The sequence below is a fragment of the Neptuniibacter sp. QD37_11 genome (assembly GCF_047778105.1).
Taxonomy (GTDB): domain Bacteria; phylum Pseudomonadota; class Gammaproteobacteria; order Pseudomonadales; family Balneatricaceae; genus Neptuniibacter.
Genome location: NZ_CP180552.1, coordinates 1,786,734 through 1,844,404 on the forward strand (window position 1 = coordinate 1,786,734; position 57,671 = coordinate 1,844,404).

The window sequence follows — 57,671 nt, forward strand, 5'->3', positions numbered from 1 at the left end:
GGAAGCTAAATCAGAACTAGAAATAGCATCGTTATCTCCAGTTGCTCTGACAGTTAAAGCATTGGTCGTTGTAAGAGAGGCTGTTGAGCCTACAGAGGCGATCACATCGGCAAACTCTGTAACTTCTGCAACTACACCACTGCCGGCACCAGCAAAGGCACCAAATCCTCCGGCTAAGGTATGGGCTTCAGCAAGATTTCGACCTACTGCTTCTATAGTGATTGAAGATGAACCTGTTACATCACCATCTACATCCGCAATGACTGCACCACCGACTTCAGCTGTCGCGAGCATCACAGAAACACCTGCTAATGCGCCACCGACAGCACCAAGCGCCGTCGCCGTTGCAAGATTCATATTGCCTTGTAAACGAGCATCTACGACAACTGCACCAGATGTTACCACTGTGGCTGCTGAACCAATTCGAGCTTCTACATCTGCTGTAGAACTTATCTCTGCAATAGCTTTAGCACCAGCACCACCGAGTAATGAAATATTACCCACGGTAGTCTGAGCATTAGCCCAATTATCACCTAGGGCTTTAACATTGAGCAAAGAAGCTGCCCCGCCAACGACATCGCCACTGAATTCAGCTAATACACCGCCCCCGACGATCGCCTCTGGGAGCATTACATTGATAGATAGACCGCCAATACCACCGCCTACTGCGCTGGCTTGAGCTTCATTGCTGCCAGTGGCTAATACATTGATCGCTGCACCAGGAACCGTAATCTGTGAAGTTGAGCCTACTTTGGCTTGGACATCGGCATCTGATGTGATTTCAGCAAATGCATCCGCGCCAGAACCGCTTGCAATACCCACAGAGATTGCTAAAGCATCAGCTTTAGCATAATTATCACCGGTGGCGATAACATCGACTGCAGTCGCATTGAAGAGATCCCCATTCAGTTCAGCAATAACAGCGCCTGCAACGGTTGCTCCTAATGCTGAGCCAGAGACGGCAACAGTACCGCCAGAGCCTGCATCGGAGTTACTGAGTGCGTCATTATTACCTGTCGCAGTGACTGAAACCGCTCCGGTGGTGGTAATGGAGGATGTAGAACCAATTCTAGATACAACATCTGCTGTACCGCTAATTTCTGAAACTGTACCTGTACCGGATGCACCAAAACCTGCACCGATAGCGACTGCCAATGTATCTGCTTGGGCTAAATTTCTACCGGAAGCGGTGACAGTGACAGAATCAGAATCCAAAACATCACCATTAAGTTCGGCTTTAACACCTCCTTCGACGTAGGCTTCAGCCAACATGACAGCTAAACCACCCAACTGTCCGCCTGCTCCGCCTAATGCTTTGGCGGTTGCGAGATTGTTGTTACCTATATGATGAGCATCCAACAGAATTTCATCAGCGGTAAGGGTTACATCGGCTCCGATCACGGCTTCAACATCAGCGGTTTCATTAATAATCGCGACGACATCAGCACCGGAACCACCTATACCTACAACAGATAGTGATAATACCAAGGCTTCCGCTTCCGCTTTGTTAGATGCGGTCGCAACAACATCTACATCACCAGCAATTACAGTAACCTGACCGTCCATGCCCGCTAAGGTTCTGCCACCAACTTCTGCAGTAGGTAGTGATACATCAACCGCTAACACACCGAGAGTCAGTGCTGAACCTAAGGTATCTGATATGGCGGTTCGACTGGCTGTCGCATCAATGACTAGATCGCCACTACCGGTCACTGTAACTGTTGTTGGGTTACCTAATGATAGTTCGCCCACTCGAGTGCCGATGAACGCTTCAGTATTGCTGAGCACTTGTGAGGTGGCGCTTGTAACACCCACTGCTGCTCCTGCAGCGTCTAGAGCAATGGTTATTGTTTCTGAAGTAGCAACTTCTGTACTGGCTGCTGTAATAGATATATCCGAAGCGGTAACTGAACTGCTCTCACCGATGTAAGCCAAGGTATTACCTTGGATGATCGCTTCGGTGACGGTAACTGCGACGGTTATACCTGCGCCTAAACCAAAATTCAGAGGCGCTGCTGTAGCGGTAAATGTTGAATTAGCATCAATATTTAGCGGTCCACCGGTAAGCATGACGTTGGTACCACCTAATGGAACCGTTCCTGCTCGTCCGCCGATATAGGCTTCTGTAGTTCGATCTACAGTGGCCATTACAATTGCACCAGATCCTGCACCACCAAGCGATAGCGCTACTGAGGTGACATCAGGTAAAGCGCTGGCAATAGAGTCGGCGGTGATATCCATCGCGCTAGCTGTGACGGTCATATCCCCATCAGCGTAAGCCCTAGTTGCACCACCAACACTGGCATTACCGTTAACAATGGATATACCCGCCGTTGTTGAAGCTGCTAAACCAAATGAAGTGGCATTAGCGATATGACTACTGTCTGCATCTATCTGAACCAGATTGCCTGCGGCAGTTAAAGTTGAATTCCGAGCATATGCTTCAACATCACTGTCAATGTCCGTAATAGCCGAAGCACCTGCGCCTGCGAGGCCGCCTAGGGCTACGGAGACTGAAACAACCGAACTGTTGGCATCAATCTCTTGAGTCGCATCTGAATCGATCAAGATTGTACCTGCACCCAATGCGGTAACAGAACTATCTTCTACTGCTGCTATCACGGTATTCGTGATGTAGTTCTCAGCCAGTGAAACACCAACGGAGGTACCTAATGCCCCCACCGATACGGCAAACGCAATAACATCGGCCTGAGCGTCGGAGATATCGTTAGCTGAGATAACGACATTACCTGCTGAAGTTATATTAGATCCATTGCTGACTCTTGAACTCACCGTTGAAGTGGATGTATTACGTGCAAAGCCTCCAGCCCCGGCCCCTGCAAAGCCGATTGAGATTGAAACAGAGACCGCAACAGAGGCAACAAATGCATCCAGATCAGATTCAGATTGAGCAAGTAAGGTGACGGTTCCTGCTTCAGAGGTTACATCTGAGTTATCTATTTCAGCTCGGGTAATGCTGTTATTGGTATTTTCAGAAGTCGCTGCAGATACCCCGACAGCCACACCTACGTAGGAACCGCTAACAGATAGTGTTACTGCTGCTGCATCTGAAGTCACAGACAGATCATCGACAGCGGTAACAATTACATCGCCACCTGCCTCAATGAAATGGGATCCGCTTGCATCCTCAATATAGGATTCGACCAAGCCGTCGACGGTATTTTCAGTTACAGCCGCACTAATGCCGGCTGCTAAAGAGAAACTACCTGATACGGCGACAGTAACAGAGGCTGCAACACCCAGTACATCAACATTAGCCTCAGATTCTGCCTCGACAGTGAGGGAACCACCGATATCAACTGAAGAGTTTTCGATGCCGGCCCGAACAGTGCCGCTATAGGTATTACTTGCAACAGAAGTCGATAATCCAACCGAGATTGCTACAGCACCGGAAGCCCCCACAGACACGCTGGCTGCAACAACATCAGTATCTATATTAGTGACATCTTTAGCACGAACCGTTAGATCCCCTGGTGCATCAAAAGTGCTGTTATTGGTAATCAATGATTCTGTAAGATTTGCGGCACTTACCGTCGCAACAGCAACACCAACCGATGCTGAAACAGCTGCACTGCCACTTGCAGATACACCAAGTGCTGCACCGACGGAGAATGTAACTACATCACTATCTGAACGGGCAGACAAAATAGTAGGCGCAGCAGAAGTTAAGTCGACATCAGAGCCAGAAATTATTGACTGAACAGATGTATCGAAATCAACCGTAGAAACCGCAACAGCTCCAGATAGAGCAACGGTTATATTGCCGCTGGCTGCAACACTCGCTGCTACAGCGACGGTCAAGGTATCTAAGAGCACTCGATCTTCTGCAGTCACAGAGAGCGTGCTCGCATCAATATCACTGTCGATGATGCTAGCAGCAATCGTATTACTCATGTTGCTGGTAACTGAAGCACCGCTACCTGCTCCTGATAGAGAGAAGTTGCCGCTTGCAGTAACTGATAAAGCCGCTGAAATACCTTTTGTTGTGACAGTTGCCCTATCTCCTCCTAAGAAAGATTGGGCATTAACGGTGACATTGTCTGCATCGATTGTAGAGCCTTGAATTGTGGCTAACAGGCCATTGGTTACATTGACGGTTGCTAAGCTCACAGAGATCGATACGTCGATCGCTGCAGTTGATGATGCCGCAACACCAATGGTTGCAGATACAACCAGCGTATCCACTTCACTAATATCTATTGCCTCAACTAAGACATCATCGGCAGAGGTTATGGTGGATGGGTTTATTACTGCTTCTGTGGTGCCACCAACGTTGGCAACGGATTCTACGACTGCGAAACTAACACCTACCGCTGCTGAAGAACCTGCGGCTAACGACAGTGTTGCAGCAACAGCTTTGGTTTCTATATCAGTGTCGTTAAATGCTAACACTGAAACTGTATTAGGATCTGTGATAGCTGAACTTCTAATGCTCGCAGAGGTTACCGTGTTCGAATTTAGCGTCGCTAACGTAACCGAGCCAGAGACACTGACTGCAGCTGTACCACTAGCAGAGGCTCCGATCGATGCTGCTACCGCTAAGGTGTCGATGGTGAGTTCATTGGTGGCCATCACAACTACATCAGTCGCATTGTTAATGGTTGCAGTATCAATAGTGGCTTCGACAGTATTGGCTAGCGTATTAGTAACTGCACTACCAGAACCAGACGCCCCGACGCTAACGGTACCACCACCGCCAACCGAAACAGAGGCAGCTACCGCATTGGCATCTACAGAGCCATCTGCAAGTGCTGATACATCAACTGTGCTGTTGGCAGTAATAAACGACCCATCATTAATTGCCGCTCTTAAGTCTGTATTGATGTCGTTATCCGCAATAGATACCGCAATTGCCGCTGATATTGCAGCACTACCGCCACTGCTAATGGCTATACCGATTGAGGCAGCAACTACCGTAGAGGTAACAGAGGAGCTATCTTCAGCATGAACGCTTAAGCCGTTGGTGCTGGTAACAGTACTGTTACTGATTCGAGCTGCCACAGTATTGTTCAGAGTATTCAAAGATGATGCGCCCGCACCTGCACCCGTGATCGCAATATCACCTGCAGCTAAAGATAAGCTAGCTGCCACACCCATAGAGAGAATCGACATCTGCGTATCAGTACCAACTGTTACGCTGCCGCCATTCACTGTTGAGTTGATAATGCCTGATTCTGTTACGCCACTTAGACTATTGGTAGCTAATACAACGGACACGCCTAGAGCAAAGGCTGCAGTGCTACCGACTGCGACTGAGGCTGATGCAGAAACCACCTCAGAATCTAGTGATGATGTATCTACCGCATCCACACTAACCGCACCTGTTGCATTTACAGTGCTATTTTCAATGACCGCTCTGGAAACACCGCTATGAATATTGTCTGCCGCTGCACCCGCGCCAGCGACTGTACCTGCCACATCACCCGATGCACCAACAGTGACAGCAACTGCAACTGTGGTGACATTCATCTGTAACGATGAGGTGAGATCTATATCAAGAAAGCCGCTACTAGTGACATCGGAATTAAGCACTCCTGCGGTCACTGCTGTACCCACATTGTTGATGGCGACAGCTGCTGATGCATCTAAACCAAAGGCGATTGAACCACTGGTTGCGGTAACACCTACACCAATCGATGTGCTAATTGCATCAATCAAACTACTGTTAGTAGCGCTAATTGTGACATTACCGGCATCAACAACCGCACCGTTTTGAATTACCGCTTCTACAGCACCATTGACTGTATTAGTAACGACCGCAACAGTGACAGATGCTCCAACAGCGATATTACCGCTGCTGGCATTTACACTTAAACTTGCTGCTAACCCTAAGGTTTCAATTGTTCCTGCTGAATCGGCATTGAGTATCAGATCTCCACCAGTTGATAGACTGCTGTTATCGATTAACGCTCTGGTTTGCGTAGAAATGACATTATCTGCTGTAGCTACGGTGACATTTAAAGTGATGGCACCATCACTGCTGCCTGTGACCGAAGCGCTTGCCGCAGCAACATCTGCATAGATCTCTGCAGCATTGGAGGCAGCAATATCAGTATTGCCGCCAATCGTTGCATCAGCACCGTTTACTAATCCTGCCTCGATAATATTACTAATGGTGTTCTGGCTGCCTGCACCACTACCCGTTCCACTGAGTGAATAGGAACCGCTAATGGTCACGCTGATGGCTGCTGATACTGCGACAGCCTCAATTGATGTATTGGATTCAGCATCTATATCCAATGCTGAAGCAGTAAGTATCGAGTTAGAAATTAGAGCTCTAGTTGTATTATTAATTTCATTATTGGCATTAGTGGCTGTGATATTTAAGCCACCCGAACTGCCAGATCCACTGACAGCGGCATTGATGCTAGCTGCCACTATGTCTGCAGTAATAGATGAGTTATCGATAGCTGATAAAACGAGTGATCCAGCTAGATCTACAACTGAACCTCCCTCGATCATCGCTTCAACTGTACTGCCTATATTATTGAAAGCTAAGGAAACATCTGCAGAGAAACTTGCGGATGTACCATTCGATGAAGAACTAATTCCCACCGATGCAGATACGGCTATGGCTTCGATACTCGCTTCTGAAAGTGCTGAAACCGTAGCGCCAGAAGAGCTGCTTGTTAGGCTAATATCGTTAATCGCCGCTCGGGCTGTATTGCTTATATCATTATCGGCTACGGCTACACCGATACTGCCAGATACAGAGGTATTATCAGAACTGATCGCCAAACTGAATGAAGCTGCCGCTGCATCAGCAACGATTAATGATTGATCCGTTGCTATAACAGATACTGGGCCAGCTACCGTAATTGTCGCGCCTGAATCAGCTACATCTTCAATTTCTGCAATGGCACTATTGCTGACGGTATTAAAGGTTAAAGCACCGGTTGCAGCAGCACTGATAGCATTATTATCACTAGATTGTGTGACTGATAACGCGACACCAAAGGCCAGAGTATCAATCTCAGCAGCCGTTAAAGCTTCAACGGAAAGCGCACTACCTGCATTTACTGAAGTCGAAGACAGAATTGCCTCTGTAGAGACATCGATCTCATTCACCGCGACGGAAACACCTAAGCCGACCCCAGCCTGAGAGCCGCTACCACTGCCAACGCTGATCGATATGGCTGCTGAACCTGCTGTAGCAGTAACAATACTTGTATCAGACGCATACAGGCTGACATCACCCGTTGCCACGATACTGCTAGGGTTGATGACGGCACTGATATCACCGGTAATGAAGTTGCCGGAACCGGAACCTGCCAACGCTAGTGCGCTTCCGTCATTTGCCAGTGCACCTGCAATACCTAAAGTGAAAGCATTGACTGTTGATGTGGAGGTCGCAGTAACATTAACGTTGTCACCCGTGGCATTAACGTTACGAAGTGCTGCTGTTGTATCTTTAGTGATAACGTTTTGCGCACCTGCGGCACCCGCTGCCGCTGCACCTAAATCACCGCCGCCTAGTGATAACGCTAAGGCACCTGCACCGGCATCGGCATTGATGTAACTGTTATCAGTAGCGGTAATATTTAGATCACCTGCACTCAACAATGATTGTGCTGCACCAGTGTTTGTAATACTTGCTTCGGTTGAAGCTAAAATGAAATTCCCTGAACCGGAGCCTGCACCAGCTAAGGCATCCGAGTCATTAGCAACTGCTGCGGAACCTGCAATGGTTAATGCCTGAATGCTGGATGAGTTAGTGGCGCTGATATCTACACCACCGGTAGCGCTAACTGGAGTATCTGTAACAGTCGCTCTAATGGTTTGTGTAACATCATTGACCGCTACAGAGGCGCCCACTGCACCAGCTGTACTTCCGCTGTTGTCATAAGCAAAAGTGGCACCACCTGAATCTGCTCTAATATCTGAGCTGTCTTCAGCATGCAGAGTTAAATTGCCATCGGTATCGACTGTCCCACTATCAATCTGAGCCAAGAGTTCGGTATCAACGACATTAACTGTGACACTGCCTGCGCCAGCGAACGTTATATCACTGGAATTGTTGTTATCGCTGTTACCTGTTTTGATTGCACCTGCAACAGCAATGGTGACCGTATCAAGGTTAGTAGCACCCGTTGCAGAAAGGGTTACGCCACCGGAATTCGACGTGAGATCATTACTGCCCAATGCCCTTGCCCAAACACTATTATCGATTACATTAACTGATACTGAGCCTGTGACACCGGCATCGGCACCATTGGTAATCGCTAAACCACCAATAATGTTGGTGACATTGGTTTCGTCCGCACCACGAAGTAATATGCCTTGATTTGCGGCTGCACCGGTATTATCACCATTGATAGTGGCTCCAGCACCTAATGTGGCATGGGTTTCACCGTCGAGTACAGCAACGCCAACGGATGCTGCGATACCAACATTGGTTCCACCGTCATTGTCTCCGTTCTCATTGCCGCCATTGTCCTGCCCTAATGAACCAGAGGCCGCAATAGCTAAAAGGGATACATCGTCATAACTGGTAGCGGTTACAGATAACCCATAGGCTGTTTCTGTGCCTTGATCGCCATTACTATCAAAGATGCCATCTCTTACAGACACCCCAGCTCCTTGGCCTAAAGATGTGACTTCGGCCCCCTCACCGATCACGGCATGGGTACGATCAATATCGACCAATACCCCAACCGAGATACCTACTGAAGAGCCACTCATGGATACCCCAAGGGTTCCCGCATAGCTTTCAATGGCTGTATGACTGTTAGCTGCAACCATCGCTGAACCTGTCGCGTTAACAACTACATTGCCTGCTTCAGGTGTTTCAGCATCCGGATCTTTACCTAAAACCGCACGGGTATCAGTCAGATTAACCAAAACATTTAGGCCGCCAGCGCCTGAAGTACTGTCCCCAGCACCAATATTGGCAGTTAATTGGAAAATATCCTCGGTACCATCAGCTTCAACGATCAAATCTCCGCCAGTGGTTATCGATGTAGGTACTAGAGCATTATCGGACGCATCTATTATCGCTTCAGTCGATTTGGTGATAACCGCTACGCCTAGGCCTATACCTACACCGGTAGCATCTTTACTGCCTGCCAGAGCACCAGCAAATGTTGAAAGAGTTGTATCGTCTGTTGCTCTTACAATCAGGTCGTTGCCAGAGCTCACAACCGCTCCGGCACCTATGCTCGCTTTAGTATTTAATACAAAGACATCAATCGCCGCAGATCCGGCACCTGCATCCCCACCAGATCCAATTGCAGCACCGGCAACGAGTGTGGTGACATCAATGCCGGTTTCGTTAAGTACTGGTGCGATGATTTCTAGAGGGCTGACAGAGGTATCTGCAATAACCGACAGATCTCCAGCAGAATCTATAGAAGTACCATCGCCAACGGTTGCAAGAGTGGTATTTTCAACAACGTTTACCCCGATCGCAGCACCAACACTGGTACCCTCATCCGATAAGGTTAGTGCGCCACCACCTGCTATATTCTGTAAACCTATATCCTGTCTGGCTTCAACGCTTAGATCGGTACCAGTCGTTGTAAGGCTCGCACCATCCGCGAGTGTAGCGCTAGTGTTACTGATAATGACATTAACACCTACGGAACCTGCCACGGCGGTATTATCATTCTCGCCTTTCTGAGTAGAGCCACTACCGGCCAGTGAGAGCAGTTTAAAGTCGTTACTTTCACCGCTTGGAGAGCCCGCCTCTATGCTGACGGACGCTGCGGTGATATCACTATTGCCAATAGATGCATGAGTATCTAATAATCCGACATTCACAGTGACGGCAGCACCTACTGTGGTTTTAGCATCATCAGCAAAGGCTGTGGCGATAGCTTGTGTATCTGCATCAGCATCGCTGGTTGCTTTGACGGTGAGATCGCCACTGGCATCGATAACCACGCCATCGCTAATAGAGGCATTAACTTCAGGGGCAATGACAGTAGCGCCAATCGCTGCAGCTACACGTACAGTACCACCTCGTGTTTGTTGTGATGCATCTTCACCCGTACCACCTTGACCACCCGGATTAGCGGTTTGTGATTCAGCGGTGGTATTTGCTCCTTCAACCTGGTCACCTGCTGTAGGTGCAGAAACCGAAGTGCCGGCCCGACTATTGGCATAATCGGTTTGATTACTTGTTTCCTCATCTGAGGTATTACCGCCGTCTTCTTCAGACTTCGATCCTTCTGAGCTGGCTTTAGCCACGGTTGTCGCATCAATTTCTGATAGCGCTACCACTGAAACATTACCAACACCGGTGTTGACGCTTCTTGCAAGTAAAGCATCGGTATTGTCTTCTACCCAGCCCATCGCAAAGGAGATACCCACGCCGGTTTCACCGCCATCGGTTTCCGCGTCAGCTTCCGTTTTTTGAGCCTCTAAGGTAGATGCGGAGATACTTAGATTACCTGAGACGTTAAGAGAGTCGCCGTTGGAATCAATCTGAGCTGATGTGTCGTTGTTTGCTACGCCTATAGCTACAGCGCCACCAAAGGCTATTCCATCGGAACCGGTTGCTTTAGAACCTGCTTTAGCGAGTGTCACCATGGTGTGATCACCCTCAGCAGAAACAGATAAGTTGTCTAACTGGCTAATGTCGCCACCTAAGATAGCGGCATTAGTATCATGTGCGCTGACATTCACAGCAACGGATAAGCCACCACCGCTGCCACCAGAGGTAGGGTCTCCAGGTAGTGCACGCGCTTCATTGCTAGTACTAGATTCAGCTTTAACGGTGACGTCACCAGTTGCTGTAACATCTGAACCATCACCTAGGGTTGCTGAAGTTGAACCGCTGGCTTCATTGATTGCTACGGAACCGGCAACACCAATATCACCACCACTCGCACCGGAGTTAGCTCGTGCTGATGAGGAGTGAGTTGATTCTGTAATTTGGTGAGAGCTGCCCGTACCTATACTAGTTAATTCTACGGCCTCACCTTTGAGAGCGTTTTCTTTGGTATCGGCAAGTTTGAGTCGGCCATTGCCTTCGATAATGGCATAGTAAGTATTGCCGTTAGTTAACCCACCAATATCGGTACCGCCACCATTGCTATAGACAATCTCATCGCCTGTATTAAGGCCCAACGTGTCTTGTAAGTGAATTTCGAAACGTTTTTCGTCTGGGTCAAAGTCGAGGTTATCTTTACCATCTCGCTCTAAACTATGATTATCCCCGCTACCCAATGATGTTAGATCGATTGCTGTACCGGCATTTGCATCAGCTTCAGAAGCAGCCAGTTTAACTTTGCCATCACCTACATCGATTACGTAATACTTAGTTGTGCCACCATCATCGGTTAGGCCACCTATGCTGGTATCACCGCCGTTGCTATAGGTAACTTCATCCCCAGTCTCTAAATCATCGATATCCCCTACATAGATAGTGTTTGCATCAACATCAACACTGATCGGTTCTTTAGGGGTGATATCGACATCTCGATCAGCCATTTCTGCAGTGACATTCACACTAGCTGCAGTAATATCGGCATACTCTATTAGAGAGCTATTACTGATATCGGAAGTGCTGAGTGCAACAGCGACACCTACGCTAGTACCGCCTTCATTTGTGGTAGCGCTACCATCGGCTTCCGATAGTGAATCAGCATTAGCGTAACTGTTTACATTGATATCGCCAGCTACGTTTATTGTGATTGGATCTAAAGAAGTGCCACCAATATAAGCGGAAGTTTGTGAATCACTAATATTGACCGAAATAGCTGCTGCAACGCTGATGGTACCTTCAGAGGTGGATGCATCGGGGCTATCGTTATCACCAGTGCCTTCATCACTATTGCTGCCTGCAAAGCTTCGTTGTGAGGCAACCTGATCATTAACGCCGTTATCATCCCCGCTATTTTCTACGCCATCATCCTGTTCAGCACCGCTTGAGCTGGCTTTAGCTGTCGTTCTTGAGGCATTGTTGCCTCGTGCCATCAACATCATGGCTCCGCCTGCTGTCAGATCCCTAGCGATCATAACGGCAGTACTATCATTGGCTGATACTAAGGCTAAAGAAGCACCGATTGCTGCATCAGAACCTTCAACGTCACCTTCTGCGTCAGCTGTGGTTCTGCTGGTTTGTTCGGCATTAAGGGTTAGACCTCCACTGAGATCAAGTAATGATCCGGCTTGGATATTTGCATTGGTATCATTGAAAGCTATGTTAAGCGCGACAACGGGAGTAATCGCTACACCACCTGCCGCACCTGCACGAGCAATAACCCATTGTTCATAAGTACCATCAGCATCCAGTGTTAGATCAGATGCGCCTGTAATACTGACATCTAGAGCAAGTTCAGATAAGGTATCGTTATCACTGACATTCAAAGCGACTGATGCGCCAATACCTACACTTTCACCACCTGCATTTTCTAATGGCAACGCCATAGCGGAATGCTCAGTGACTGATTCACTATTAAGACTGACAGCACTGTTATTCAGCATGGTAACGCTGCTATCCGCAGCGATTAAGGCGGAAGTCGTTACATCTACAAGGTTAATTGCCAAAGAGCCTGCAACACCTACATCACCACCACTCGCACCAGATGTAGAACGTGCTGTTGTACGATGAATCGATTCGGTTAACCTGTGATTATCTCCAGTACCAGATCCAGTCACCTCAATCGCATTACCTGCAAAAGCATCTTCACGCGATTCAGCTAGCTGAATCTCATCACCAATTATCAGGTAATAGGTTTTACCGTCTGATAGCCCGGTGATATCACTACCACCGCCATTGTGATAAGTAACTTCATCACCGGTAACATAGCCCTGTGGTGCTTCAAATTTGAGCTCGTATTGAGGGTTGAAGGTGATATCTTCTTCACCCGCGCGTTCGAATGTGTGCTCGGTGCCACCACCTAATGAGGTTAAGTCTATAGCAGTGCCATTATTGGCATCGGTCTCATTTAGGGCTAGCTTGTATTTACCATCACCGGCATCGATCAGATAGTAAGTAGTGCCATCAGTTAGCCCGCCAATTGCGCTGCCGTCATCGTCTTGCTGATAAGTAACTTCATCAGCGGTTTCTAAACCTTCTACGCCTTCGAGCAATATTGTGTCTGCTGCCAGATCGACCACAGTGCTAGAACTAATATCGCTGCTGCGTTCTGACATCAAAGCATTTACTGTCAGTCCATCAGCACTGACAGTGGCTCCGGTGTCAACGATAGAACCATCACCAACCGATGATAAATTTAGGGTGTCTGATTTATTGATTGCAACGGCAGCACCAACACTTACACCACCATCTGTAGATGTCGCACTTGCATCAGCTATAGCGGCAGAGTCACTGTTAGCACGTGAAGTTACCGATAAGGCGCCAGTTGATGAAACGACTGCACCATCGGCTATCAAAGCGGAGTAATTGGCTTCACCTAAATTGATTGAAATTGCAGCTGCAACACTGACACTGCCATCTGATGTTGAGGCATCAGGTGTTTCTGAACTGTTAGTTGAACCAGAGTCGGTTCTACTGTCAGCTTGGGTATTTGCAAAACCGAGTTGCTGAGCGTTTTGATCATCCACACCATCAGGATTGGAACCATCGTCCTCTTCAGCTCCAGCAGCACTGGCTTCAGCACGAGTTCTAGAAGCTGTTGCGCCCTGAGCTAGCAACATCACCTGCCCGCCAGATGAGATAACATCACGCAAGATTTGTGCTTGAACGTCTTCTTCGGCAATGGTCAGCGCTAAAGAAGCACCGAGACCAACCGAATCACCCTTTGTATCACCTGCTGCATGGGTACTTGTCACGCTGGTATGATCAGCGGTTAAAGAGAGATCGCCTGCTAGATTAAGTGTATTACTACCCGCTGAAATCTCAGCGATGGTTGAGTTTCGTGCAATTGAGATCGCAACTACAGGAGTAAGTGCTGTCCCTCCTGCTGCACCACCAATTGCTTTGGTATCCATAAAGTAGGAGCCAGTAGCATTAGCGTCAATCGCGGCTACATTGCTCAACAGCGCATCTTCTACAGCAGCTCGAGTTACAATGTCTGAGATGTTTACTGCGACAGATGCACCTAGACCAGTACCTTCACCACTGTTGCTATCACCATCATCGGTGTCATTACTATCGCCGTCGCCTTCAACATCAGCTTTGGCAAGTGCGTTAGATTTCACGGCTGAGAGCGCATTCAACGATAGATCGGTTGATCCCAGATCTAGTGTTGCACCCGATTCAACCGTAGCTTCGACTCTCGCTGTCACAGCATTAACGGCTAATGATCCTGCGACGCCAAGATTCCCGCCACCAGAGCCTGATTCGGCTTCAGCTTCAAAGCTATTATCGGCATCTAGAGTTGCACTCACTTCAATTGCATCGGCAGAATAACTGCCAGCACCATCTAGATAAGCAAGGCTATCAACGGTTGCGATATTTAAAGCAACCGCGATACCTACACCTGGTGCAGCAGCCCCAGTATTAGAGCCATCAGCTGTTGCGGTTACAGTGTCAATTGAAGTTGCATTAACATCGATGTTGGCATCTGTAAGGCTGGTATCGGTGGTGATACTGCCGCTTGTTTCGATGTAAGCAGCGGTTAGATTATCAACCAATGTTAGTGCTAAAGCGCCAGCAAAATCGACATCACCCTCTGCTGTACTGGCTCTGTCTGAATTGTCACCATCGTTGTTAGGATCTTGTAGCGCACTTTCTGTCTGGTTACCGCCGCTGGTATTTTCTTCTGAACCACCTTGAGTTGAAGTAGCTTTGGTGTGAACTTGATTGGTTGTTGTTGCGCTAACGTTAACTTTTTCTGCTGTGCTTCCGAGTATTGAAGAGCTGCCGTCTATGTAAGCCTTAGTTTCAGTGAAAACTAAACCCATCGCTAAAGTGGCACCCGAATCACCGAGAGAACCATCAGTTTCACTGTTTACTTCAACATCTGTGCTAGCAAGAATATCGACATCACCACTGATATTTAGGGTACTAGCGCCGGAAACATGCGCTTTAGCACTTGAATCTACAACAACAAGAGAGATTGCCGCATCTGCTTCGCTATCGTTATCCCCTGCAGTTGCTGCATCAGTTTGGTCGCTGCTTACCGCGGTGGTCGCTTCAACCATCAAACTATTGGCTGTGATTGCTGTATCAAGAATATTAACTTCAGCACGTGCTCGGGCATAAACACCAACACCATCAATACCTGCACCTAATAGATCTGCAGGTACAGCATTTACAGGCGAAGAAGCTTGGGCACGAAGAACAACAGCAGAGCCACTAACTACGGCTGATGAAAGGTCTATTTTTGCGTTAGGGTCTGAAAAATATAAACCGCTAAGGTCGATAGGAAGCTCAATATCTTCAACTGCATCTAATGGGCCTGTAAATTCATCATACAGATCCCCTACTGTTTCGATCGTACCTTCATCAGATGCGGTTGCTGTAAGCGTAATATCCCCTGCAGTAAGCGAACCTGTAACAATAATCTCTTCGGCATCTACGGTTAAATCTACACTGCCAAGATCGAGATTAGTTAACGTAATAGTATCGTTACCATCGCCACCATTGATGGTTAATGAATTGAGTGGTGCAAGGAACGTTGTATCCTCAAACGTAGTACCTGTTAAGGTATATTCACCTAGAGCTAAACCATTACTTAACTGGGCATCGTAATCATCCCCAGCAGTCAGATCGAATATGACATCTGATAAGGTGCCAGTAGCCGTAATCGGTTCTAAGCCTACGTAAGTGATCAGGTTATCATCTAGAGCTACCGTACCTGAATCTGGCCCTGTCGGTGTGAATACGACATTTTCGTAGTCCCCCCCTTCAATCACTAAGCTATCGAATCCTCCATCACCGCCGTCAATAACGCCGCTTAAGCTACCGTCAGGCAAAAAGGTGAAGGTATCTTCGTTATCAGCTGAACCTGTAAGATTTTCGACATTACTGAACTGAAGATTGCCATTTAACGTACCAGTATTAGAGCCGGTGATCTGCCAATCACTGTCAGCAGTTGGACCAACAAGGACATCATTACCTGCTCCACCTTCAAAGGTGATTACAATTCCAGGTGCTGCAGCTTGGTCAAAATCGATACTCAGACGATCATCTAGGTCAGAACCGGTAATAACGACATCGCCTACTTCACTTAATAGGCGTTCAGCGAGTAATACCGGTGTATCTCCAGAGGTATCGAAAAGCTGTAAAATCGGTGGTGTAGCTAGCTCTTCGAAAAGCTTGAGGGACAGATCACTTGCTGTATCCGGATCTGCGACAAATGACAGTGGGTCAGCTGATAATAACAAACGTGGCTCAACTGGCTCACACATGATTCGACCTACCACTTTAGAGGTAGGATTTTGGATAAAATGAGGCCGTTTTGTTTTGTCCCGCATAGGAGACTGATGGCGGAATAATCTACCACAGAATGCACTGCATCTGTCTTTCCAACTCCGTCTGTTCCCCTGCGTTGATCTTGCACTTTGGCCTGCGAACGGAAAAGCCATTTTCAACTCTCCATAATGTTAGGAAAGATCCATGATTGGACTGACCCTATATATGGCAAGATCTATACCACCCCATATAAATCAGAGAGTTAATGGAACAACAGTCCCTTTTGTTTGATTTGCATTAGCGAACTAATTGGATCAGGTTGATTTTTGTGTCACAAACGAACACTTTAAATGACATTACAAGTTAACTATCTGTATTTATTGGTTATTTATTAAAGCAATAACTGTCTCATATTTAAGAATCTTGAATAGAAAAGATAATCAAACAATTGTTTAAATCTTTTAAAGATTAATTGACAGTAAGTCATTTGGCATCAATGCTTATTTACGGAAGGAAATCATCGAGCAATATAATAAAACCAATATTAAGCCATGGCTTTTGGCCTATGGTGTAAGCTTCATGGGCTTTTCAATTTCGTCTTAAGTTGTTTTAGGTTTAAAGCTCGCTTAACTACAAGGAAGATAAGAGAACACAGGGCTGATTCTTATGGAAAAACAACTCGAAAGTGAATCTTATGTGGCTTCAGCGGTAAATCCAGCCATAGTCAGTCAACAAAATGACTCTCATGAAGGTAGCCATATTATTTACTTCAGGCCTAGGACTGAAGAAAACCATGACCTTCCAGATTTAGAAAATGTTCGCGTTCTAAATAACCATGTTCTCGCTGCAACAGATTCACAAAGCGCCAAGCAATTGATGGCTTCTAAGCGATTTCAACTGGGCATTGCTGCTTGTCACTTTCTCGACGATAAAGTACTTCAAGAACTCAAAGATATATTGTCCTACGACGAAAATATTCTTTGGATTCTGCTTCTACCTAAGCCCTTTATAGATAACCCTCAAATCGCATCTTTAATTAGTCATTATTGTTTTGATTATCACACCTATCCTGTTGAAATTGAAAGACTTGGTATCATTCTAGGTCATGCGTTAGGTATGACTAAACTGAGAAACAAAACACTCACATCAGCCTTCAAAAAAGACAACAAATGCCTTATTGGTGAAAGCCCTGTCTTTAAGGAAATTCTTCTTAAGTGTTCTAAAGCTGCAAGAGTTGAAGCACCTGCTTTGCTAATAGGTGAAAGCGGTACAGGGAAAGAATTATTCGCAAAATATATTCACGAATATTCAGATCGAAGTGATAAACCATTTATCGCAGTGAATTGCGCAGCCCTACCGGCAACTCTTATACAGTCGGAACTTTTTGGACATGAAAAAGGTGCATTTACAGGTGCAGATTCAAGGCGTATAGGCCGATTTGAAGAAGCACATGACAGTACAATATTTTTAGATGAAATTGGTGATTTACCTCTAGATATGCAAGTTATTTTGTTGCGTTTTCTTGAGACTAAAACCATAGAACGCCTAGGAAGCACCAAAACAATTCATGCCAATGCTCGGGTCATTGCAGCCACGCATGTCAATCTTGAAGAGGCTGTGAAAGAAGGACGATTTAGAGAAGACTTATATTACCGCCTAAATGTCCTACCACTCGATGTACCTAACCTTCAATCCAGAGGTTCAGAAGATATACAGCGAATAGCGAATTATTATTTAGAGCGATATACCAAAGAAAATGACTTAAAGAAAAAGAAATTTAGTTCAGCTGCTCTGAAGTTGATGGGTCAAAACCACTGGTCAGGTAACATCCGTGAACTAATAAATCGGGTATGTAATGCCGCTATTATGTCTGACAGCATGATAATTACGGCCAAGGATATGGGGCTAGATAGAAGAGAAGATGAACGCCGTCTCATGCCACTAGAAGAAGCAAAAAGCAGGGCTGAAAAAGCTGCAATTCTTAATGCATTAAGGCACGCTAACAATAACGTGACCGTTGCTGCATCTATATTAGAGACTTCACGTTCATCTTTATATCGGTTACTCGAAAAGCACCAGATATTAAATAACTAGCTTTTACTTACCAAGGTAAGACTTCACCGTTTGAATGCCAGAATGTTCCTGTATTTTCGAGATTAAGCTCTTCAATACGCTGAGAAAGCCTTTCCGCAGCCTGATCTGGTGTTATATCGCCTACTCCGCCAATCATTTCTGTTCCGACTAGTCCAGGGTGCAAGATCGCAACGGCTACACCTCTTGGTTCCAGATCGCGTGCTAAGGACATACCCGCGATATTCAGAGCTGCTTTCGACATGCGGTAACCATATCGACCGCCGCTGGTATTATCAGTGATAGATCCCATACGACTTGTAATTAGCGCTACTTTTGCTGAATTTGATAAATTATCTAGTAACGTCTCCGTTACCAATAAAGGCGCTAATGCATTGGTTTCAAATTGATCGCGAATGGTTTCGACATTCAAATTGCCAAGAATCTCATTACGTAAAATACCGGCATTGTTAATCAGCAGATCAATTTTGATGCCCGTTAAAGCCGTTTTTAACTTCTCTAAACCTTCATTCTTTGCAACATCAACTTCACCAATGACTTCAACACCTAGCTGTTTCAGCTCAGGAGAACAAGTACGGCACGCAGCAAAAACCTTATATCCCTTAGATTTGTATAACGCGCTGAAAGACAAACCTATACCGCGGCTAGCACCTGTAATTACGACTGTTTTTGACATAAAAGATCCCTAAGAATAGATGTTGTATTACATGAAGTTAGCATCATGTAAGTAACTTTGGAGAATAAACTACAACAGAATAATGAAGGATGTATACGTTATTCTCTGGGGTATAAATACTGATTTGCCAATCGATCGTATTCACCGTCTTTTTTTAACTGGTCTAATGCACTCTGCCATTCAGCGATCTCCTCATCAGGAGTCTGTTTTGAAAAAGCGATATAACCTTCACTTCGATATAAAACGATTGGCGTCTTTTTGATGATTTTTTCTGAAACACCGCTGGTTTTGAAAACATTCGATACCTCGTGCAGTGAAACAGGCGTGTAATCGACCCGCCCTTCAGCAAGCAGTCTGAAACAGCTGTTGTAGCTATTAGCCACTAAGATCAACACAGGAGTCTCAGCTTTTAGGATTCTCTCGTGCCTGCTGCCCCGCAGTACACAAACTCTAACCTCTTCTGTAAATTCTAGATAAGAAGTAAGTTGCTTGGGGTAGCTGGTATTTTTAAAGAACTGAACACTATCTGATTGTAATGGACCAACCCACTTAAACTGGTTCTCACGTTCTTCATTTCGGCTTATATTGAAGATTGCATAGTTAGGTCCCTGTTTTACGAGATCAACACCTCTTAAAAAAGGTACTTCAACAGGCTCGAAACGTAGCTTTCTAACGTCAGACATTGCTCTAACTAATTCAAGGTTAAATGCTCGACGACCTGCGTGCTCGATACCTCTAATTTCACCTGAGTAATCTTTAAATACTGACTTTTTGAGGTTGTGCGTTAAAAACTGAGTGTTGTTTCTAGCATCATTAGAATCTGCATACAGGTAGTTACAAGCAACGCAAAATAAGCCTAAGGCCCACCCTAATCTCATTAAACCACCCCGATTTTCAAATCTAATACGCGTGATACTTAATAGTTTAGACAAGAGTTAATGTTTAAGAGTCGTAATAACCAATTGATTATCGTGAATATATAAAGTGCTTCGGTTAATATCGCTATGAGCATAAATTAAGGAATAGATTATGGCGCAAGTTGGACCACTGATAGATACACTCAAACGAGAACTTAAAGCTCAAGGTAAAACCTACCTAGATGTCGCCGAAATTCTTGATTTAAGTGAAGCGTCAGTAAAGCGGCTTTTTGCTGAAAAAAACTTTACCCTCACTCGGCTAGAAGCTATCTGCGACATGCTTAATATCGAGCTATCTGAGCTTGTACAGAAGATGAGTAAAGACCAGTGCCAGCTGGCTCAATTGACCAGAGACCAAGAAAAAGAGATCGCGAATGATCTGATTTTGTTATTGATAACAGTCAGCGTGATCAGTGGAATGACGTTCTCTGACATCCTTAATGCTTATGACATTCCAGAAACAGAATGCATTCAAAAACTAGCTAAGCTAGATCGCCTTAAGATTATCGATCTACTGCCCGGGAACCGCGTAAAGCTTTTAGTTGCCCCTAATTTCCATTGGCTACCTAATGGCCCAATTCAGCAGTTTTTCCAAGAAAAGGTCGAACAAGACTTCTTTAGCTCTCGTTTTGATAAAGCCAATGAAAAGCTGATCGTGACTAATGCCATCCTGACCGATAGCTCCAACGCACGTCTGCAAAAGAAAATGGAGCGTCTCGCAGCAGAATTTAACGAATTAATGCAGGAAGATCACTCGGCCCCGCAACAGAAAAAAAGTGGTACGACCATGGTGCTAGCCATCCGCCAATGGCAATACTCGCTATTTAAAAAGATCTCTAAATAGTAATAGTCTTGCTTGGTATTTGCCTACCAAGTTAAACCAAAGCACTGCCTTCACTGGTTACCGTTAGCTTCCCTTCTTCTGAGAAAGAGAGCTCAACTGACGGGTACTGTCGATTATCACCCAGCAGATAACTGTATTTGTCGATAATGGCTTCTATCTCAGCTTGTGAATTGGCTTTATCCATCTCTTGTCGGAATGGCTCCAGCTCTTTGAAAGCCGCAAGGTGTGATGCTAAAGCATTAACAGTGCTTAGCTCTTTAGCGATAGCTGGTTCTTCTTTCAGGGCTTGTTTAAGCTGATCGGCATAAGGGTAATCAGCGGGCAAAACTATCTGCCCTTTACCGTCATAATTGATCGATTCAGGTGCTTCTGGAATGTTGTGACGGGATAAGAAATCAGGAAACACCTTTGAAAGGTGATTCTGCAAAGCCCTCACGTTCTGCTCATTTGGCAGCAATAAGCCCTCAATATCGAAAATATCCCCTTCATGGGCAGGCTTTGCTTGGAAGTAAGTGTCTAAATCGTACTCTTTATCACCTTTTGCAGTGCTGAGAGTATAAACAGACTCAGATTTGTTTAGCTGTTTTGCTTCTTCCGTTAAGAACACTGTATTGCCGCTGACAGAGGCTGATCGGCCAGAGTTTGCCAGAGCTGCACTTTGTCCTGTGTGATTCTGATTTGTGCCAATTAAGCTAGAAGTCTGATAATTACTGGAGATATACATATATAACTGCGCCTATGTTAATCCATTAAAACAAGGAATCTATGTTCTGATTGGATAGTCAGCAATCTTCGGGCCAGTTCATAAATAGGTTGGTATTATATTTTGATACTCATAGCTGTTTAATTTAAAACCTATTTCAATTTCATTTTAACAAGCGCCTAAACATCACAATCTTGCTCCCATCAACAGATGAGGAACAAGCGATGAAACACACAACACCTAATCTAAAACGCAGCAGCCTATACACAGCTATAGCGTTGGGCAGCGCTCTTTTAATTAGCCCATACACTAATGCCGCAGGACTCTTAAAACCGAGCAATGCAGGGTATGAAGAGCTAAAAATCAAAGAACATCATGTCGATGTTGTGATTGAAGATATGTACGCAACCACAACAGTTGAGCAGGTTTTTCATAACCCTAACGCTACTGATCTAGAAGCTATTTACTCCTTCCCAGTTCCAGATAAAGCGGTTGTAGGTGAATTTAGCTATTGGATTGATGGCCAACCTGTTACAGGTGAAGTCGTAGAGAAACAGCGTGCCCGACAGATCTACGAGCAGGAAAAACAAAAGGGAAATGAAACTGCCATCGTAGAGAAAGACCAATACAAAACGTTTGATATCTCTGTCTTTCCTGTAAAGGCTAATCAAGAAGTTAAAATCAAGTTGGTCTATCTCCAAAATACCCAGACCGATACTGGAATTGGTCGATACGTATACCCTCTTGAAGATGGTGGCGTTGATGAGCAAAAACTGAGCTTTTGGGATCGCAACGAAACGGTAGATGAGAAATTCTCTTTTGATGTGAAGCTAAGAACCAGTTATCCCGTTGATGGTTTAAGAATGCCTAAACACCCTAATGCATCTTTCCAACAACTTAATGCCTACGAATGGCAAGCTAGTTTGATCAATTCAGCTAACCACCTGACGCAACAGCAGCTAGATCTGGAGCAAGCACAATTATCCGAACAGTATGAAACTCAAAACTCAGAAACTCCTATCAATAGCAGTGTGACGACCCTAGATAAAGATATATTGCTGTACTGGCGTCATGCTGAAAACCTACCCGCAAGCGTGGATATGCTAGCGTATAAAGAAGTCAATTCAAGCAAAGGTACATATAAACTGACGTTAACGCCGGGTAACGACCTCCCTGTAATGACTCAAGGTCGTGACTGGGTGTTTGTACTTGATATCTCCGGTTCTATGCACGGGAAATTCTCATCTCTGATCGAGGGTATTCGAAGCGGCTTAACACAGTTAAACCCAAATGATCGGTTTAAGATCGTATTGTTTAACAATCGAGCTCAGAGTTTTACTCAGGGCTACCTGCATGCTGATCAACAAACGATCAAAGAAACATTACAACGTCTAGATCAGGTACAACCAAGTAGCGGTACAAATCTATATGCAGGGCTTAAGACAGGGATTAATCAACTTGATTCGGATAGAAGTACTGCAGTAGTTCTTGTTACTGATGGCGTTGCCAATGTAGGTACAACCGAAAAGAGTAAATTCCTAGATCTACTAGAGCAGCATGATGCACGCCTATTTACTTTTATTATGGGTAACAGCGCTAACCGTCCTCTTTTAGAAGAGATGACACGCGTATCCAATGGCTTTGCTCTACAGATTTCAAACTCTGACGATATTAGTGGTCAGCTCCAGATAGCTAAAGGCAAGATGGCTCATGCTTCTATGCGAGACATTCAGATAGAGATTGATGGTGTAAGAAGCAAAGAGCTGGTTAAACCGCGCCTTGCTAATACCCTTTACCACGGTCAACAGCTGACTCTGTTTGGACACTATTACAAACCAGGCAAGGCAGAAGTGAAGCTGATCGGCACAATCAACGGTGAAAAGAAAACCTACAAGACCAGCTTTAATCTACCTGAAGTTGCAACTGACAACCCTGAATTGGAGCGTTTATGGGCATATGCAGCCATTGAAGAGCTACAAGCTGAGATGGACTACCTAGGCTCTGACAAAGATGCAGAGCAAGCGATTGTTGATACCGCTTTGGAATATGGCTTGGTAACTGACTACACATCAATGATCATCGTCAGGGATGAGGTATTTAAAGCGATGAATATTGAGCACTCGAATCAAAAACGCGTTGAGAAAGAACAGACCGCGCGTAAAAACCGAGCACAACAAGCGATAACCGCTCAGCAGAATCGTGTAGATACTCAGCAACCGATGTTTGTTGATAAATCACAAGGCCAGGGTAAGAGCCAAACTAGGCCGAGTGTTTCATCAACACGCTCTGGTTCAGGTGGCGGTGCCGTATCCCCTTGGTTAGTTATCTTTATCGCTGTAACCATTGCACTTGTACAGATTCGTCGCTTTAAGCGTTAAAACGAGCTGAAATAATGATGAATGTGTTCACTTCAATCGCAACTGCCCTTCGGGGCGGTTGTGACTTTCGTCACGCTCTTGACGATAAGGAACAGCCAACAAAAAATCCGCTAATCACCTTATCTATAATCGTCAGTGTCTTGAGTATCGGATTACTAAGTTCTAGCTTTCCTATGCTTTCTTGGCTTTGCTTTGATTACGCCCTAATTACGGAGCAACAACAGTACTGGCGCTTAATTACAGCCCATCTTGTACATAGCTCAACAGAGCACCTTTTTTGGGACCTGTTAACCTTTGCAGCCGCAGGAGTGTATTTAGAGAAACGTAACCAAAAGCTATTTATATATGGATTGCTGTTAAGCCTAATTACCCTATCCATCTATCTGCTATTACCACTGACCGATATAGCGCGATACAGTGGCCTATCAGGGATCCTCTACACTGTTATCTGTTTAGCAGCATGGCAATGGTTCAGAGAGGAAAAAGGCTTTATCGCTTGGCTACCGTTGATAGCGATCGCTGTTAAAACGGTTACTGAGATATTTATGCAGGACACAGTCTTTGTAACTGAAGGATGGGAGGTTTTTAGTGAAGCACATCTCGTTGGGGCTGGTACTGCATTACTGCTAGGCTTTTATCAGGCTGTAAGTAGTGCTGATTTGAAACCTTTCTCATGTCTTTAAAAAATAAAAAGCGCTATTAAGAAGCCTTAATAGCGCTTTGATTTATATAGGTTTTTAGCTATCCTGATTGTTTGCCAAGAAGAACCAAGTATCGAGAACAGAATCAGGGTTCAAAGATACTGTGCTAATTCCTTGCTCCATCAACCAGCGAGCTAGATCTGGATGATCGGATGGGCCTTGGCCGCAAATACCGATGTACTTGCCCTGCTTCTTACATGCAGAAATCGCCATTGAAAGTAGTTTCTTAACGGCCTCATCTCGCTCATCAAATAGGTGTGCTATCACACCAGAGTCCCGATCCAAGCCTAGCGTTAACTGAGTTAAATCGTTAGAGCCAATAGAGAAGCCATCAAAGTGTTCTAGGAACTCGTCAGCAAGCAGTGCGTTGGATGGGATCTCACACATCATGATTACACGTAAACCGTTCTGACCACGTTTCAGTCCGTTAGCAGCTAGCAGATCTACAACCTGTTTCGCTTCACCTGGAGTACGTACAAACGGGATCATTACTTCGACGTTTGTAAGCTGCATCTCATCACGTACGCGCTTAAGTGCACGACATTCGAGTTCGAAGCAGTCACGGAAGTTTTCAGAGATGTATCGCGCAGCGCCACGGAAACCAAGCATTGGGTTTTCTTCACTTGGTTCAAACGCATCACCGCCGATTAGATGACCGTATTCGTTCGACTTAAAGTCAGACATACGAACGATCACTTTCTTTGGATAGAAAGCAGCGGCAAGTGTAGAAATACCTTCAACCAGCCGATCAACATAGAAATCGACAGGGCTGTTGTAACCTGAAATACGACGAGAGATCGTCTGCTGCAATGCGGGTGGCTGCTGATCGAAATTGATCAATGCTTTAGGGTGTACACCGATCATGCGGTTAATAATGAATTCAAGGCGCGCTAGACCAACACCTGCGTTTGGTAGAGCCTGGAAATCAAATGCACGATCAGGATTACCCACGTTCATCATGATTTCGAAAGGTAGATCAGGCATCGATTCTACGCTGTTGGACTGGTGTTCATAATCTAGTTTGCCAGCATAAACTCGACCCGTATCACCCTCGGCACAAGAAACTGTAACGAGTTGACCGTCAACAAACTGATCCGTTGCGTCACCACAACCCACGATCGCTGGAATACCTAATTCACGGGCAATAATGGCAGCATGGCACGTTCGACCACCGCGGTTTGTGACTATAGCCGCAGCACGCTTCATTACAGGCTCCCAATCAGGGTCTGTCATATCAGTAACTAGCACTTCACCCGGCTGTACTTTTTCCATTTCATTTATGTCATGGACGATACGTACATTACCAGAGCCAATTCTGTGACCGATAGAGCGGCCTTCAACGAGTACTTGGCTAGTTTCTTTAAGCAGATAACGCTCAATCACCGCCTGATTACTGCGGCTCTTAACAGTTTCAGGACGTGCCTGAACGACAAATAGCTCGCCTGTATCGCCATCTTTGGCCCACTCAATATCCATTGGGCGACCATAGTGGTTTTCGATCTCAATGGCGATCTTTGCTAATTGCTGAACATCGTTATCATCGATGGAGAACTGTTGGCGCTCAGACTGATCGACTTGAACAGTGGATACAGGATTGTCTGAACCCGGCTCAGAGTAGACCATCTTGATCGCTTTAGAACCGATCGTTTTACGAATAATTGCTGGTGCACCCATTTTTAGGGTTGGCTTATATACGTAAAACTCATCTGGGTTAACCGCGCCTTGTACAACGGTTTCACCTAAGCCGTATGCAGAAGTAATAAAAACTACGTGGTTAAATCCAGACTCTGTATCCAACGTAAACATGACACCGGAAGAGCCAGTTTCACTGCGAACCATGCGCTGGATACCCGCAGAAAGCGCAACTTCACTGTGCTCAAAACCATGGTGTACACGGTAAGAGATCGCACGATCGTTATAAAGAGAAGCGAACACTTCTTTGATGGCGTGCTTAACATTGGCAAGACCGCGGACGTTTAAGAATGTTTCCTGCTGACCAGCAAAAGAAGCATCCGGAAGGTCTTCAGCCGTTGCAGAAGAACGAACCGCCACAGCAATATCTTGGTTGTCAGCAGACATATCAGCCCAGTACGCTTCGATCGCTTGATCTAGTTCTGGCTGGAATTCAGCTTCCATGATCCAATCACGTACCGTCTTACCGGTCTCTTTTAATGCTTGGATATCATTAGTATCAAGCTCTTTAAGCTTGGCGTTAATCTTATCTTCTAGACCGCCGTGAGTTAGGAAGTCACGATAGGCATCAGCCGTAGTTGCAAAACCATTCGGCACTTTTACATTCGCGCCAGTTAGTTCTTGTAACATTTCGCCAAGAGAAGCGTTTTTACCACCTACTCTTTCTACGTCATTCATTCCTACCTGATCTAGGCGCAGTACATAGTTCTGCAACTGTATATCTCCTACTCTGGTGTATAGTTATTACTTGTAATAATGATCAAATCTTACTGCACTCAGCAGCAAAAATCCCCTGAAAAAAGCGCATATATGGTGGATTATTTTGATGACAATCAGACTATTGATGAAATCATAACCAGACTTTGAAATATGAGTATATTTCAGAGCCACAACCCTGCTCCACATCTGGTATAGTCAGCCATATATTTTTGTTGCAGATTGTAAGTAGACAATGAAACGAACAGCTTTTTTTATTTCAGACGGAACAGGTCTTACCTCAGAAGCATTGGGGCATAGTTTGCTTGCTCAGTTTGATAGCATTGAATTCGAACAGATTACGCTTCCCTACATAGATAACGTTGAAAAGGCTCGCGAGGCCGTCCAGAAAATTAACCAAGTTGCCGAACAACATGGCACTCGCCCTCTAATCTTTGATACGGTTGTTAATGAAGAAATTCGGAATATTATCGCCGAATCAAATGCCTTCAAGATCGATGTTTTTTCCAGCTTCCTTAAGCCTTTGGAGAATGAGCTTGACGTCCACTCAAATTATTCTGTAGGTAAATCCCACGGTATCGTTGAGCGCACTCGCTACAAAGACCGAATCGATTCCGTAAATTTTGCAATCGATAACGATGACGGTGCGCGTACACGTCAATACGCCAATGCGGATATCATCCTTGTAGGTGTATCCCGCTGCGGTAAGACACCGACGTGCCTATATATGGCGATGCAATTTGGTATCCGTGCAGCAAACTACCCTCTGACCGAAGAAGATATGGAGTTCAATCGTCTTCCAGAAGTGCTAGAGGAGCACAAGCATAAGCTCTATGGTCTGACTATTGATCCATTTCAACTATCAGCGATACGTCACGAACGCCGCCCGAATAGCCGTTATGCCTCACTAGATCAGTGTGATTTCGAAGTACGTGAAGTTGAGCGACTGTTTAAGAAGCTAAACATCTCCACGATCAACACCACCAACTTCTCGATTGAAGAGATCTCAACACGAATCATGGCTCAAGCAGGCCTTGAACGACGAATGAACTAAAAAAGCAAAAAGGAGTCATTCGGCTCCTTTTTTACCTTGAATAGCCAGTGCTATCAGTGTGCTGCAGCCATCTTAGCCGCCATTTCTCTGAATTTTTCAGCCTGTTGCGCTTTGCCCGGCATCGCTTCTAGCGCATCAGCCATCAACTCATAAGCCTGAACTTTACCTTCATACTGAGGAAAATCACGATGAAGACCATTCAGTAACTTAATTGTTAACTTGTGCTTTCCTGCTTCAAAACAGTGTTTAGCAATCTCATGACGAGTCGATGGATCTTTTAGCTTGAAGCCAGGATCATATTGATAAACGCGTTGGATCAAAACCGGAATTAATGATGCCTGATTAGACTGCTTAAGGCACTCAAGATAAGCTGGCATGAAGGTACTTGTATCATCTGCATTTTGAATAGCACAGAGGTAATCAAAATATCGGTTAAAGATATCCAATTCTTTAGGGAACCGTTTTATACCCTCTTTAAATTCGTATGAGACATCCTCAAAGCGCCCCTCTTTCGTCAACACCTCGACCTTGTCCATAAAATGCAGTTTGTCAGTACGGATCTGCATCTCATCTTCATCAAACCGGCTAGCAAAGCCTAAAGCTCGTTGCTTCTGGAACAATAGGTAGCCCATCAGATGAAAGATCACGATTAGATAGTAATAAGAGGTAATGCTTTCCAATATATTTGAAAAGAAATAGAAATCTGAAAAAAGCTGATTGAGCGTCGCAACCGATGCAATCATGATCAGCAAAAAAGCAAGCAATATGAGATAGGATCGACCTAATTTGCACACCAATTTAACCAACTCAATTGGGTTGATCGCCGCGCCTATACTTTCAAAACGCGCATAGTTAATAAAAACTGCTGGAAGTGAAAATAACCAAAACATAGCAAAGGAAGTCGTGACGAAATCACCAAACGTCTTCGAAACTGCCAGCATCATCAACCCAATGGCTAAAAAAATGGCAATGATATGAATGATCATTTTTACGCCGCCACTATAAGCTTCAGTAACCATAGGGGCTCTCATACTGCCATCAGCAGTTTGCTGTAAACAAAGGAAACTAAATTTGGTCGTTACCCCAGCAACCAAAACAGAAAGAATAAAACCAATCAAACCGCCAATAAATGCGCCTACGGCTGAAAGTACTGATGCACCCAAAATCAGCATCAATACTTGGGTATTCATCGGATACCGGAATGCCAGATCCAACCTGCGCCAAAAAGGCTCAATATTAGCCCCCGCACCTAAGCTGTCTAATTTTTCACCACAACGAACACAACGAATATCTTCCTCTGTTTCATCGACACAACTATCACATACACTAAGATGACACGCATTACAGTGATAAGTAGAGGCTTTTAAAGGGTGGTATTTACAATGATCCATATAAACCCTAACGACTAATTAAATAAACCACGACGGCTACGTTCGTAAATCTCATCCGCAGCAGTTGCATAGCGTTTACATTTGGCATCGTGCTCCCTTTCACCAAATGCTACTGATAGCTTTCTAGCCAAATGGCTAAATTCCTCAGTTTTCATTCCACGGCTATAAAGCATGGTGAAAATCTCTTCAGAAGTTTTAAGGCTAGAAAGTGTCACCATTTTCCAAGCTAACTGTAATAGCTCATCATTCTTAAGCTCTTCTTGAGCAAAAGAACTGCAATGCCACAGCTCTTCTATCTTATCGAGCTCTTCAGCTGTGGGCTTTTCGTAAGTTAAAAGTTGTAAAGCCACTAGTCGATAATTATCGTTATGCTGCGCCTTTAGAATTTCATACTTCACGCGCCTCAGTTCAAAATCAGAACCATACTTCTCTTCAAACTCATCAATGGCTGAAATAGCTGTTTTAAAGGAGAATTTACCCAATAGATGGTAGATCTTGTCTCGCGCCTTAACGTCTTCTGCAAGGTCTTCCTCTTTTTCAAGGTATTCTTCATCCAGTACTTTTGGCGAAACTAGAATTGTCGTAAAAATAAGTAATGCACCTGCGATAAACCCACCCGTATGCGCCATGAAAGCGACGTTAGAGTCGGTCACAGTGGCAAACTGATAAAGCTCGTTTGCTATATAAAGCCCTAATACCCATAGAGCCGGCGCACGCATGAAGCCAACGAAGATGAAGAACCAATAGAAAAACTCTATCTTCCTAAAACGGAAAACACCTAAATACATTGCCATAACCGCAGAAATTGAACCTGAGGCTCCCACTAAAGCACTTGGGCTTTGTGAGTTAACAAATAAGAAAAGTACCCCACCGGCGATTCCGCCCAGTAGATAAAAGAGTAAGAAGCGAAGATGGCCTATAGCGGCCTCTACGGCGAAACCAAAAATAACTAAAAAGAATATATTGCCTATAAGGTGGAAGAAATCGCCATGCAGAAACTGATAGGTCACTAAATCAAACGGTGAAAATGCTTTTGGTTTTAAACCATGGCCAAAAATAGTGGTACTAGAAATGAGATCATATAGTTCAGAACGATTGACCCAATAATCACCACTGCCCGGTTCATCAAAACGTACTTGGTTATAGCGCAGATATTCAAAGAAATTTAAGTCACTTAACAAATAGTAACTTAATTCAAGTGTCTTCCCTGATTGATGTAGATTCTGGTATTCGGCTATCTGCTGATCAGCGACCCCATCTTCTTTGAGGTAGTTTAGGTACATATCCCACTCAGCATCGAAATACTGGAGCTCTGAGTAGCGAGAAAGCGCATCGTTGATCATCTCTTCGTCTTTATCTTGCGCGAAGAAGAACACAACGACATTCAATATAACCAAGAAAAACAGCACAAAAGGCGGTCTTCGCCAATCAAATTTCTTCTCGGTTGGGATTATGACCATAGTTACGATTCCATTCTTAACTGTTGAGTAATTTTTGAACTAACAGAGGGTAACACAAAAAATAGCTACAAAAATTGTATGTTGTTTCGAGTAAATTCAGTTACGAAAACGTCTTGAGGCAAACAATAAATTGGTGCCATTAAAAGGAGAAACTTTACGTTATGGCAAGATCAAAAATGGTGAATCAATTGCCATCTACAGAATTGATGTCACAATTAACCCTAAGTACCTTGTGTTTATCTGACTCAAAGAGCATGGAGCATAAAGATGTCACTTCTGTCCAATTTTTCACGCAGTCTCTTGCTATTGTTCTGTTTTATTTCCAATCCTGTGGCTGCCAATAATGAAATTGGTAAGGTTGTGCTTATCCAAGGAAAACCACTTGTAGAACGGCAGAATCAGCATCTATTTATCAAAAGGAATGATCCCCTATTTATTGAAGACGTTTTAATCACCCCTGTTGGTAGTAAGATTTTGATCAAGCTAGCTGATAAAACAACTATATCTCTGGCCGAAAACACCCAATTTGAGCTCTCCAAATATCAATTTGATAAAAAAGCTCAAACTTCGGATGTTAGTTTTAAAATGCTCAAAGGTGCATTTAGAACCTTAACCGGATCAATTGGTAAGCAAAAACAGCCTAAATTCGAAATACACACCCCCGTTGCAACCATTGGAGTACGTGGTACCGAATTCTGGGGAGGCATGATCTTCTCCGAAGCACTTGATGTAACCATGCTGGAAGGTAAAGGGGTTTACATCAAGAACGAACATGGACAGGTAGAAATAACACGTCCGGGTGACGGCACTATGGTCTCAAAAGGTATGAAACCTTCCGAAGTATCAATGTGGAGTGAAGAAAAACTACAGAAAGCAGCGGCGGCGACTGAGCTAAAGCAACAACGACAAAACCAAAGTGATGATTATCTAAACTATTAATTTCTGATGTGTCTATCGTGATCAAACACATCTATCGCCTGATAAGTGTAAAAGCGCATATTATCACTCCAGTAATCTACAGGCAGACCCGCTTTTAACTTCAAGCGCTGTAGAAATACCTTTGCTGTAGGCAGCTGTTGCCAAACTTGAGGTAGAAATGTGGCTCGATACCCTCTTTCTTCAATTATTAGTCCATCAATTCCCGGCCTTAAACAACCAAGCAGTTCTTTCTCGTTTGATACGCTTAATTCTACTGGCGCCGTTAAGATAGATATGTGTATAGAAAGCGCCTCATATTCACTTACAGAAACAGGCTCAAAACGAGAATCATAAAAGGCTGCGTTCACTGCATTGCTCTGTAAATCTTTGAGTAAAGACCGTCGTGCTTCTAATGTGCCGATACAACCTCGTAGCTCGCCATTGATAGATAAAGTTACAAATGTTGCAGCTGGCTTGTTAAGCCATAACTGTTTTGAAATTGAATCATAATCTATGGGCTCATTTTTTGACTGTAATTCAAGCTTTGATGCAATTGAATCTTGAACAATTTCAATCATCAACTTTTGCTGTTCGTGACTGAATTCAGTAGATGGCATAAGCTCCGTACCCTACGACACGAGCCTTATCCCCCGCGCTGTCTCCAGAGTTACTGCTTTGCAGTAGATGTGGTTTTAAGTCAGTGGAAGCTAATGCCCACAATAAACCATTAAGGCCCATGTATCCGCAAGCTTCATCACCTGTGATATCAGTATCACCATCAATAATTCGTTTATTGGTGTTTTCATCAATTAACTTAGCTTGAACGTAAGAATGGTAATGACTCAAGTCCGTACTGATAACAGTGAGTACCTCTGAATCTTGTAATGCAGGCAAGATTATCTTGCCGACTTCACTTGCCGATGAATTTCCGACTACAACAGGAATTAAATCCGCTTGAATGTCGATTTGCTGAATAAATGGTAATTGGACTTCAAGACTATGCTCTTGCCTATGCGCAAGATCGTTGTAACTAACAAAGCCTTTATCAACTAATTCGCTGACTCTATCCGCAGCGATAGCGATGTTACCAAGTGGAGTATTGAATTGATCAGCCAAAGGAACCGCCATACCTTGAAATGCCACTCGATGGCTTGGCCCGATTAATAAAATGTACTTAAACGGTGAATCATGAGGGATACAACTATAAGCTGCGGCTGCGACACTTCCTGAATAAATATATCCAGCATGAGGGACTATTAGAGCCCTTAAGTTCGGGGCCACTTCTCTCTGCTCTTGCCTTAATAAAGTATCTACTTCACATGCCAATTCTCTAGCATCATCTGGGTAAAACAAACCGGACACGGCTGGCTGACGAGTATTCACAAGCTTCTCCGTTGTATGTCCTATTATACAAGAGCACATGAAACTAGTTTGATTGCTAACATTCACGGGCCGTCCTACTCTTCAAGTATAGAAATAAGTTACGAAAGTTTTTAAAACATCAGCGATTAATTACCCAATTAGGAACCCAGTATGAGTGTCATTGAAGTGGGGTTCTGGCATGAACTTGATCAAAACAAAATTCAATGTGATCTATGCCCACGTTTTTGCAAGTTATCAGACGGACAGCGTGGTCTCTGTTTTGTGCGTGGTAATGAAGGTGGCCGGATGCGCCTATACACTTATGGGCGCTCCAGTGGATTTTGTATAGACCCTATAGAGAAAAAGCCACTAAATCATTACCTACCGGGGACTCCCGTATTATCTTTCGGTACAGCCGGTTGCAATCTTACATGTAAGTTTTGTCAAAATTGGGATATGAGCAAAGCCCGAGAGATGGATAGGCTTGCCGATGCAGCCAGCCCAGAACAATTAGCAAAATACTGTCAGGAACATCATTGCCGTTCAATCGCGTATACCTATAACGATCCAGTGATCTTTCTCGAATACGCTGAAGATGTTGCGATTGCATGCCATGAATATCAAATTAACTCTATTGCGGTTAGCGCAGGTTATATTACCGATATAGCGCGCCCTCGCTTTTTTGAGCATATGGATGCTGCAAATATAGATCTAAAAGCGTTTTCGGAACGATTTTACAAAAAGCTTTGTGGAGCCAGTCTCACTCCCGTTCTAGATACTCTTCTCTACCTTCATAAAGAAACCGCAGTATGGTTTGAGATCACAACCCTGCTTATTCCAGATCAAAATGATAGTAATGAAGAGATCGATGCAATGACCCAATGGATTTACAACAACCTTGGTCCCAGCATCCCACTACATTTCTCTGCTTTTCACCCTGATTGGAAAATGAGAGACAAAGATCGAACACCTGCATCAACCCTAACGCGTGCGCGAGAAATAGCGATAAAAAACGGGCTGAGGTACGTTTACACGGGTAACGTACATGACACTTCTGGTAGCTCAACGTACTGCCACAACTGCGGATTACGTTTGATTGAACGAGATTGGTATCAGCTAGGAGAGTGGAATCTTAAATCTGGCTGTTGTGTTGGCTGTGGTGAACCCTTACCAGGCCGTTTTGAAGAAAGTCATGGCAATTGGGGCGCTTATCGACAGCCCCTGTATTTGGCTAGTGACTAGATGTAAGTAGTTAGTGGCTAGGAGCAATTCTTTATTGATCAGTAATGCGCATAAAACAATTAGGTACGGAGAAAATAGAGCAAAGATTGTTACCCCAAGGCCATCTAGTAGGCTGCGCACTGCGTGCTAGATGGTAATGACTTCGTAATTGCTGAACCAACGACCTTCGCCCGGGGTTACAAGAGCTGAGCCCGACGAGCTACCAAGCTGCTGCACTCAAATTTCCATATCCCAGAAACGAAAAAACCGACTTAGAGTTAACTAAATCGGCTTAATCTGAATTTGGTAGCGGGGGCTGGATTTGAACCAACGACCTTCGGGTTATGAGCCCGACGAGCTACCAAGCTGCTCCACCCCGCATCAATGTGGCGCGAATATTATAGATCCCCTGCACCTTTAGCAAGCACTATTTCACGCATATGCAAAATTAATCGCAACAAGCCCACTTTTTGTATATTTAACATACAGTTATGACCCAAAATGGTGTTCAGGAACAGTTTTCATCTAATTAAGCTGGATACCTGCTAATAAAGCGCTATTATTGCCTCACTTTGTATGGGATTAATCGTTGCAAGAAACGCAACAGAGCAAACCATATATATCATTTTACGCGATACCCTTTATCTTTTAGAGTAGCGCTATAACAAACATGTCGGTTAACCGACTTTTTATTTATTACGGAATGTAGAAATGTCTAAGAACTATTTCAACACGCTTCCACTGCGTGAGCAGCTAGAACAGCTGGGTAAATGTCGTTTTATGTCTATGGATGAATTCAGCGATGGCGTTGAAGCTCTTAAAGGCAAAAAAATGGTTGTTATCGGTTGTGGTGCACAAGGCCTAAACCAAGGTCTTAACCTGCGTGACAGTGGTCTAGACGTTTCTTACGCTCTACGTCCAGCAGCAATCGCTGAAAAGCGTCAGTCTTGGAAAAACGCTACTGAGAACGGTTTCGTTGTTGGTACTTACGAAGAACTAATCCCAACTGCTGACGTAGTTCTTAACCTTACTCCAGACAAGCAGCACACACCTGTTGTTGAAGCTGTAATGCCTCTAATGAAAGAAGGCGCTTGCCTATCTTACTCTCACGGTTTCAACATCGTTGAAGAAGGCATGCAGATCCGTGACGACCTAACAGTAATCATGGTTGCTCCTAAGTGCCCAGGTTCTGAAGTACGTGCTGAATACGTTCGTGGTTTCGGTGTACCAACGCTTATCGCTGTACACGAAGACAACGATCCTAAAGGCGAAGGTCTTGCACTAGCTAAAGCTTACGCTGTAGGTACTGGCGGTCACAAAGCAGGCGTTCTAATGTCTTCTTTCATCGCTGAAGTTAAGTCTGACCTTATGGGTGAACAGACTATCCTTTGCGGTATGCTACAGACTGGTTCTATCCTTTGCTTCGACAAAATGGTTGAAGAAGGCATCGACGCTGGTTACGCATCTAAGCTTATCCAGTACGGTTGGGAAACAATCACTGAAGCTCTTAAATACGGCGGCGTGACTAACATGCTAGACCGTCTATCTAACCCAGCTAAGATCAAAGCATTCGATCTTTCTGAAGAGCTAAAAGTTATCATGCGCCCACTTTACAACAAGCACCAAGATGACATCATCGACGGTACTTTCTCTCGCGTGATGATGGAAGACTGGGCGAACGACGACAAGAATCTTCTAGGCTGGCGTGCAGAAACTGCTGAGACTAACTTCGAGAAGACTCCAGCAGGCGACGTAGAGATCTCTGAGCAAGAGTTCTTCGACAACGGTATCCTAATGGTTGCAATGGTTAAAGCGGGTGTTGAACTAGCATTCGAAACTATGACTGCTGCAGGCATCATCGCTGAATCTGCTTACTACGAGTCTCTACACGAAACTCCGCTGATTGCTAACACAATCGCACGTAAGAAGCTTTACGAAATGAACGCAACTATCTCTGATACTGCTGAGTACGGCTGCTACCTATACAACCACGCTTGCCTACCACTACTAGGCGACTTCATGAAAGACATCAAAACTGATGTTATCGGTAAAGGTCTAGACCTTGCTGATACTGGCGTAGATAACGCTCGCCTAATTGAAGTTAACGAAGCGCTACGCTCTCACCCAGTTGAAGCGATCGGTCAAGTGTTACGTGGCCACATGTCTGACATGAAGAAGATCGTATAATTATCTGATATTTATACATTTTCTTTCTTGTAAGAAAATTAAAGCCAAGGCTTTGCCTTGGCTTTTTTTTAGCTAAATTTAAGCCTTTTCCGTAACAAATCCCTATAAAACCCAATCGATAGATCCGCATAATAGAGACTATGAACAGCATTAAGATTGAGAATTACACGGCAGAATTTGGTGAGTCTTTCACGCTCAACAACATCAATTGGACGATTGAACCCAACCAACATTGGGTGATTACTGGCACCAACGGTTCCGGTAAGTCTGCCCTATCTGCAATCTTGGCCGGTGCAGGCGATAAAGTCAGTGGGACTATCTCGGGCCTACCAAAACATGTTGAACTTGTATCTTTTGAAGCTCAGGCAGAACTGATTGCCCGAGAGCTTAAAAAAGACGATGCCGATATCATGGATGTTATTAGTGAAGGCACTCCGGTAAGAGAAATTCTGGAAGAAGGTAAAGCAATCTACCCAGAATTTGATGCTGACTTACTTGATCAACTTGTTAGCATGTTCAAACTAGAACATATGCTCGATCGTAGTTTCAGAAAGCTCTCAACAGGTGAAACGCGTAAGATCATGCTAATTCGCGCCCTAGCGAATAATCCAGATCTTATCATTCTGGATGAGCCTTTCGATGGTCTAGACGCTGACTCTATGAAGCTGCTACACGACCTGCTAGCAAGCAAGATCGATTCAATGGGCATGATTCTGGTATTAAACCGTTTTGATGAAATGCCGGACTTCATCACCCATGTTGCCTACACAGACAAAGGTGAGCTTCACCACACGGTTGATATTAACGACAAACAAGCCTACGACGACCTGTATCAATTGCTTCACCTAAAAACGACTGATCTATCTGTGCCACCTACCGATGAATCGGATCGCCCACCAGCACTGAATCCAGAAGATCCGCTGGTGCGTTTAACTGATATTAAAATTGCCTACGCAGATTCAAAAGTTATTGATGGCCTTAACTGGACCATTAAGCCGGGACAACACTGGCAATTAAGCGGCCCTAACGGCAGTGGTAAGACTTGTTTGCTGAACCTAATTACCGGCGACCATCCGCAATGCTATACCAACGATATCTTTGTATTCGGTATGCAACGCGGTAACGGCGAAACCATCTGGCAGATCAAGCAATATATCGGCTATGTATCTACCGCGCTTCAGTGGGAATACCGTGTAAGCATCAGTCTTAGAAACGTGATTATCTCTGGCTTCCACGACAGTATCGGTATGTACACAAAGAGTACCGATAAGCAGAAAGAAGTCGCAGACCAGTGGCTAGCCCTGCTAGGTATGGAAGATCGTGCCAACGAGCCATATAACCAGCTTTCTTTTGGTGATCAACGTTTATTGCTTATTGCACGAGCGATGGTTAAGCACCCTACTTTGTTGATTCTAGACGAGCCTTGCTTAGGCCTCGACGATATCAACCGTCAGCTCGTACTGGCGTTAATTGAGAAGATCTGTGCCAGCGGTGACACAACGGTGCTATATGTTAACCACCACGCGGAAGACCAGATCAGTGGCATCAAAGAGTTTAAACAGCTAGAAAAGCTAACCGCTGAATAAATTCTCTAAGGCCTAGTATTCACTAGGCCTTTTTCCTTTCAGATCCACTTTAATATCGTCTAAAAAAATTCATAGAAAACCTGTAAAAAAAGATTGTCTCTTGATTAAAACAGGAGTCAAATTGCACTCATGTACCACAAGGCAAATGCCTTTATTGAGGATCAAATGAGTGACAATCGAAAAGAATATCTGCGGCGCTGAAGAATGGTGCAAGTTCCCTCAACTTGCCGTTCCTGCAATCAAAGCCAGAGTCGACTCTGGTGCCAAAACATCTGCAATCCATGCTTTAAATATCCAACAATTTCAACGAGATGGCGTTGCTTGGGTTAGGTTTGATGTATGTCCATTGCAGGACAATCGCAAGACAGTAGTTCATTGTGAAGCGCCTGTTTATGATCGCAGGAGCGTTAAAAGCTCTAGCGGCACATCGGAAAAACGCTATGTAATCAAAACAAGCTTAGCTATTGGCGATCAAAGCTGGGATGTTGAACTTACCCTGACCAATCGAGATGCGATGGGCTATCGCATGCTACTAGGCCGTGAAGCGATGTCGGGTAAGCTGATAGTAGATCCAGAAGATTCTTTTTGTTTAGGTGACATTGCTGATGAAGAGTTAAAAGAACTCTATCTAAGCAAAAAACCACCTAAAAAAGGCATGAAAATCGGCGTACTAGCTAGCAACCCAAATCTCTACAGTAATCGTAGGATTATGGAAGCAGGTGAAGAGCGCGGTCACGAGATGGTGTTCCTGAATATCAAGCACTGCTATATGAAGATGGATGCTGAAAATCCAGAGGTTCATTATCGTGGCGGCAAGGTACTCAACGACCTTGATGCAATTATCCCACGGATACGCCCAAGCATGACCTTCTATGGCTGTGCACTGACACGTCAATTTGAATCTATGGGTGTGTATTGTCTAAATACCGCTGGGGCTATTACTCAATCTCGCGATAAGTTGCATTCCCTACAACTCCTCTTCGAGAGCAAGATTGATATTCCGATCACGGGTTTTGCTAACTCACCGCTCGAAACGGATGATCTGATCAACATGGTTGGTGGCGCACCACTGATCATTAAGTTGCTTGAAGGTACTCAAGGCAAAGGCGTTGTACTCGCTGAAACCAAGAAAGCGGCAGAGAGTGTTATTAATGCATTCAAGAGCCTTAAGGCCGACATTCTCGTTCAGGAGTTTATAAAAGAAGCCAATGGCAAAGATATCCGCTGCTTTGTAGTGGATGGTAAAGTTGTGGCTTCGATTCAGCGTGAAGCTGAACCTGGCGAATTCAGAGCTAATATCCATCAGGGTGGTACAGCGAGCCTTATCGTTCCAACATCAGATGAGAAGAAGATCGCTATTAAAGCAGCTAAGGCTATGGGCCTCAAAGTAGCTGGCGTAGATATCATTCGTTCAGCGAAAGGTCCTTTACTGTTAGAGGTAAACTCTTCTCCGGGCTTGGAAGGCATCGAAGGCGCAACCGGTAAAGACGTTGCTGGCCTGATGATTCAAGCTATAGAGAAAAAACTAAAGTGGGTTGTTAACGTATAGCGTTATCCTAATTTTCAACTCATAAACCCGTTCCCATACTTTTGGGAATGGGTTTTCTGATCATGCACTAAATTCTCCTGCCCTTTTCAAATCCATAAATCCATTCTCTGACTACTATTAAGTTATTAGCCTACAAAAATCTTAAGCTAATGGGAGTCAGCAAATTAGATGGATCAAATTTGGCTATTCCTCATAGTTGCGGCAGCCATTGTTATAGTCTTCGACTTCACCAATGGATTTCACGACGCATCCAATATGATCGCATCGGTGATCGCTTCTCATGCAATGACACCTCTACAAGCTATTTTAGTCATAGGCACATTCACCTTTTTGGGGCCTATGCTTGGCGGTACGGCAGTCGCAAACACCATTGGTAAATTCGTGACGTTAGATGATCTCCCAAACAATCTATCTCTCTCATTAGTGATCTGCGGCTTATTAGCTGCCACAGTTTGGAATCTGTTTACTTGGTATAGAGGCCTACCCTCGTCTTCGTCACACGCATTGGTTGGTGGTTTAGTTGGGGCGGTTGTCGTATCAGCCGGGCCAGAACATGTACTCTGGGGTTTTTCACAATTGGCTCAAGGGCAGATCACTGGCGTTACGAAGGTGCTGCTAGCACTGTTTATCTCCCCTTTAGCAGGTTTTTGGATAGGCTTTTTACTGCAACGAATCACGCTGTATCTATTACGCGCAGCCAGCCCTTTGATCAACCGTGAATTAAGGGGCGCACAATGGTTCACTACCGCAGGGTTAGCCTTCTCTCACGGCGCTAATGATGCCCAAAAAAGTATGGGTGTATTAACTCTATGCTTACTAATGAGCGGTGAGATCAGCGAGTTTGTAGTGCCATTTTGGGTCATCCTAGTTTGTGCCATCTCTATTACATTAGGCACGCTATTGGGCGGCTGGCGAATCGTTAGAACCCTAGCCTTCTCTATCTACAAAATCAGACCACTACATGCCTTTAATTCTCAAGCTTCATCTGCAGGCGTTATATTTTTAGCCTCTATGATTGGCGCGCCAGTATCGACCACCCATGTAGTTTCCTCATCTATTATGGGTATAGGCGCGGCAGAGAGAGCTAAAGCCGTCAGATGGACAAAGGCTAAAGAGATCGGCATTACTTGGTTAATCACCATACCTGGTGCTGGAATTGTCTCCATTATTAGTTATGGCGTACTGAGCCTTACTAAGCTTGCTTTAATATAGAAAAGGATTGGATATGAGCGATCAGAGTAAACAAAACCTCTTTCGTAAACTCCTTAATAGGATTGTCCCTACGCCACCTGACTTTTTCTTACTTCTAACCGAGCAATGTACGTTGGTAACGGTAACGATACGAAACCTCTATCAATATATGAAAAGCCCTAATCCCTATCTTGCTGAGGTATTAGCAGCAGATGAGCACCAAGCAGACGCGCTTAAAATTCGTAACTTGCACCAGCTAAACCGGGCATTTTCTACTCCTATCGATCGCGAAGATATCTACCGTGCCATTGCCTCTTTGGATTGGATCATCACACATTGTAAAAGCACAATAAATGAGATGCTTGATCTAGGCGTCGAGCCTGACGAACAGATGGTGAGAATTCTTGAAGAGCTTCTTACAGGTTGCGAAGCCTTAGAGCGAGGCTTTGGAGGACTATCTACCTATCCCGCTGGCAGTGAGAAAGATGCACAAATTGCCCGGCATGCTCATAGACGTATAGAAAGACTGTATAGACACAGCTTAAAAGAACTCTTCCAAGGTGAAGTCACCACAGAGATGCTTTGCAAACGAGAAATCTATCATCATTTGATGGATGGATCGCGAAGATTACATGCTGCTGCAAACGTCCTTCACGACATTATGGTCAAACTAATCTAAAAACACGCGCTAAATACTCAATTCCATCGCCACTCTATCAACGCAAAAGATCAATTTTGTACAAAAACCGTTAGCCCGTTTGCGCTAGAATGTAGCCATGAGCAAAAAAGAGATCGCTAACTACCATATAGAAGATGAACTAGGCGGATTAGAGATGCTAGAAGCGTCCTATGAGCGCCAGAATTTTTCTAGGCATAGCCATGAGGGTTATACAGTAGGCGTGATTGAGGAAGGTGCTCAGCGCTTCCTAAGAAATGGTGCAAACCACGTTGCACCGCAAGACAGTATCATCCTAGTTAATCATGACGAAGTCCATGATGGTCACTCCGCAGCTGAAGGTGGCTGGTCTTATAAAGCGATCTACCCACTACCTGATCAATTAGCCAATATCGCTAAAGAAGCAGGCTTAAATATCAGCGGCTCAGTCTATTTCTCAGAACCTGTCGTTAAAGATCCAGAACTCGCTGGCTTGTTTCGTTTAGCGCTATATCACCTACAACACTCTGATAATCGGCTGCTACGCGAGACACTGCTTTACAACGCATTACTCAAGTTAATGCAACGTCATGGTAAATGCAGCACAGAGATACCTGAACAGGCCGATGCTAAATCGCGAGTCGCTTTAGTAAAAAACTACCTCGATGATCACCCACAAGCAGATGTTTCTCTAGAAGATCTAGCCAAACTTGCGGGAATTAGTGCTTTTCATCTAGTGCGACAGTTTCAGAAATTCTATGGGCTCCCTCCCCATGCGTATCAAATACAATCCCGTGTAAGGCTAAGCAAACGCTTTATAGCTCAAGGCGACACACTATTAGATGCAGCCTTAAAAGCAGGCTTTCACGATCAAAGCCATCTTAACCGCCATTTTAAACGCACTATCGGTGTAACGCCGGGTCAATATGCTCGACAGATAAGAAGCTAGCATCACAAACACGAAGCAATCCTGTACAAGACTCACAATCACTGAATATTTATCTTTATCGCTCAACATAAGAAAGAGCGTGAAAGTGAATAGTCAGGTAAAAATTCCATTAAACCCTAAGCAGTCTTTCCTTAAAGGCACGGTTGCGATGTTGCCCCTTATTGTCGCTGTCCTGCCTTGGGGAATATTAGTCGGCGCGTACGGGATCGAATCAGGTCTAACCGCTTGGCAAACTCAGGCCATGTCACTGTTTGTATTTGCGGGCACTTCACAGTTGGTTGCTATAGGTATGCTACAAGCCGGCGCTTCTATGCTCAGCATACTCGTGACCACATTGCTGATTACCTCACGACATCTGCTGTATAGCATGGCAATGCGTCAGCATATCCAGGCACTACCCCTTAATTGGCGCAGTTCCCTCGGCTTCCTGTTAACCGACGAACTCTTCGTCAATGGCATGCAAGATAACGGTATATTTAATCGTTGGTATGCATTTGGTGGCGGCTTAAGTTTCTATATCGCGTGGAATTTTGCGACGCTGCTAGGAATCCTTGCAGGCGCAGCTTTGCCCAATCTAACCACCCTTGGATTGGACTTCGCGGTTGTCGCTACATTTATCGCCATACTCATCCCGATGATTAAAAACCTCTCCTATTTGGTCTGTGTAGGCGTATCCCTGGCGGTTTCTGTGTACTGCGAAGCTCATGAGATCCAAGCCGGCTTATTGATCTCAATTATTTTGGGGATGTTAAGTGGTTATTTGTTTAAGTGCACAGTGGGGAGATTAAAATGAATGATTGGCTATTGTTCGGGCTTATGGCGATCATTGTATTCGCAAGTCGCTATCTCTTTTTAGAGCCCCGCTTACCACTGAAGCTAAATGATAAAGCACTAGAACTGCTTAGCTATTCGGCTCCTGCCGTACTAGCAGCCGTGATAGGCCCATTAGTATTCTTACAGGAAGGAAAGCTAACAACGAGCTTGGAAAGCCCGTATATCATAGGCGCACTGGCTGCCATCGTGTTGATGCTTTTAACTAAAAACACCTTGATGACAGCCGTACTGAGTATGGGTGTGTTCTTCGTCTGTAATCTATAGGGTTACAGACGAACAGAACGGATCGATACTTTGCTAATTGAATCACTACCAGGCGCTAGTTCAACCGCATTATCGAGAACAGAAGCATTTTCTAAGCAAACCATGTTCTCATAGTCATTATCCGCAAAATGACTTAAGCGTTTACTTTTATCGATCCAAGGGTTCCAAACCACCATATCAGGCAGGTTATCAGCACTCATAAGTATCTGACGGCGCATCTGTTTATCTTTGATAGCAACCTGAGCTGGGATATTTGGGTATATACGGTCCGTTTCAGCCGAAATGCCAATGGCAGTGTTAGATTGCTTAACCTGCCAATCTTCCAGCGTATCTATGTACTCAACTGTTTCTAACCCTTCGATAGCGGTCTCACTGACATGACCAATCTGAAGGTAACTGTGCAAAGCACTGGTATAACTAAACACATCCGAACCTAAGTTTTTAACTTTGAGCTCTAAATCTAACTCGACACCTACAGTAACAGTCAAACGAAGAACAGCAGGATAAGGCCAGAGCTCTGTAGGCAAAACCTCGAGCTGCAGCGTTAATCGGGTTGTTTCACTATCGATCAGATCGATAGCCAATAGCTCCCAATCCTGAGATCGTACAAAGCCATGTGCAGGTGCCTCTAAGAGGTTCACTTGGTCTTTAACTTGATCTGGATTTCTGGAAAGATCCCCAAACCATGGCCAGCAGATAGGCACGCCACCGCGCAGAGACTTACCGGCTTTAAAATCGTTTTCTTGGCTCAGCCATAAAACAGGCTGCTCCCCTATTCGGCTGTACTCAGCAACTTGCGCCCCTTGCAAAAAAACAGTGGCCGAAGCCGCTTCGTTTTTTACAGCAATGGCAATGAGCTGCTTATGAATCTCAATAGTAATGCCTTTTAAAGCACCGTACTTTGCGTACAGCGCTTGAACTTGATCTGCCAGATTCATAATTTTTGTTATTCCTGGTTACTAAACTGCAAGGCAGTATTTTACGCTTACCAATACTTGGGTAAAAGCCAATCGAGCGTTTTAATGCATGAAATATTCTCGACTGGTAATCCTCATCCTACGCCGATAAGCTGAGTGGATCATCAGCAAAACTACTGAATTATGCATCGCAACCCACTAGTAACGCCCATAGAAGAAGTTCTTAGACAGTCCGAAAGCAGCTTCAGCGAGTACGAGTTGTTAAAAGCTCTAGATCTCAACGCCGACGATTTCGGAGAAGATGCACCATCAGGTAGTGACTTGGCCCTGTTTAGACAGCATTTCCTGATTATGAATGCGCTCTATACCCTGCAACCTAAGTTTTGGGATCAAGGCTTAAAACTGACTATCTCTGCATTAGAGATCAGCCTTATCAAAACCGAAAACAGCAAGCAAAACGAATTGTCACTAGAATCAGATCAAGCAGTCAGAGAGTACTATCTGAATTGGGATGAGTTCAGATCAAGTAACGAAGAGTCGGTTAACAAACTGCTAGATAGTTTTTGGACCCGTTATTTTAATCAAGATCACTATCAGGATGCTCTCGATGTTTTAGGTCTAACTGAAGATACCGATTATCAGTCTGTGAAAACACAATACCGAAAATTAGCCTCAGAACATCATCCAGACAAAGGTGGCTGTAAGGTGAAATTTAATGAGATCAGAGAGGCTTATGAAGTAATTGTTAGCGTTAATAACAAGGCCTAACCTATTGATTAATAATTATTTCCATAGGTTGATAAACCAAACCTAACAACTCTCCCACATCCCCTTTAAGCTTAAAACCATATTTCCGATAAGCAGGGACAGAAGGTAATGAAGCGCTGACAGTTACGGTTTCTGATCTCGCATATTTCAATACAGCTGTAAGTAATCCCCGACCAATCCCGCCTTTTTGCTGACTAGGTGTAACAAATAACATCGCAATATGACGGCCTTCCTTTAGCTCTACCACACCTAATATTTCACCGTTTTTACCTTCAGCGACGAGCATACGATTATCTGCTTTCATCCTCTCGGCAAAAGCGTTTGGAGAAGCGATTGCCGCAAAAGTAGCGATCCCTTCATCAGACAATGATCCAGCAACCGAGTCAGAGAAAGCATCTAAACAGACATGACTAACGCCCTCGATATCGTCTTCTTTAATCTCTCTAATAATCATCTTTTTCCTTAATATTTCTCACTGCAATCTATCAAACTGAAGGGCCCAGTTTTATTTTTCTGATTCGGGAATGAAGTCCCAACTTTCTTTAAACTCGTTTAGGCATTTACAACACAAACACTCATCCCACCTCTCAGCCAGATAACCCGCCTGCTCCCTTGTTAGGTAGATCTCACTGCAATCACAGATAAAATAGCTGCCAACTTTGCACTCAAACAATGCGCCACACTTCGGGCAAGTTGCTTGTTCATGTTGAGGCATACATAAATCCAAATCACTAACGTTGATGTTTAACGGTTGGTATACGGATTATAAGCGAAGGATAATTCTGTTTACGGGACGGATATTTAAGTTTTCAACTAGAAACGTTATAAGGCCTTATAGCGAATAAAGAATGTAAGCCGAAATGCACCATATAACAGCCCCGGCTAAACGCTCTACCGCATCGCCATAGCGAACCTGCTTATTCCAATGCGGAGGGTACACTGTTTTTATAGAATATCGGCCTGTAGCTGACAGGCTCATATCTAACAGTACCCCGCCCTCAATAGCGAGTCTTAAAAGAAGACCGAGGCCTTTGATTACAGCTTCTAGAATTTCTAGCATTTATGTTTATTGTTCATAGCAGCCTAACAGAATGAGTCAGTTGGCGTTTTTATTATGCATTTCCGACTCTCGGTTGATGATGCAGAAACAACACCAAATTCTTTACTGAGGTAACTTTGTCAAAATATGGATTGTTTTCTGGATGCTCTGTATCGATTCCTAATCGGTTGGCTACTGCCCAATAGATTTCATCCAAATCATCAGGGTCCATGTTATAGGTACCCTCAAACGTATCTTCGGTTTCGATGGGGAAAGGCTTACCATCGTATTTGCCAAGCCAGAGATGAAGTTCATTCCAAACCTCCCTCATGATTTTAGTATCGACATTTCTGTAGTCGAAAGATCTCGCATATTTGCAGATATCCGCTTCCCCACGTTCATTGGATAATCGTTTCATCCTGAAATGCTCTAAGACACTCAGGATTAACATAAGGATTATTATTGCTCCAATGATGTATAAAGCTTCCATATGCTTACCTATTTATAACGCCTCAATAAATGGCGCGCAAAGCGCGTCCAAGCGAAGCGATTTGATTGATTTGTTAGATTACGGCTACTCATAAACCTCAAAACGAACTTCTGGTGGATCAAATGGTATTAATTCCCCATTGGCTGCTCTTTTGAAGAATTTGATCTGCGTGCTAGACATGTTGATACAGTATTTAGGATTAAACTGTAATCTGGCAGCAAATTCGAATTTAGGTGTTGCAGTGGTAGGCGTACCATTCCACTCCACATTGAAACCATGTTGAGACATCCAAAACTTTGCAGCCTGAACAGAGGTTTCTAGGAAGTCGCTTTCGCCTCGCGAATTATGAGTCAAGCTCGCGATATTGCGTATAAACCTAAATGTACCGTTATCTGCGTATTCGAACGCAGCTGCCACCGTTATAGGGCAATTGCGCTCTTCTTTCCTTAAGCTTCCATGCTTCCAGTAATCTCCGGCATCACAAATTATTCTATGAGCTTCAGAGAGTGTGTTTGCCTGATTGTCGTTTAACTCTACAAAATCTACTTGGTGGCGAATTGATACAGCGATACTTCCAGCCAATCTAGTTATATCAGACAGATCAGGTTGAAACGCATACTGTTGAGAAAGCAAAGAATTAAGCTCATCCCAAGGTTTAATTATGTCATTTATAAATCGGCGTTGATTCATTCGATTAATCTAACGCCTAAAGCAGCCGCGCAGTATGCGTCGGATGCCTTTGTTTGTTATAAATTACTGCTTGTACAAAGTGGTTACCACTCCATCATCGCTCTTGAAGACCAATACTTTGTCATCCACACGAATGATTGTGTCGCACCAATATGTACCAATTGGCATTATCACTGGGGTTGAAGTTTTAGTTATTTCTAAACAATTTTTAATTTCTTTAGATTCGCTAACTACTTCATAGGTTGCTTCAAGTTCGATACGAAGATTTGACTCAGGAATAACACCCCAAGACTTCACCGTGCCATCTTCTTTAAATTCATCAAACCCCCAGAATGTTTTTCCTCCATCATCTGAGCTTCCCCAAACACCAACAACATTGATATCTGCGAAAGCCGATGTATTAAAGATAAGCATCATGACAATGAGATATTTAAGAAATTTCATACTTAGTCCTTGTGATTTATAACGCCTAGCTTAGTGGGAGGAGCGCAGCGACGATCCGCTACAGCTTCTTGTTAGGTGTTTTTTGTAAAGATACATAACCAAAACACTTAATGTGCTAGGTAATAAAATTACGTTACTAGCAATGAGTCCGTTCATATCAAATGCTTCCCTAAAAGCAATTTTAATAAATTCTGTTTGCACATCGGCTCCGAGTGCCGAATGCACATACAAGAGAATAGCAATAGACAAAACTGTGAATGTAAAAAGCCAGAAAAGAGCGAACACCATACAGGTATAGAGCTTTAAAATAACATTCTCATATGCTGGTAAGAAAGAAGAGCAAAAGAGATAACCAACCGTCAGGGTAGGCATTAAAATTGGGAATATTTCACCTTCTTCCGTTTGCGTAAGAGCCATTCCGAATAATGCTCCTACAAATAGGCCAAACTTAAATTTTAAATTAACCGCAGGAATTAAAACTAAAAAAACCATCAATAAACCAATACTTACAGCGGTTCTCTCAAGGTTAAATGTTGGAAGCTCTGGGGCAGAATATAGAAATACGAAATACAATGGTGATATGAGGATATTCACCACACACAAAACTACCGAGAGTATTCGTAAGTTCATATACACCTAACGCCGCCAACACGGGCCGAAATGGAGCAGCGAAGCTGCGGAATGTAGGTCCAGCCAGCTTTGCTGGCGGTCGTGCTTGGCTTTGTTAAGTTTTGACCTTGCCAACATACCATTTTCCTACCAAGTGTGACCATTCATAGCCGGCAATATCCGGCATTTCCTGGCTATATGCATAAGTGAACCAAGAGTGATGCTCACTGAATGTAACTACTTTATTTTCCTTGCCAGCCACAATCACAAAATCCAAAGCCCACTCAGGTGTTTCGGCAACATCATTATCCAGAAATTGCTTCGACAGGCTTGTGGCCGGTATGCCATAAAAAAGTAGCCAGCGAACATGCTGATTGGAGAACAGTCCTACACACAACATTATTGTGATGACTGCTACAGTGCTCGTTACTTTACGTTTGCTCATGAACTCGGAAACTTAACGCTTTTGTAATGGGCCGCATTGCTGCGAAGCAGCGCAGTTTGCGGTCCAGCCCGAAGGGCGATTATTAACAAACTTGTTATAGTTCATTATTCAGAGCAAACCGTATGAAATGGAAGGCCATCTTTATACGCATAGTATTCAACGCATTTCCTTCCATTCGAGGTGATTTCTCGCTTTCCTGAATCTAGGAACTCAAAGGCCTCACCGTAGGATACAAACCCATTTTGGTTTATATCCATTTCACTCCAAGAGTATCTATCATCGCTGATTAGTACTAAATATGGAGCAACCCCTATGATGAGGAATAGAGCCAATATTGAGATTACCGGTTTGATATTCATCACACTATTTATGAGCTATAACGCCGCCATAAAGGGCGGAGCGCATGCGACGTCCAGCCCAAAGGGCGAATTTTGATGGCCTTGTTATGTGTTTTATAAACGCACATATCTAGGCACTTTTGCTTTTAATAACTTAACGAGCTCAGGCTGCATACGTTCATAATTGTCTGGGATATCAAGACATACTAAACGCTTACCTTTAAGAAGTTCTTTATATTTCTTTGATACTTTATTCCGGTGAGATTTTTCCATAACGAGAATTACATCGGCCCATTCGACCAGATCCCCTGACAGAGGTGTTTCTGCATCACTATTAGTACCGCAACCGATAGCATCTATTCCTTCATACTTAGAAAACACTTCTTCACCCGTAGGACTTCGTAATCTGTTTTCACTGCATACAAAAAGTAATTTCGTCATAGTCTTCCTGACACATAACGCCTAAAGCAGCCGCGCAGTATGCGTCGGATGCCTTTTCTTGTTAAATGTAAGGCTACTTCAAGAAGCCTTTTATCGTTTTCCATATAAAGCTATTAACCGTAACAACATAAGCAAATCCAAATGTAATAATCCCTGGAACCATAATTAACCAAACATAGAACGACTGAACACTATGTAGTGAGAAGACTGTTCCTGTGAGCACTAGTACTGCTATAACGATAACAACAGGAAACACCTCAACAGTAATTAACTGTTTAAGGCTTAGCTTTCTATTCCTTGCAATGCTAACGATCCAAAGTGCCCCTATAGTGGCAACAATACCGAATGCTAGTAACTCCACATTAAATAAAACAGCTATCAATAGCGTGTATATAAAACCAATAATGATAATTACGTGATTTGCCTGCATGACATTTAACGCTCAAAGCAGCCGCGCAGTATGTGTCGGATGCCTTTGCTTGTTATGTTTTGAAAGTATCTAATCATTTAGCTGCTTTTATCGCTATTTCCGCTACTCGTACCCGCCAAAATGTTTCGGCAGCTTCGCCAATAGAGGCCTGCATATTTGATTTATTTGTACAAAATAAACGAATGCTATTAAGGGAATCGTCAATATCTGAAGAATCAAGACCAACTAGATGATCTTTCAATACGCTATTAACAGCTGTCATATACCCCGTTAGCCAAACCTTTAATACGAACTCAAAATTTTCTTTATCAAAGTTTTGATTTGCTTCGTCACAATTAGTAACACCCATTCCAAAAGCCATGTACTGCGGCTCTTCCACACTTTCATTAGCCAGTACGGGCAAAGAAACTAAGGTTGCTATGATAAGACTGAGGTAAAGCTTCATTAAACTAAGTCTCGGTAAGGACATTTAAAAACATAACGCCGCCATAAAGGGCGGAGCGCATGCGACGTCCAGCCCGTAGGGCGATTTTTGATGGCCTTGTTATAGGGCATTACTGGAAACACCTTTTTATAAAATACCCACATACCCATGCAAGACCGAAAAATAAAAAAGCGAACGCAGCTATTCCGGCACTTGCACCAAGCAGCTGCAAAGTAATTTCTTTTTCTGTAGAAACTAAACCACTTACAACTGCCCACACAATACTAAGACCAAATATGCTGAACAGAATGAAACCTATCAGCATTGAAAAGAACACTAAAGGCTTCTGTAGCCTTTTGAATTGAATGCCTAATAGGATTGCTTCGATTAGTCCCATTGCTAGATCTTTATTGCCTTATAACGCTTGTGGCACTGGCAACCGCGCAGCGGTTGTCCTAGCCAGCTTTGCTGGCGAAAGTGCCCACCCTTGTTATACGTAACAACTTTCTTACTCAGCAAGATAATTGATAACCCATACAAAATTTTGAATGACAACCCAACCAATAAGGATAAAACCAATTACGTATGCAGACAGGCAGATCGTGAAAGAAATATTCCTCTCTTTGTCTGCTTTATGGTGAATATTCCAAAAAAGGCTTTGGGTAAACTCTTTCCCTTCTAAAACTTCAATATGACCGTCTTCCATTGCATATTCCATTGTTTCCCGGTAATCGCTGTAATCTAGGCCAATGTCATGTGCATAGTCCTTAAGGTGCCACTCAGGCTTGCCTTCTATCTCAAAGGAAGAATATGTAGGGTATTCTTTTATAATTCTCGGACATCGTGCTTGATAAATTAAGGTTGCCAAAGCAAACGATAACGCTGAGAAATAAAAAACCTGCCAAGAAAATGGTAGTGACAAATGAACTGCAAATTGATATTTAAAAATTTCCAATGTTGCGACATTATCTGCCAAGGATAATAACTTAACAGCTATTGGAACCAAGAATATCCAAATATACATAGAGGATATGAGCTTGATCCCTCTGATTTGATTAAGTTGAGACCAATTCAACTGTATATCTTTATTTTTAAAGTCTGAAACCAAGTTTTTGTAAATCTTTGCTAAATCCATTTGAGCTTTTCCCTGCACTCGAGCTTTAGATCGTATAACGCTCAGCTAAGTGGCGCGCGTTGCGCGTCCTTACTTGAACGTCTTGTTATGTGTACTAGGTACAAAGTGGTTGAGCTGGAAATTGCACTGGCACTGAAAAGCCACATAAACACTTCGAGATGGAATTTCTGAAAAGACGGACTACTGAACATCTCGATAACCAATCCATAATTCATACCTTCCATTGGCATGACCATTCTGCTTTTCCAAAAGATTCCAACCATCACCAAGATAAGAGAGATGGCCAAGCTAACACCCAAAACAATCAATATAGCTCTCATCCATGCCCCAAGATTTCGTTCACATAACGCCTTAATAATGGGCAATAAAAGCAAAGCTTTTGCTGTCCAGCCGAAGGCGATCATTGATTAACTTGTTAGCAGGAACCTGCGCCGAACTCCCAGCCTCCTGTATTTCTTCAAGGTTGGTATTTAGTAGTGCGTAACATGAATACACAGCAAAGATTAAGGGTATTGCCAGCTCGATTACAAGACGAAGATAGAATGTTGGCTTTGATTTATAGTAGAGGTTCCTTACGTGCGCTTGGAACTCATCTTCTTTTAGAAAACCAGTAGCACGGTCAGGGTATTTCTCTGAGGCTGACCTCATATCTTCGATTTGCTTTGACGTGAAGACGAGTTGCCAAGCAGTGAGCTCAGAATAGACATATACCAAAAAGCTAACTCCAAAGTAGGCAATCGCGGAGGCAAGTAATATCATCAAGGCTTGTTGGTTTGATGAGCTAAACTCGACACCAAATGCTGATATTTTTGAAGGAACCAAACCAACTTTGGTGATAACAACACCAATAACAGAAGACGCCATAAGGTTGCGCCTTACCTTCCTTGTAGTTTCATTAAGCGGTTCTCTGAGCCTTTCAGAGAAATGGTTCGTTTCGTTCATAACTTCCTTGCCTGCTAACAGCTAAATATATGTCAGATTGACGTGTTTAAACGCGTCAATTTGACATATATCTCCGAGAAAAGATATTAAGAGTGGGTTGTAATAATTTGATTTTCATAAGCTTTCCTTGCTTAGAGGGTTTGCGCCTTTGTGAAAAAGCGTCAATTTGACGTATTATCCTTTCATAAGTCGCAAAGGGATAAAAGACTGTTTTTATATACAGTCAAAATAAAGTGCGCTTTCTATTTTCTTATCACTTTTTTAAAGCACGTTTTTTCGCGCGCCTTTTCTGTGCTGCCTTAGTGTTGTTCCGAGTAATTTCTATTTCGCGAGTCAGATCCGGCTCAAAGCCTTGGAGCCATTGTTGTGGCAAACGGGTATCTAACAAGACCTCAATCTCTTCCAATAGATGATTCTGCTCTTCTATTAGTAAAGAGATAGCAACGCCCTTCTTACCTGCTCTACCAGTTCTGCCAATACGGTGAACATAATCAGCTGCTTTAAATGGCATTTCGTAATTGATTACGGCTGGAAGGCTTTCGATATCGATACCTCTTGCCGCCACATCGGTAGCTACCAAAACTTTAAGCTGACCCTGTTTAAACTGATCTAAAGCCTCTTCCCTTAGCTTTTGTGATCGATCTGCATGGATTGCATCGGCAGAGATATTCGCTTGTTTAAGAGCCCCTACTAGCTTATCTGCGCCCTGCTTCGTATTACAAAAGACAATCACTTGTGACCAGTCATGCTTTTCAATTATGTGACTGACAATCGCTGATTTACGATCTGGGTCGCAGTTATACACGATTTGCTCGACATCAGCCGCAGAGGAATTACGCTGATCTACTTCGATACGCTCGGGCTTAACTAATAAATTTTTACTAAAACGATAGATGGAATCACTTAAGGTCGCCGAGAAAAGCAGTACCTGTCGTGGCTGCACGTCACGCTTAGGTAATTTGCTTAAAACCGCTTTAATCTCATCTTTAAAGCCCATATCCAACATGCGGTCAGCTTCATCAAATACCAGATGAGTGACTTGTCTAAGATTTACGGCTTTCTTTTTATGTAGATCCAATAATCGACCGGGTGTAGCCACCAGCACATCAATCCCTTTCTTAATTTGATCTACTTGCGGGCCAATGCCCACACCGCCATAAACTACGGCTGATCTAAATCCTGTTCCTTTAGCATATTTCTTAAAGCTGTTATTCACCTGCTGCGCTAACTCCCGTGTGGGCGCCAGTACTAAAGCTTTGATCTTTTTATTTTGATCACTACTAAATTCAGGATCAGCCAGTATGGATTGCAAGATTGGCAGCGCAAAGGCTGCTGTCTTACCGGTACCTGTTTGTGCACCGACAAGGAGATCTTTACCAGATAGAATGACAGGTATCGCTTCAGCTTGAACGGGAGTGGCTTCGTTATAACCTGCGGTATGTATAGCTGCGATTAAACTCTCGCACAAAGGCAAACTGTCAAACTTCATAATCAACTTCCAAGAATTTGTAATGGCAGAGCAAGTGCACTGTTACCCTGTTGACCTAAGATCCAGATCACCCAGCATAAACCACCCACAGTAGCGAAGTACCATAGGGCTGATACTACCTGACCGTAACGAGCCAAGGGCAATAGCTGACTACTGTGACGGTGTTTCCATTCGAGTACAATCTCGATACTGCCCACTGCCAGCAAGAAGCCTAATAGCGCCATGCCAAAGTAATAACTAATTACGACACCGGCTAAAGCACCGATAACGCAGATCACTAAACCAAAAACCGAGTTAACCGAAAAAGCGATACTTTTTAGGACGTGGCCCCCATCTAACGGTAATACCGGCAGCAAATTAAATAGATTGAGCAAGGCATTGAAGGCAGCAATACCCGCCAAGATCTCAATATCCGTCAACCAATATAGAACCAGAGCAACTAAAGATAGGAATAAGCCAAATACCGGCCCCATGATGGAGATATAGACATCTTGCCAACGGGTATTAATCCGATCATCAGATAAAGCTAAACCACCCAAAAACGGCACCAAATAGATACCTTTTGTCTTTAAACCAAAACGCTTCATAGCACGCACATGGCCATATTCATGAAAAACCAAACAAAGGATAAGTGCTAACGCGAATTCAAAGGAGAATAACCAGCTATACGCTGCCAAACTTCCTGCAGCAAACAGTACTTTGATGACCTTAGCGCTTTTAAACAGCTTAAGGCCTAAAGAAGCCATACCCAGTATGCTGATCTTATTCGGCTGTTTTACGACATTCTCAACCACTTGGGTTTCGATATCTTTCTCGACTAGCTCACCACTTCCAAGCTTCTGATCTTCAACTGCTAGTTCATATTCAAGATTGAAGGGTTGCCATGTCAGTGACAAAGTCAAAACGCACTCGATCTCTTCGCCTGATCCAGTCATCAGGGCGAAACGATGCTCTGTACTCTCAGCAGGATCTGCACTCGCCACTATTTGAGACACCAACTGGTTATCCCAATACAGGGCCTGCCATCCAGACATTGAGCCTTCAAGACGTAAAATTTTGCCTAGACAATCGATGCGTAACAGCTGCACAGTAATTCCTGCTGATTATGAAGTAAGTGTTTATCAAATAAGCGGCGCATTATAGCCAATCAGCGGTATAATGCAGCTTCTGCAATTGGAGAACATCGAATTACATTAACAAGGACACAGGTATGAAAACGAAAACAACCGTATCCTCAACCCATGAGATGGATACAGGTAGAGGAAAGATTAAACAAAATCACTTAGCAGCATTAGTCACTTCAAAGGTTTTTAAATCCCAAGTAGTCAAAGCTAAAATAGGTAAAGGTGCTTATAAACGTAAAGACAAACACAAAGGACGAGAGTCCTATTTAATAGCGGCGTAAACACGACTTACGTTCTTATTAAATAGGGCTTTTAACTGATTACTTCCAGCGCTTCACCTCTCCATGATCGAAGACGTTACCTGACTGAACCTTACAGTAATTGATGAAAATATTACTGAAAGAGACCCCGCTACGTTTTGAGATTGAGAAAGCAACCGATTCCATCATAGCTTCCACACACTCCATTTTATGAAAGCTAGGTGCATGTATATCGACCAGGATCGGGTGACTACCACTTTGAGGTTGACTTGCAGGCATCAAACCAGCAACTGCATATTGACGAGAAGGAATAAATTCCCAAGTAACAGTGATATGTTCAATACTTACATCTGTGGCGCGAGCAAGGTCTGACGTTATCCCTTTAATCATATCTGGGATATCGCATTCATCTTCAAATGGTAAAGATTTAATACAGATTAATGGCATCGTCCGCACTCACAGAAAATGTTAAAGGATCGAAATTAAATCATGCGAACCCTGAACACAAGACCTTAACATATTATTAATTAAAGCTTATTTAACTTTAGATTCCATAATATAAGTCTCTAACTTCTTATCTACTCCGAATATATGGCGCTTCAGCCACTCAGTCAGAAAGTCAGAGAGCATATCTCTTAGCTGTACATCATAGGTGTGATGGTCATCCAGCATCTTTTTAAGTTCAGCTCGGAATTTGTTATGCGCTTGAAGATGAACGCCAAAGTCTGGATAGTTCAACGCTTGCATGTACGCTTCTTCTAGACAGAAATGATGATCAGCATAATCATGAAGCCGAGTAAAAGTAGATACATCAACCTGCTCTGCTTTGATCTCATCGATCAGTTCAAACAGAACTTGATGCTGTTGGTCTTGCCAAATAAGTTCACTGGTGAGCGTCATATGAGGCTCCTAATTATAGTTATTTTTTACAGCGTAACTTTCATTATGTAACAAGTATAAACTCGGGATACTGATCTAAATCACCCTTAGACCAAACGGTTTGTAACAAACAGCTTGCGAGGTTTTTACAAATCTTTTACAACTTCTATAAATCTATCTGACTTTCTATAGGCGGAACTGACCTAAATTTGCAGCATGTGATTAAGGTTAATAAAGGACGAACATCATGAAAGCGCACCGCCTACCCAAAATTCTGCTAGCAACACTTCTAACAGTTGCAGGCCCCGTACTCAGCCAATCCGCTACCGCCAAACAGGTTGATCTTAATATCAACTTAGCAACGCCTGTAATGACGGCTGAACAAAACCACAATGCATTTATCAAGATCTCTTTAGAGGGGATTAAACAAGAAAGTCAGCAACAACGTGTGGCTGCCAATATTGCGATTGTTCTGGATAAATCCGGTTCAATGCAGGGCGAGAAACTGTATCGCGCAAAAGAAGCCGCGATCATGGCAATCAATCGCTTGAATCAAAACGATATTGTTTCTGTTGTGAGTTACGACAATCGCGTTAATGTTGTTGTACCGGCTACAAAGGTTAGCGATAGCAACAGTATTGCTCGCGCAATCAATAAGATCCAAGCCCAGGGTAACACCGCGTTGTTTGCCGGTGTCAGCAAAGGCGCACAAGAACTACGCAAGTTTTTAGATCTAAACAAAGTTAACCGTGTCATTTTACTTTCTGATGGTCTAGCCAATGTAGGCCCAAGCACACCGAATGAGTTGGGCAAGCTAGGGCTATCTTTAGCTAGAGAAGGTATGAGTGTAACGACTATAGGTCTTGGCCTTGGCTATAACGAAGACTTAATGACTCAGCTTGCCGGCTTTAGCGATGGTAACCACGCCTTTGTAGAGAACGCTGATGACCTAGCACGAGTATTCCAATACGAATTTGGTGATGTCTTGTCAGTCGTTGCTCAAGGCGTAGATATCCAGATCCGTTGCTTAAACGGTGTAAAACCGTTGCGCATTATCGGTCGTGAAGCTGAGATCGAAGGCGACATGGTTAAAACGCGCCTTAATCAGCTATATAGCGAGCAAGAGAAGTTTATTATCCTCGAGGTAGAAGTACCGTCTCAACAGGATAAGAGCAGCAT

46 protein-coding genes, 1 tRNA gene and 1 pseudogene (2 of these 48 cut by a window edge) are annotated in these 57,671 nt (G+C 43.9%); 19 read left to right on the plus strand and 29 right to left on the minus strand.

Annotated features, from left to right (window positions below; translation table 11 throughout):
* Positions 1-16,284 carry the start of a Calx-beta domain-containing protein gene (locus ACMXYT_RS08135; RefSeq protein WP_415912192.1) on the minus strand. Its footprint begins 18,162 nt before the window's first position, so only the first 16,284 of its 34,446 coding nucleotides appear in the window; its start codon is at positions 16,282-16,284; the stop codon falls past the left edge of the window.
* Between the two features lie 670 nt (positions 16,285-16,954).
* Here ACMXYT_RS08135 and ACMXYT_RS08140 point away from each other — a divergent pair.
* The gene (locus tag ACMXYT_RS08140; protein ID WP_415898272.1) at positions 16,955-18,382 is read left to right on the plus strand and encodes a sigma 54-interacting transcriptional regulator; all 1,428 of its coding nucleotides are present in this window, start codon (positions 16,955-16,957) and stop codon (positions 18,380-18,382) included.
* Positions 18,383-18,389: 7 nt separating this feature from the next.
* Here the strand turns inward: ACMXYT_RS08140 and ACMXYT_RS08145 are convergent, their stop codons facing one another.
* A complete protein-coding gene (locus ACMXYT_RS08145) occupies positions 18,390-19,055 on the minus strand; it encodes an SDR family oxidoreductase (RefSeq protein WP_415898273.1) in 666 nt (221 codons plus the stop codon).
* A gap of 98 nt (positions 19,056-19,153) precedes the next feature.
* Complete coding sequence (locus ACMXYT_RS08150) at positions 19,154-19,933, minus strand: substrate-binding periplasmic protein (protein ID WP_415898274.1); 780 nt, start codon at positions 19,931-19,933, stop codon at positions 19,154-19,156.
* Positions 19,934-20,084: 151 nt separating this feature from the next.
* Between ACMXYT_RS08150 and ACMXYT_RS08155 the strand changes: the two genes are divergently transcribed.
* Positions 20,085-20,816: a helix-turn-helix domain-containing protein gene (locus ACMXYT_RS08155; protein WP_415911277.1), complete on the plus strand. Its 732-nt coding sequence runs from the start codon at positions 20,085-20,087 to the stop codon at positions 20,814-20,816.
* A gap of 31 nt (positions 20,817-20,847) precedes the next feature.
* Here the strand turns inward: ACMXYT_RS08155 and ACMXYT_RS08160 are convergent, their stop codons facing one another.
* Positions 20,848-21,540: a hypothetical protein gene (locus ACMXYT_RS08160; RefSeq protein WP_415911278.1), complete on the minus strand. Its 693-nt coding sequence runs from the start codon at positions 21,538-21,540 to the stop codon at positions 20,848-20,850.
* A 203-nt stretch (positions 21,541-21,743) separates the two neighbouring features.
* Here ACMXYT_RS08160 and ACMXYT_RS08165 point away from each other — a divergent pair, with 203 nt between their 5' ends.
* Together ACMXYT_RS08165 and rrtA are read left to right on the plus strand one after the other, a co-directional pair.
* Entirely contained in the window at positions 21,744-23,897 is a 2,154-nt protein-coding gene (locus ACMXYT_RS08165; protein ID WP_415911279.1) for a VIT and vWA domain-containing protein, read from the plus strand.
* A gap of 14 nt (positions 23,898-23,911) precedes the next feature.
* The gene (gene rrtA, locus ACMXYT_RS08170; protein ID WP_415911280.1) at positions 23,912-24,580 is read left to right on the plus strand and encodes a rhombosortase; all 669 of its coding nucleotides are present in this window, start codon (positions 23,912-23,914) and stop codon (positions 24,578-24,580) included.
* Positions 24,581-24,634: 54 nt separating this feature from the next.
* Here the strand turns inward: rrtA and ppsA are convergent, their stop codons facing one another.
* Positions 24,635-27,004 (minus strand): phosphoenolpyruvate synthase, encoded by a 2,370-nt coding sequence (gene ppsA / locus ACMXYT_RS08175; protein WP_415911281.1) that lies wholly within the window; start codon positions 27,002-27,004, stop codon positions 24,635-24,637.
* Between the two features lie 238 nt (positions 27,005-27,242).
* On the opposite strand from ppsA, the gene ACMXYT_RS08180 reads away from it, so the two are divergent.
* The gene (locus ACMXYT_RS08180) at positions 27,243-28,061 is read left to right on the plus strand and encodes a pyruvate, water dikinase regulatory protein (RefSeq protein WP_415911282.1); all 819 of its coding nucleotides are present in this window, start codon (positions 27,243-27,245) and stop codon (positions 28,059-28,061) included.
* 53 nt (positions 28,062-28,114) lie between these two features.
* Here ACMXYT_RS08180 and ACMXYT_RS08185 read toward each other — a convergent pair whose 3' ends face one another.
* Positions 28,115-29,452: a hypothetical protein gene (locus tag ACMXYT_RS08185; protein ID WP_415911283.1), complete on the minus strand. Its 1,338-nt coding sequence runs from the start codon at positions 29,450-29,452 to the stop codon at positions 28,115-28,117.
* A 14-nt stretch (positions 29,453-29,466) separates the two neighbouring features.
* The gene (locus ACMXYT_RS08190) at positions 29,467-30,912 is read right to left on the minus strand and encodes a rhomboid family intramembrane serine protease (RefSeq protein ID WP_415911284.1); all 1,446 of its coding nucleotides are present in this window, start codon (positions 30,910-30,912) and stop codon (positions 29,467-29,469) included.
* A 267-nt stretch (positions 30,913-31,179) separates the two neighbouring features.
* Here ACMXYT_RS08190 and ACMXYT_RS08195 point away from each other — a divergent pair, with 267 nt between their 5' ends.
* Positions 31,180-31,851 carry a FecR domain-containing protein gene (locus tag ACMXYT_RS08195; RefSeq protein ID WP_415911285.1) on the plus strand — a complete coding sequence of 224 codons (672 nt, stop codon included), beginning with the start codon at positions 31,180-31,182 and terminating at the stop codon, positions 31,849-31,851.
* On the opposite strand, the gene amrA is transcribed toward ACMXYT_RS08195, so the two are convergent.
* Both amrA and amrB read right to left on the minus strand, forming a co-directional pair.
* Positions 31,848-32,447: an AmmeMemoRadiSam system protein A gene (gene amrA, locus ACMXYT_RS08200; protein ID WP_415911286.1), complete on the minus strand. Its 600-nt coding sequence runs from the start codon at positions 32,445-32,447 to the stop codon at positions 31,848-31,850. The two genes, ACMXYT_RS08195 and amrA, sit on opposite strands and share 4 nt — an antisense overlap.
* Positions 32,434-33,213 (minus strand): AmmeMemoRadiSam system protein B, encoded by a 780-nt coding sequence (gene amrB / locus ACMXYT_RS08205; protein ID WP_415911287.1) that lies wholly within the window; start codon positions 33,211-33,213, stop codon positions 32,434-32,436. Before amrB ends, amrA begins: the two co-directional genes overlap by 14 nt.
* Positions 33,214-33,363: 150 nt before the next feature.
* Between amrB and amrS the strand changes: the two genes are divergently transcribed.
* Positions 33,364-34,434 carry an AmmeMemoRadiSam system radical SAM enzyme gene (amrS, locus tag ACMXYT_RS08210; RefSeq protein WP_415911288.1) on the plus strand — a complete coding sequence of 357 codons (1,071 nt, stop codon included), beginning with the start codon at positions 33,364-33,366 and terminating at the stop codon, positions 34,432-34,434.
* Positions 34,435-34,717: 283 nt separating this feature from the next.
* Here amrS and ACMXYT_RS08215 read toward each other — a convergent pair.
* Positions 34,718-34,794 (minus strand) — tRNA-Met (locus tag ACMXYT_RS08215).
* 330 nt (positions 34,795-35,124) lie between these two features.
* On the opposite strand from ACMXYT_RS08215, the gene ilvC reads away from it, so the two are divergent.
* From ilvC to ACMXYT_RS08260, 9 genes and pseudogenes are all read left to right on the plus strand, one after another.
* Positions 35,125-36,600: a ketol-acid reductoisomerase gene (gene ilvC, locus ACMXYT_RS08220; RefSeq protein WP_415898288.1), complete on the plus strand. Its 1,476-nt coding sequence runs from the start codon at positions 35,125-35,127 to the stop codon at positions 36,598-36,600.
* Between the two features lie 140 nt (positions 36,601-36,740).
* Complete coding sequence (gene modF / locus ACMXYT_RS08225) at positions 36,741-38,186, plus strand: molybdate ABC transporter ATP-binding protein ModF (RefSeq protein ID WP_415911289.1); 1,446 nt, start codon at positions 36,741-36,743, stop codon at positions 38,184-38,186.
* A 169-nt stretch (positions 38,187-38,355) separates the two neighbouring features.
* A pseudogene (locus tag ACMXYT_RS08230) lies at positions 38,356-38,712 on the plus strand (ATP-dependent zinc protease); the annotation flags it as partial.
* Positions 38,713-38,841: 129 nt separating this feature from the next.
* A complete protein-coding gene (gene rimK, locus ACMXYT_RS08235) occupies positions 38,842-39,735 on the plus strand; it encodes a 30S ribosomal protein S6--L-glutamate ligase (RefSeq protein WP_415884656.1) in 894 nt (297 codons plus the stop codon).
* A 168-nt stretch (positions 39,736-39,903) separates the two neighbouring features.
* On the plus strand, positions 39,904-40,947 hold the full coding sequence (locus tag ACMXYT_RS08240) for an inorganic phosphate transporter (protein ID WP_415911290.1): 1,044 nt from the start codon (positions 39,904-39,906) through the stop codon (positions 40,945-40,947).
* A 13-nt stretch (positions 40,948-40,960) separates the two neighbouring features.
* Positions 40,961-41,605 carry a DUF47 domain-containing protein gene (locus ACMXYT_RS08245; RefSeq protein ID WP_415888050.1) on the plus strand — a complete coding sequence of 215 codons (645 nt, stop codon included), beginning with the start codon at positions 40,961-40,963 and terminating at the stop codon, positions 41,603-41,605.
* Between the two features lie 97 nt (positions 41,606-41,702).
* Complete coding sequence (locus tag ACMXYT_RS08250) at positions 41,703-42,530, plus strand: AraC family ligand binding domain-containing protein (protein ID WP_415911291.1); 828 nt, start codon at positions 41,703-41,705, stop codon at positions 42,528-42,530.
* A gap of 85 nt (positions 42,531-42,615) precedes the next feature.
* A complete protein-coding gene (locus tag ACMXYT_RS08255; RefSeq protein WP_415911292.1) occupies positions 42,616-43,323 on the plus strand; it encodes an AzlC family ABC transporter permease in 708 nt (235 codons plus the stop codon).
* The gene (locus ACMXYT_RS08260) at positions 43,320-43,628 is read left to right on the plus strand and encodes an AzlD domain-containing protein (RefSeq protein ID WP_415911293.1); all 309 of its coding nucleotides are present in this window, start codon (positions 43,320-43,322) and stop codon (positions 43,626-43,628) included. Before ACMXYT_RS08255 ends, ACMXYT_RS08260 begins: the two co-directional genes overlap by 4 nt.
* A 2-nt stretch (positions 43,629-43,630) precedes the next feature.
* Here ACMXYT_RS08260 and ACMXYT_RS08265 read toward each other — a convergent pair whose 3' ends face one another.
* Positions 43,631-44,566 carry a D-hexose-6-phosphate mutarotase gene (locus tag ACMXYT_RS08265; protein WP_415911294.1) on the minus strand — a complete coding sequence of 312 codons (936 nt, stop codon included), beginning with the start codon at positions 44,564-44,566 and terminating at the stop codon, positions 43,631-43,633.
* 162 nt (positions 44,567-44,728) lie between these two features.
* On the opposite strand from ACMXYT_RS08265, the gene ACMXYT_RS08270 reads away from it, so the two are divergent.
* Entirely contained in the window at positions 44,729-45,313 is a 585-nt protein-coding gene (locus ACMXYT_RS08270) for a DNA-J related domain-containing protein (protein ID WP_415911295.1), read from the plus strand.
* A 1-nt stretch (position 45,314) separates the two neighbouring features.
* On the opposite strand, the gene ACMXYT_RS08275 is transcribed toward ACMXYT_RS08270, so the two are convergent.
* The 16 genes from ACMXYT_RS08275 to ACMXYT_RS08350 form a co-directional block, all read right to left on the minus strand.
* Positions 45,315-45,767 carry a GNAT family N-acetyltransferase gene (locus ACMXYT_RS08275; protein WP_415911296.1) on the minus strand — a complete coding sequence of 151 codons (453 nt, stop codon included), beginning with the start codon at positions 45,765-45,767 and terminating at the stop codon, positions 45,315-45,317.
* Between the two features lie 51 nt (positions 45,768-45,818).
* Positions 45,819-46,028: a cysteine-rich CWC family protein gene (locus tag ACMXYT_RS08280; RefSeq protein WP_415911297.1), complete on the minus strand. Its 210-nt coding sequence runs from the start codon at positions 46,026-46,028 to the stop codon at positions 45,819-45,821.
* A 117-nt stretch (positions 46,029-46,145) separates the two neighbouring features.
* Positions 46,146-46,373, minus strand: coding sequence for a hypothetical protein (locus ACMXYT_RS08285; protein WP_415911298.1), 228 nt, complete (start codon positions 46,371-46,373; stop codon positions 46,146-46,148).
* A 52-nt stretch (positions 46,374-46,425) separates the two neighbouring features.
* Complete coding sequence (locus ACMXYT_RS08290; RefSeq protein ID WP_415911299.1) at positions 46,426-46,842, minus strand: hypothetical protein; 417 nt, start codon at positions 46,840-46,842, stop codon at positions 46,426-46,428.
* 84 nt (positions 46,843-46,926) lie between these two features.
* On the minus strand, positions 46,927-47,532 hold the full coding sequence (locus tag ACMXYT_RS08295) for a hypothetical protein (RefSeq protein ID WP_415911300.1): 606 nt from the start codon (positions 47,530-47,532) through the stop codon (positions 46,927-46,929).
* 63 nt (positions 47,533-47,595) lie between these two features.
* Positions 47,596-47,976: a hypothetical protein gene (locus ACMXYT_RS08300; RefSeq protein WP_415911301.1), complete on the minus strand. Its 381-nt coding sequence runs from the start codon at positions 47,974-47,976 to the stop codon at positions 47,596-47,598.
* Positions 47,977-48,006: 30 nt separating this feature from the next.
* On the minus strand, positions 48,007-48,606 hold the full coding sequence (locus tag ACMXYT_RS08305; protein WP_415911302.1) for a hypothetical protein: 600 nt from the start codon (positions 48,604-48,606) through the stop codon (positions 48,007-48,009).
* A gap of 94 nt (positions 48,607-48,700) precedes the next feature.
* Positions 48,701-49,030 carry a hypothetical protein gene (locus ACMXYT_RS08310; RefSeq protein WP_415911303.1) on the minus strand — a complete coding sequence of 110 codons (330 nt, stop codon included), beginning with the start codon at positions 49,028-49,030 and terminating at the stop codon, positions 48,701-48,703.
* A gap of 452 nt (positions 49,031-49,482) precedes the next feature.
* The gene (locus ACMXYT_RS08315; RefSeq protein ID WP_415911304.1) at positions 49,483-49,809 is read right to left on the minus strand and encodes a low molecular weight protein tyrosine phosphatase family protein; all 327 of its coding nucleotides are present in this window, start codon (positions 49,807-49,809) and stop codon (positions 49,483-49,485) included.
* Positions 49,810-50,312: 503 nt separating this feature from the next.
* Entirely contained in the window at positions 50,313-50,684 is a 372-nt protein-coding gene (locus ACMXYT_RS08320; protein WP_415898302.1) for a hypothetical protein, read from the minus strand.
* Between the two features lie 109 nt (positions 50,685-50,793).
* Positions 50,794-51,060 (minus strand): hypothetical protein, encoded by a 267-nt coding sequence (locus ACMXYT_RS08325; RefSeq protein ID WP_415888040.1) that lies wholly within the window; start codon positions 51,058-51,060, stop codon positions 50,794-50,796.
* A 111-nt stretch (positions 51,061-51,171) separates the two neighbouring features.
* The gene (locus ACMXYT_RS08330; RefSeq protein WP_415881289.1) at positions 51,172-51,798 is read right to left on the minus strand and encodes a hypothetical protein; all 627 of its coding nucleotides are present in this window, start codon (positions 51,796-51,798) and stop codon (positions 51,172-51,174) included.
* 41 nt (positions 51,799-51,839) lie between these two features.
* The gene (locus ACMXYT_RS08335) at positions 51,840-52,118 is read right to left on the minus strand and encodes a hypothetical protein (protein WP_415911305.1); all 279 of its coding nucleotides are present in this window, start codon (positions 52,116-52,118) and stop codon (positions 51,840-51,842) included.
* Positions 52,119-52,149: 31 nt separating this feature from the next.
* A complete protein-coding gene (locus ACMXYT_RS08340) occupies positions 52,150-52,662 on the minus strand; it encodes a hypothetical protein (RefSeq protein WP_415911306.1) in 513 nt (170 codons plus the stop codon).
* A 331-nt stretch (positions 52,663-52,993) separates the two neighbouring features.
* Positions 52,994-54,229 carry a DEAD/DEAH box helicase gene (locus tag ACMXYT_RS08345; RefSeq protein ID WP_415911307.1) on the minus strand — a complete coding sequence of 412 codons (1,236 nt, stop codon included), beginning with the start codon at positions 54,227-54,229 and terminating at the stop codon, positions 52,994-52,996.
* 2 nt (positions 54,230-54,231) lie between these two features.
* Positions 54,232-55,317 (minus strand): site-2 protease family protein, encoded by a 1,086-nt coding sequence (locus tag ACMXYT_RS08350; RefSeq protein WP_415911308.1) that lies wholly within the window; start codon positions 55,315-55,317, stop codon positions 54,232-54,234.
* Between the two features lie 122 nt (positions 55,318-55,439).
* Here ACMXYT_RS08350 and arfA point away from each other — a divergent pair, with 122 nt between their 5' ends.
* The gene (gene arfA, locus ACMXYT_RS08355) at positions 55,440-55,634 is read left to right on the plus strand and encodes an alternative ribosome rescue factor ArfA (RefSeq protein ID WP_415911309.1); all 195 of its coding nucleotides are present in this window, start codon (positions 55,440-55,442) and stop codon (positions 55,632-55,634) included.
* A 39-nt stretch (positions 55,635-55,673) separates the two neighbouring features.
* On the opposite strand, the gene ACMXYT_RS08360 is transcribed toward arfA, so the two are convergent.
* Both ACMXYT_RS08360 and ACMXYT_RS08365 read right to left on the minus strand, forming a co-directional pair.
* Positions 55,674-56,060 carry a hypothetical protein gene (locus ACMXYT_RS08360; protein ID WP_415911310.1) on the minus strand — a complete coding sequence of 129 codons (387 nt, stop codon included), beginning with the start codon at positions 56,058-56,060 and terminating at the stop codon, positions 55,674-55,676.
* A gap of 87 nt (positions 56,061-56,147) precedes the next feature.
* Entirely contained in the window at positions 56,148-56,513 is a 366-nt protein-coding gene (locus ACMXYT_RS08365) for a hemerythrin family protein (protein WP_415911311.1), read from the minus strand.
* A 226-nt stretch (positions 56,514-56,739) separates the two neighbouring features.
* Here ACMXYT_RS08365 and ACMXYT_RS08370 point away from each other — a divergent pair, with 226 nt between their 5' ends.
* Positions 56,740-57,671, plus strand: partial view of a vWA domain-containing protein gene (locus tag ACMXYT_RS08370; RefSeq protein WP_415911312.1) — the 5' portion only. Its footprint extends 406 nt past the window's final position; the window shows 932 of its 1,338 coding nt (coding positions 1-932); its start codon is at positions 56,740-56,742; its stop codon lies beyond the right edge, outside the window.

Coding starts and splice junctions, on each gene's coding strand:
- ACMXYT_RS08140 (WP_415898272.1), top strand. CDS start 16,955: ATGGAAAAACAACTCGAAAGTGAATCTTATGTGGCTTCAGCGGTAAAT.
- ACMXYT_RS08145 (WP_415898273.1), bottom strand. CDS start 19,055: ATGTCAAAAACAGTCGTAATTACAGGTGCTAGCCGCGGTATAGGTTTG.
- ACMXYT_RS08150 (WP_415898274.1), bottom strand. CDS start 19,933: ATGAGATTAGGGTGGGCCTTAGGCTTATTTTGCGTTGCTTGTAACTAC.
- ACMXYT_RS08155 (WP_415911277.1), top strand. CDS start 20,085: ATGGCGCAAGTTGGACCACTGATAGATACACTCAAACGAGAACTTAAA.
- ACMXYT_RS08160 (WP_415911278.1), bottom strand. CDS start 21,540: ATGTATATCTCCAGTAATTATCAGACTTCTAGCTTAATTGGCACAAAT.
- ACMXYT_RS08165 (WP_415911279.1), top strand. CDS start 21,744: ATGAAACACACAACACCTAATCTAAAACGCAGCAGCCTATACACAGCT.
- rrtA (WP_415911280.1), top strand. CDS start 23,912: ATGATGAATGTGTTCACTTCAATCGCAACTGCCCTTCGGGGCGGTTGT.
- ACMXYT_RS08180 (WP_415911282.1), top strand. CDS start 27,243: ATGAAACGAACAGCTTTTTTTATTTCAGACGGAACAGGTCTTACCTCA.
- ACMXYT_RS08185 (WP_415911283.1), bottom strand. CDS start 29,452: ATGGATCATTGTAAATACCACCCTTTAAAAGCCTCTACTTATCACTGT.
- ACMXYT_RS08190 (WP_415911284.1), bottom strand. CDS start 30,912: ATGGTCATAATCCCAACCGAGAAGAAATTTGATTGGCGAAGACCGCCT.
- ACMXYT_RS08195 (WP_415911285.1), top strand. CDS start 31,180: ATGTCACTTCTGTCCAATTTTTCACGCAGTCTCTTGCTATTGTTCTGT.
- amrA (WP_415911286.1), bottom strand. CDS start 32,447: ATGCCATCTACTGAATTCAGTCACGAACAGCAAAAGTTGATGATTGAA.
- amrS (WP_415911288.1), top strand. CDS start 33,364: ATGAGTGTCATTGAAGTGGGGTTCTGGCATGAACTTGATCAAAACAAA.
- ilvC (WP_415898288.1), top strand. CDS start 35,125: ATGTCTAAGAACTATTTCAACACGCTTCCACTGCGTGAGCAGCTAGAA.
- modF (WP_415911289.1), top strand. CDS start 36,741: ATGAACAGCATTAAGATTGAGAATTACACGGCAGAATTTGGTGAGTCT.
- rimK (WP_415884656.1), top strand. CDS start 38,842: ATGAAAATCGGCGTACTAGCTAGCAACCCAAATCTCTACAGTAATCGT.
- ACMXYT_RS08240 (WP_415911290.1), top strand. CDS start 39,904: ATGGATCAAATTTGGCTATTCCTCATAGTTGCGGCAGCCATTGTTATA.
- ACMXYT_RS08245 (WP_415888050.1), top strand. CDS start 40,961: ATGAGCGATCAGAGTAAACAAAACCTCTTTCGTAAACTCCTTAATAGG.
- ACMXYT_RS08250 (WP_415911291.1), top strand. CDS start 41,703: ATGAGCAAAAAAGAGATCGCTAACTACCATATAGAAGATGAACTAGGC.
- ACMXYT_RS08260 (WP_415911293.1), top strand. CDS start 43,320: ATGAATGATTGGCTATTGTTCGGGCTTATGGCGATCATTGTATTCGCA.
- ACMXYT_RS08265 (WP_415911294.1), bottom strand. CDS start 44,566: ATGAATCTGGCAGATCAAGTTCAAGCGCTGTACGCAAAGTACGGTGCT.
- ACMXYT_RS08270 (WP_415911295.1), top strand. CDS start 44,729: ATGCATCGCAACCCACTAGTAACGCCCATAGAAGAAGTTCTTAGACAG.
- ACMXYT_RS08275 (WP_415911296.1), bottom strand. CDS start 45,767: ATGATTATTAGAGAGATTAAAGAAGACGATATCGAGGGCGTTAGTCAT.
- ACMXYT_RS08280 (WP_415911297.1), bottom strand. CDS start 46,028: ATGCCTCAACATGAACAAGCAACTTGCCCGAAGTGTGGCGCATTGTTT.
- ACMXYT_RS08285 (WP_415911298.1), bottom strand. CDS start 46,373: ATGCTAGAAATTCTAGAAGCTGTAATCAAAGGCCTCGGTCTTCTTTTA.
- ACMXYT_RS08290 (WP_415911299.1), bottom strand. CDS start 46,842: ATGGAAGCTTTATACATCATTGGAGCAATAATAATCCTTATGTTAATC.
- ACMXYT_RS08295 (WP_415911300.1), bottom strand. CDS start 47,532: ATGAATCAACGCCGATTTATAAATGACATAATTAAACCTTGGGATGAG.
- ACMXYT_RS08300 (WP_415911301.1), bottom strand. CDS start 47,976: ATGAAATTTCTTAAATATCTCATTGTCATGATGCTTATCTTTAATACA.
- ACMXYT_RS08305 (WP_415911302.1), bottom strand. CDS start 48,606: ATGAACTTACGAATACTCTCGGTAGTTTTGTGTGTGGTGAATATCCTC.
- ACMXYT_RS08310 (WP_415911303.1), bottom strand. CDS start 49,030: ATGAGCAAACGTAAAGTAACGAGCACTGTAGCAGTCATCACAATAATG.
- ACMXYT_RS08315 (WP_415911304.1), bottom strand. CDS start 49,809: ATGACGAAATTACTTTTTGTATGCAGTGAAAACAGATTACGAAGTCCT.
- ACMXYT_RS08320 (WP_415898302.1), bottom strand. CDS start 50,684: ATGAAGCTTTACCTCAGTCTTATCATAGCAACCTTAGTTTCTTTGCCC.
- ACMXYT_RS08325 (WP_415888040.1), bottom strand. CDS start 51,060: ATGGGACTAATCGAAGCAATCCTATTAGGCATTCAATTCAAAAGGCTA.
- ACMXYT_RS08330 (WP_415881289.1), bottom strand. CDS start 51,798: ATGGATTTAGCAAAGATTTACAAAAACTTGGTTTCAGACTTTAAAAAT.
- ACMXYT_RS08335 (WP_415911305.1), bottom strand. CDS start 52,118: ATGAGAGCTATATTGATTGTTTTGGGTGTTAGCTTGGCCATCTCTCTT.
- ACMXYT_RS08340 (WP_415911306.1), bottom strand. CDS start 52,662: ATGGCGTCTTCTGTTATTGGTGTTGTTATCACCAAAGTTGGTTTGGTT.
- ACMXYT_RS08345 (WP_415911307.1), bottom strand. CDS start 54,229: ATGAAGTTTGACAGTTTGCCTTTGTGCGAGAGTTTAATCGCAGCTATA.
- arfA (WP_415911309.1), top strand. CDS start 55,440: ATGAAAACGAAAACAACCGTATCCTCAACCCATGAGATGGATACAGGT.
- ACMXYT_RS08360 (WP_415911310.1), bottom strand. CDS start 56,060: ATGCCATTAATCTGTATTAAATCTTTACCATTTGAAGATGAATGCGAT.
- ACMXYT_RS08365 (WP_415911311.1), bottom strand. CDS start 56,513: ATGACGCTCACCAGTGAACTTATTTGGCAAGACCAACAGCATCAAGTT.